The organism is Nitrososphaerota archaeon (assembly GCA_029785825.1).
Classification (GTDB): domain Archaea; phylum Thermoproteota; class Nitrososphaeria; order Nitrososphaerales; family Gagatemarchaeaceae; genus UBA183.
Genome location: JAFLYY010000001.1, coordinates 56,543 through 114,213 on the forward strand (window position 1 = coordinate 56,543; position 57,671 = coordinate 114,213).

The 57,671-nt window shown below is 61.6% G+C and carries 57 protein-coding genes and 2 tRNA genes (2 of these 59 running past the window's edge); 41 read left to right on the forward strand and 18 right to left on the reverse strand.

Features of this window, described 5'->3' with window-relative positions; all coding sequences use genetic code 11:
• Positions 1-102, reverse strand: the beginning of a protein-coding gene (locus tag JRN21_00300; GenBank protein MDG6987753.1) for a hypothetical protein. 876 nt of this gene lie to the left of the window's left edge; the window shows 102 of its 978 coding nt (coding positions 1-102); its start codon is at positions 100-102; its stop codon lies beyond the left edge, outside the window.
• A gap of 52 nt (positions 103-154) precedes the next feature.
• Positions 155-565: a translation initiation factor IF-5A gene (locus tag JRN21_00305; GenBank protein MDG6987754.1), complete on the reverse strand. Its 411-nt coding sequence runs from the start codon at positions 563-565 to the stop codon at positions 155-157.
• Positions 566-698: 133 nt separating this feature from the next.
• Between JRN21_00305 and JRN21_00310 the strand changes: the two genes are divergently transcribed.
• From JRN21_00310 to nrfD, 12 genes are all read left to right on the forward strand, one after another.
• Complete coding sequence (locus JRN21_00310) at positions 699-1,193, forward strand: NOB1 family endonuclease (protein MDG6987755.1); 495 nt, start codon at positions 699-701, stop codon at positions 1,191-1,193.
• A gap of 398 nt (positions 1,194-1,591) precedes the next feature.
• Positions 1,592-1,999, forward strand: coding sequence for a class I SAM-dependent methyltransferase (locus JRN21_00315; GenBank protein ID MDG6987756.1), 408 nt, complete (start codon positions 1,592-1,594; stop codon positions 1,997-1,999).
• Positions 2,000-2,329: 330 nt separating this feature from the next.
• Positions 2,330-3,295, forward strand: a complete 966-nt coding sequence (gene tfb / locus JRN21_00320) for a transcription initiation factor IIB (GenBank protein MDG6987757.1) — start codon at positions 2,330-2,332, stop codon at positions 3,293-3,295.
• Between the two features lie 198 nt (positions 3,296-3,493).
• Positions 3,494-4,306, forward strand: coding sequence for an amidohydrolase (locus JRN21_00325; GenBank protein MDG6987758.1), 813 nt, complete (start codon positions 3,494-3,496; stop codon positions 4,304-4,306).
• Between the two features lie 590 nt (positions 4,307-4,896).
• Positions 4,897-6,366: an MFS transporter gene (locus tag JRN21_00330; protein ID MDG6987759.1), complete on the forward strand. Its 1,470-nt coding sequence runs from the start codon at positions 4,897-4,899 to the stop codon at positions 6,364-6,366.
• A 62-nt stretch (positions 6,367-6,428) separates the two neighbouring features.
• Entirely contained in the window at positions 6,429-6,842 is a 414-nt protein-coding gene (gene paaI / locus JRN21_00335) for a hydroxyphenylacetyl-CoA thioesterase PaaI (protein ID MDG6987760.1), read from the forward strand.
• A gap of 139 nt (positions 6,843-6,981) precedes the next feature.
• A complete protein-coding gene (locus JRN21_00340) occupies positions 6,982-8,289 on the forward strand; it encodes a phenylacetate--CoA ligase (protein MDG6987761.1) in 1,308 nt (435 codons plus the stop codon).
• Between the two features lie 20 nt (positions 8,290-8,309).
• The gene (locus tag JRN21_00345) at positions 8,310-9,248 is read left to right on the forward strand and encodes an enoyl-CoA hydratase/isomerase family protein (GenBank protein MDG6987762.1); all 939 of its coding nucleotides are present in this window, start codon (positions 8,310-8,312) and stop codon (positions 9,246-9,248) included.
• 47 nt (positions 9,249-9,295) lie between these two features.
• Positions 9,296-10,261: a zinc-binding dehydrogenase gene (locus tag JRN21_00350; protein ID MDG6987763.1), complete on the forward strand. Its 966-nt coding sequence runs from the start codon at positions 9,296-9,298 to the stop codon at positions 10,259-10,261.
• A 24-nt stretch (positions 10,262-10,285) separates the two neighbouring features.
• A complete protein-coding gene (locus JRN21_00355; protein MDG6987764.1) occupies positions 10,286-11,053 on the forward strand; it encodes an enoyl-CoA hydratase/isomerase family protein in 768 nt (255 codons plus the stop codon).
• 28 nt (positions 11,054-11,081) lie between these two features.
• Positions 11,082-11,702 (forward strand): 4Fe-4S dicluster domain-containing protein, encoded by a 621-nt coding sequence (locus JRN21_00360; protein ID MDG6987765.1) that lies wholly within the window; start codon positions 11,082-11,084, stop codon positions 11,700-11,702.
• Positions 11,696-12,688: a polysulfide reductase NrfD gene (gene nrfD / locus JRN21_00365; protein MDG6987766.1), complete on the forward strand. Its 993-nt coding sequence runs from the start codon at positions 11,696-11,698 to the stop codon at positions 12,686-12,688. The genes JRN21_00360 and nrfD overlap by 7 nt, the downstream gene beginning before the upstream one ends.
• On the opposite strand, the gene JRN21_00370 is transcribed toward nrfD, so the two are convergent.
• On the reverse strand, positions 12,634-13,581 hold the full coding sequence (locus JRN21_00370; protein MDG6987767.1) for an MBL fold metallo-hydrolase: 948 nt from the start codon (positions 13,579-13,581) through the stop codon (positions 12,634-12,636). The two genes, nrfD and JRN21_00370, sit on opposite strands and share 55 nt — an antisense overlap.
• 557 nt (positions 13,582-14,138) lie before the next feature.
• Here JRN21_00370 and JRN21_00375 point away from each other — a divergent pair.
• Genes JRN21_00375 through JRN21_00420 form a run of 10 tightly spaced genes read left to right on the forward strand, consistent with a single transcriptional unit; the run spans position 14,139 to position 23,582 of the window.
• Positions 14,139-14,555 (forward strand): 4Fe-4S binding protein, encoded by a 417-nt coding sequence (locus JRN21_00375; protein ID MDG6987768.1) that lies wholly within the window; start codon positions 14,139-14,141, stop codon positions 14,553-14,555.
• Positions 14,507-15,817 (forward strand): pyruvate synthase, encoded by a 1,311-nt coding sequence (locus JRN21_00380; GenBank protein MDG6987769.1) that lies wholly within the window; start codon positions 14,507-14,509, stop codon positions 15,815-15,817. The genes JRN21_00375 and JRN21_00380 overlap by 49 nt, the downstream gene beginning before the upstream one ends.
• Complete coding sequence (locus JRN21_00385; protein ID MDG6987770.1) at positions 15,801-16,733, forward strand: pyruvate synthase; 933 nt, start codon at positions 15,801-15,803, stop codon at positions 16,731-16,733. The genes JRN21_00380 and JRN21_00385 overlap by 17 nt, the downstream gene beginning before the upstream one ends.
• Before the next feature lie 53 nt (positions 16,734-16,786).
• The gene (locus tag JRN21_00390) at positions 16,787-18,058 is read left to right on the forward strand and encodes a 2-hydroxyacyl-CoA dehydratase (GenBank protein MDG6987771.1); all 1,272 of its coding nucleotides are present in this window, start codon (positions 16,787-16,789) and stop codon (positions 18,056-18,058) included.
• Between the two features lies 1 nt (position 18,059).
• Positions 18,060-18,866 (forward strand): 2-hydroxyglutaryl-CoA dehydratase, encoded by an 807-nt coding sequence (locus JRN21_00395; protein MDG6987772.1) that lies wholly within the window; start codon positions 18,060-18,062, stop codon positions 18,864-18,866.
• Positions 18,867-18,869: 3 nt separating this feature from the next.
• Positions 18,870-19,676, forward strand: coding sequence for a hypothetical protein (locus JRN21_00400; protein MDG6987773.1), 807 nt, complete (start codon positions 18,870-18,872; stop codon positions 19,674-19,676).
• 4 nt (positions 19,677-19,680) lie between these two features.
• Positions 19,681-20,838 (forward strand): 2-hydroxyacyl-CoA dehydratase, encoded by a 1,158-nt coding sequence (locus JRN21_00405; GenBank protein MDG6987774.1) that lies wholly within the window; start codon positions 19,681-19,683, stop codon positions 20,836-20,838.
• Positions 20,839-20,881: 43 nt separating this feature from the next.
• A complete protein-coding gene (locus JRN21_00410) occupies positions 20,882-22,036 on the forward strand; it encodes a thiolase domain-containing protein (protein MDG6987775.1) in 1,155 nt (384 codons plus the stop codon).
• The gene (locus JRN21_00415; GenBank protein MDG6987776.1) at positions 22,033-22,470 is read left to right on the forward strand and encodes a Zn-ribbon domain-containing OB-fold protein; all 438 of its coding nucleotides are present in this window, start codon (positions 22,033-22,035) and stop codon (positions 22,468-22,470) included. Before JRN21_00410 ends, JRN21_00415 begins: the two co-directional genes overlap by 4 nt.
• Positions 22,467-23,582, forward strand: coding sequence for an LLM class flavin-dependent oxidoreductase (locus JRN21_00420; GenBank protein ID MDG6987777.1), 1,116 nt, complete (start codon positions 22,467-22,469; stop codon positions 23,580-23,582). The genes JRN21_00415 and JRN21_00420 overlap by 4 nt, the downstream gene beginning before the upstream one ends.
• Before the next feature lie 21 nt (positions 23,583-23,603).
• On the opposite strand, the gene JRN21_00425 is transcribed toward JRN21_00420, so the two are convergent.
• Both JRN21_00425 and JRN21_00430 read right to left on the reverse strand, forming a co-directional pair.
• On the reverse strand, positions 23,604-23,798 hold the full coding sequence (locus tag JRN21_00425) for a hypothetical protein (protein MDG6987778.1): 195 nt from the start codon (positions 23,796-23,798) through the stop codon (positions 23,604-23,606).
• Positions 23,795-24,373, reverse strand: coding sequence for a molybdenum cofactor guanylyltransferase (locus JRN21_00430; GenBank protein MDG6987779.1), 579 nt, complete (start codon positions 24,371-24,373; stop codon positions 23,795-23,797). Before JRN21_00430 ends, JRN21_00425 begins: the two co-directional genes overlap by 4 nt.
• A 172-nt stretch (positions 24,374-24,545) precedes the next feature.
• Here JRN21_00430 and JRN21_00435 point away from each other — a divergent pair, with 172 nt between their 5' ends.
• The 4 genes from JRN21_00435 (at position 24,546) to JRN21_00450 (ending at position 31,286) form a co-directional block, all read left to right on the forward strand.
• Positions 24,546-27,287 (forward strand): molybdopterin-dependent oxidoreductase, encoded by a 2,742-nt coding sequence (locus tag JRN21_00435; protein MDG6987780.1) that lies wholly within the window; start codon positions 24,546-24,548, stop codon positions 27,285-27,287.
• A 62-nt stretch (positions 27,288-27,349) separates the two neighbouring features.
• Positions 27,350-27,859: a (2Fe-2S)-binding protein gene (locus JRN21_00440; protein ID MDG6987781.1), complete on the forward strand. Its 510-nt coding sequence runs from the start codon at positions 27,350-27,352 to the stop codon at positions 27,857-27,859.
• Positions 27,856-30,270, forward strand: coding sequence for a molybdopterin-dependent oxidoreductase (locus JRN21_00445; protein ID MDG6987782.1), 2,415 nt, complete (start codon positions 27,856-27,858; stop codon positions 30,268-30,270). Before JRN21_00440 ends, JRN21_00445 begins: the two co-directional genes overlap by 4 nt.
• A 2-nt stretch (positions 30,271-30,272) precedes the next feature.
• Positions 30,273-31,286: an FAD binding domain-containing protein gene (locus JRN21_00450; protein ID MDG6987783.1), complete on the forward strand. Its 1,014-nt coding sequence runs from the start codon at positions 30,273-30,275 to the stop codon at positions 31,284-31,286.
• 15 nt (positions 31,287-31,301) lie between these two features.
• On the opposite strand, the gene fdhD is transcribed toward JRN21_00450, so the two are convergent.
• The 5 genes from fdhD to JRN21_00475 form a co-directional block, all read right to left on the reverse strand.
• A complete protein-coding gene (gene fdhD, locus JRN21_00455; protein ID MDG6987784.1) occupies positions 31,302-32,159 on the reverse strand; it encodes a formate dehydrogenase accessory sulfurtransferase FdhD in 858 nt (285 codons plus the stop codon).
• Positions 32,160-32,213: 54 nt separating this feature from the next.
• Positions 32,214-32,756: a hemerythrin domain-containing protein gene (locus JRN21_00460; GenBank protein ID MDG6987785.1), complete on the reverse strand. Its 543-nt coding sequence runs from the start codon at positions 32,754-32,756 to the stop codon at positions 32,214-32,216.
• 21 nt (positions 32,757-32,777) lie between these two features.
• Positions 32,778-33,818, reverse strand: coding sequence for a phosphate uptake regulator PhoU (locus JRN21_00465; protein ID MDG6987786.1), 1,041 nt, complete (start codon positions 33,816-33,818; stop codon positions 32,778-32,780).
• A 93-nt stretch (positions 33,819-33,911) separates the two neighbouring features.
• Positions 33,912-34,457 (reverse strand): molybdopterin-guanine dinucleotide biosynthesis protein B, encoded by a 546-nt coding sequence (gene mobB, locus JRN21_00470; GenBank protein MDG6987787.1) that lies wholly within the window; start codon positions 34,455-34,457, stop codon positions 33,912-33,914.
• Positions 34,454-35,797 carry a molybdopterin molybdotransferase MoeA gene (locus JRN21_00475; protein MDG6987788.1) on the reverse strand — a complete coding sequence of 448 codons (1,344 nt, stop codon included), beginning with the start codon at positions 35,795-35,797 and terminating at the stop codon, positions 34,454-34,456. The genes mobB and JRN21_00475 overlap by 4 nt, the downstream gene beginning before the upstream one ends.
• A gap of 183 nt (positions 35,798-35,980) precedes the next feature.
• Here JRN21_00475 and JRN21_00480 point away from each other — a divergent pair, with 183 nt between their 5' ends.
• Both JRN21_00480 and JRN21_00485 read left to right on the forward strand, forming a co-directional pair.
• Positions 35,981-37,759: a benzoate-CoA ligase family protein gene (locus tag JRN21_00480; GenBank protein ID MDG6987789.1), complete on the forward strand. Its 1,779-nt coding sequence runs from the start codon at positions 35,981-35,983 to the stop codon at positions 37,757-37,759.
• A gap of 216 nt (positions 37,760-37,975) precedes the next feature.
• Positions 37,976-39,226, forward strand: coding sequence for an MFS transporter (locus tag JRN21_00485; GenBank protein MDG6987790.1), 1,251 nt, complete (start codon positions 37,976-37,978; stop codon positions 39,224-39,226).
• Between the two features lie 6 nt (positions 39,227-39,232).
• On the opposite strand, the gene JRN21_00490 is transcribed toward JRN21_00485, so the two are convergent.
• Positions 39,233-39,323: transfer RNA gene (locus tag JRN21_00490), tRNA-Ala, on the reverse strand.
• Positions 39,324-39,402: 79 nt separating this feature from the next.
• Here JRN21_00490 and JRN21_00495 point away from each other — a divergent pair.
• The 8 genes from JRN21_00495 to JRN21_00530 all read left to right on the forward strand — a co-directional run bounded on the left by JRN21_00495 (position 39,403) and on the right by JRN21_00530 (position 45,981).
• Complete coding sequence (locus JRN21_00495) at positions 39,403-40,593, forward strand: aminopeptidase P family protein (GenBank protein ID MDG6987791.1); 1,191 nt, start codon at positions 39,403-39,405, stop codon at positions 40,591-40,593.
• Positions 40,594-40,650: 57 nt separating this feature from the next.
• Positions 40,651-41,871: a nicotinate phosphoribosyltransferase gene (locus tag JRN21_00500; GenBank protein MDG6987792.1), complete on the forward strand. Its 1,221-nt coding sequence runs from the start codon at positions 40,651-40,653 to the stop codon at positions 41,869-41,871.
• 8 nt (positions 41,872-41,879) lie between these two features.
• Positions 41,880-42,467 carry a nicotinamidase gene (locus JRN21_00505; protein MDG6987793.1) on the forward strand — a complete coding sequence of 196 codons (588 nt, stop codon included), beginning with the start codon at positions 41,880-41,882 and terminating at the stop codon, positions 42,465-42,467.
• Between the two features lie 155 nt (positions 42,468-42,622).
• Complete coding sequence (locus tag JRN21_00510; protein MDG6987794.1) at positions 42,623-43,069, forward strand: hypothetical protein; 447 nt, start codon at positions 42,623-42,625, stop codon at positions 43,067-43,069.
• A gap of 293 nt (positions 43,070-43,362) precedes the next feature.
• On the forward strand, positions 43,363-43,932 hold the full coding sequence (locus JRN21_00515; protein MDG6987795.1) for a hypothetical protein: 570 nt from the start codon (positions 43,363-43,365) through the stop codon (positions 43,930-43,932).
• Positions 43,933-44,130 (forward strand): hypothetical protein, encoded by a 198-nt coding sequence (locus JRN21_00520; protein ID MDG6987796.1) that lies wholly within the window; start codon positions 43,933-43,935, stop codon positions 44,128-44,130. It begins immediately after the preceding gene.
• A gap of 297 nt (positions 44,131-44,427) precedes the next feature.
• Positions 44,428-45,294: a DUF4234 domain-containing protein gene (locus tag JRN21_00525; protein MDG6987797.1), complete on the forward strand. Its 867-nt coding sequence runs from the start codon at positions 44,428-44,430 to the stop codon at positions 45,292-45,294.
• Positions 45,295-45,681: 387 nt separating this feature from the next.
• A complete protein-coding gene (locus JRN21_00530; protein MDG6987798.1) occupies positions 45,682-45,981 on the forward strand; it encodes a hypothetical protein in 300 nt (99 codons plus the stop codon).
• A 32-nt stretch (positions 45,982-46,013) separates the two neighbouring features.
• On the opposite strand, the gene JRN21_00535 is transcribed toward JRN21_00530, so the two are convergent.
• Positions 46,014-46,120, reverse strand: a tRNA-His gene (locus JRN21_00535).
• 97 nt (positions 46,121-46,217) lie between these two features.
• Here JRN21_00535 and JRN21_00540 point away from each other — a divergent pair.
• The 4 genes from JRN21_00540 to JRN21_00555 all read left to right on the forward strand — a co-directional run bounded on the left by JRN21_00540 (position 46,218) and on the right by JRN21_00555 (position 50,608).
• Positions 46,218-46,955 (forward strand): biotin--[acetyl-CoA-carboxylase] ligase, encoded by a 738-nt coding sequence (locus JRN21_00540; GenBank protein MDG6987799.1) that lies wholly within the window; start codon positions 46,218-46,220, stop codon positions 46,953-46,955.
• A 120-nt stretch (positions 46,956-47,075) separates the two neighbouring features.
• Positions 47,076-48,590: an acyl-CoA carboxylase subunit beta gene (locus tag JRN21_00545; GenBank protein ID MDG6987800.1), complete on the forward strand. Its 1,515-nt coding sequence runs from the start codon at positions 47,076-47,078 to the stop codon at positions 48,588-48,590.
• Between the two features lie 7 nt (positions 48,591-48,597).
• Positions 48,598-50,112, forward strand: a complete 1,515-nt coding sequence (locus tag JRN21_00550) for an ATP-grasp domain-containing protein (protein ID MDG6987801.1) — start codon at positions 48,598-48,600, stop codon at positions 50,110-50,112.
• Positions 50,113-50,179: 67 nt separating this feature from the next.
• Positions 50,180-50,608 carry a biotin/lipoyl-binding protein gene (locus JRN21_00555; GenBank protein MDG6987802.1) on the forward strand — a complete coding sequence of 143 codons (429 nt, stop codon included), beginning with the start codon at positions 50,180-50,182 and terminating at the stop codon, positions 50,606-50,608.
• Here the strand turns inward: JRN21_00555 and JRN21_00560 are convergent.
• Both JRN21_00560 and JRN21_00565 read right to left on the reverse strand, forming a co-directional pair.
• Positions 50,605-51,069 (reverse strand): redoxin domain-containing protein, encoded by a 465-nt coding sequence (locus tag JRN21_00560; protein ID MDG6987803.1) that lies wholly within the window; start codon positions 51,067-51,069, stop codon positions 50,605-50,607. The two genes, JRN21_00555 and JRN21_00560, sit on opposite strands and share 4 nt — an antisense overlap.
• 241 nt (positions 51,070-51,310) lie before the next feature.
• Positions 51,311-52,768 (reverse strand): alkaline phosphatase family protein, encoded by a 1,458-nt coding sequence (locus tag JRN21_00565; GenBank protein MDG6987804.1) that lies wholly within the window; start codon positions 52,766-52,768, stop codon positions 51,311-51,313.
• 86 nt (positions 52,769-52,854) lie between these two features.
• On the opposite strand from JRN21_00565, the gene JRN21_00570 reads away from it, so the two are divergent.
• Positions 52,855-54,114, forward strand: a complete 1,260-nt coding sequence (locus tag JRN21_00570) for an alkaline phosphatase family protein (GenBank protein MDG6987805.1) — start codon at positions 52,855-52,857, stop codon at positions 54,112-54,114.
• Here JRN21_00570 and JRN21_00575 read toward each other — a convergent pair.
• The 4 genes from JRN21_00575 to JRN21_00590 form a co-directional block, all read right to left on the reverse strand.
• Complete coding sequence (locus tag JRN21_00575; GenBank protein MDG6987806.1) at positions 54,111-56,255, reverse strand: acetate--CoA ligase family protein; 2,145 nt, start codon at positions 56,253-56,255, stop codon at positions 54,111-54,113. The genes JRN21_00570 and JRN21_00575 overlap by 4 nt on opposite strands.
• 57 nt (positions 56,256-56,312) lie before the next feature.
• Entirely contained in the window at positions 56,313-56,981 is a 669-nt protein-coding gene (locus tag JRN21_00580; protein ID MDG6987807.1) for a hypothetical protein, read from the reverse strand.
• A 3-nt stretch (positions 56,982-56,984) separates the two neighbouring features.
• Complete coding sequence (locus JRN21_00585) at positions 56,985-57,146, reverse strand: hypothetical protein (protein MDG6987808.1); 162 nt, start codon at positions 57,144-57,146, stop codon at positions 56,985-56,987.
• Positions 57,147-57,492: 346 nt separating this feature from the next.
• A protein-coding gene (locus tag JRN21_00590) for an MBL fold metallo-hydrolase (GenBank protein MDG6987809.1) crosses the window boundary here: on the reverse strand, positions 57,493-57,671 show its 3' portion. The gene runs 502 nt beyond the window's last position; only the last 179 of its 681 coding nucleotides appear in the window; its start codon lies beyond the right edge, outside the window — the gene reads right to left on this strand; the stop codon is at positions 57,493-57,495.

Consider the following 57,671-nt stretch of genomic DNA (forward strand, 5'->3'; position numbering starts at 1 on the left):
GTTGAGGGTCACGGTCAGGGTAGAGGCTCCGACGACGGGGGCGAGTGAAAATAGCGCGATGACGAGCGCTGCGAGTGGGAGTATCCTCTTCGTTTTTTCCATAAGACGGCTCAGCCGTAGTTTCGGGGTTAAACCTACAGATTTGAACGGCCGCTTAGCTCCCGCCTTTGACGCGCATTATCCTGTTCCGGCCCAGCATCGACCAGTATTCGACCTCGACCCCGGGGACGAGTTCCCCACTGAGCTCGGCCATCTCCTCGGGCGTAGGCTTCGACGTCTCAAGCACCTCGAAGGTCTGAAGGTCCATGATCTGGATGGTGTTGTCCATTATCGAAGTGACCTGCCCCGACCTCTTGTCTATCATGGGGATGTCGACCCTGGACTCGGCTGGCGCCACGTAGCTCTTCTTCGACCCCGTGAAGAGAGAAAGTGCGACGAGCCTCACCTTGGCGCTCCCGTGCTTCCCCGGTTTGAAGTGCTCCCGGCTGACTACCTTGCACGGCTCATCGTCGATGATGATGTAACTCCCTTCTTTCACGCTTCCGAGTTCTGCGGGCCTGCTCAAGAACTGACGCGTTTGCCTTTTTGTTAAAGTAAATAAACGTCTCACCGAAGGACAGCCTCCACGGGTCGATGATGGCGCGTCCCCAGGCCGGCACCTGAGAAAGGCAAGATTGAATCTTTGAAGGCAACAACAATTGTCTGATCCGGCGTACGTCCTTGACTCTACAGCGTTCTACGCGGGGATACCCTACCAGGGGAGCGGCCGATATTATACCACGTATCTCGTCCTAGAAGAGGTCAAGCACCACAACGTAGGGTCTTCATTCATCCAGACCCGGGTGATGGTCACCGAGCCGTCCCCCGAATCCACGAACAGGGTGAAGACCACCGCAGCGAAGACGGGGGACCTGGGCGCCCTCTCACAGACTGATATCTCGCTGCTGGCGCTCGCCCTCGATCTGAATGGGGTCGACGGAGGTGCGAGCCTCATCTCAGACGACTTCGCGGTCCGGAACGTAGCCGAGGTCCTCTCAATCCCTCTCGCGCCGACCGCTATGAAGGGAGGAGAGTGGAAGAACATCACCTGGAAGATCTACTGCAGGGGGTGCGGGAAGAACTACACCAACCCGAAGCTTGTGGTCTGTCCCGTCTGCGGGACACAACTCGTCAGGAAGGCCTCCAACGCCTGAGGCGAGGCCCGTCCCTGGGCTCTCACTTCCGCTCTTCATACCGTGTCGGGAATGAACGAAAGTCGCTTCGTACCACGCATTCTCGTCCTGGGTACGGCCGTCCTGGCGCTCGCCGTGTATACACATTCTTCCAGATTTCCAGGGAGCCAGAGGTGTGGTGGACCAGGGCGTTAATCCTGGAGGACATGGGCGCGAGGGAACGGCTCTTCCCTCGGTGACCGCGCTTCGTCGGCCAGTTTCGAAACCGTCATATCCGTCTATGGCAGTCGGCCGCAGGGATGTCCGCCTTCATTGGTTGGGTCCTGATTGCGGTCGCTGTGGTCTCCGGGGTGTTCCTCCTCTGGACGGCCGCCATAGGAGCCGGATGGGAGCCCACCTCAAAGAGAAAGGTGAGGAAGATGCTCGAGATGAGCGGGGTGGGGCCTTCCGACTTGGTCTACGACCTGGGTTCCGGAGACGGGAGGATCATAGTGGAGGCGGCGAAGGTCTACCACTCGCGGGCCGTCGGAGTGGAGGCCGACCCGGTCCGGGTCTTCCTATCGCGCCTGGTCGTGTCAGCCAACCGTCTGAAGGGGCAGGTCAGGGTCGTGTGGGGGAACCTCTTCCACGTCGACTTGAGCGAGGCGACGGTGGTGACCGTCTTCCTTTCCCAGGGCGCCAACCAGAGGCTGATGCCGAAGCTCCTGTCAGAGTTGAGGCCGGGAGCGAGGGTGGTCTCTTATGTCTGGACCTTCGAGGGATGGACGCCTGCTTCCAGAGACGCGGCCGACAGGCTGTCACTTTATGTCGTCCCGGCACGCGGCTAGATTCCGAGGTTCCCAACCTTATCGCGGGAGCGTTCCAGAGGGACTGAAAGAGCACAGGTCACGTGGCACTTGACTCTCCCTGGGCCCTGGAGGGCTGTGACGGCTCTTGCCTTGGCGCTCTGGTACCGTTGACTTTGGAAGGAGCCGGTGAGAACAAGGCTTCTCAACAGAAGCACGAACGCAGCCGAAACTTGAACGCCCCGAACCCGTGGGCCAAGATTTCCCTTCAGAGTCATGTTCCATTGGTATGCTCAGGTTTTGCTACTAATGCAGAGAATACTACCGCACTTATATACTCAAGGTTGTATACTAGCCACTGATTGAATAGATATGAGATACACTAGAACATCCGTTCTTCAAGTTTCGGACAGGTGCCCGAATTGTGGCAAGAGGACGCTGGTCGAGGACGTCAACACTGGCGAGCTCTCCTGCAACAACTGCGGCTATGTGATTACCGAGAAGTCGGTGGACCAGGGCCCCGAATGGCGCAACTTCGGGGACGAGAAGGGAGGGGACAGGGCCAGGGGTGGCGCGCCGATTTCTATAACCTACAGGGACATGGGGCTGTCAACCATGATAGGGAGCTCCAACAGGGACGCCTCCGGCCGCGCTTTCGCGTCTCCCATGCGCAGCACGATAGATAGACTGAGGAAGTGGGACAACCGCTCCCCCGCGTTCGGCAATCAAGAGAAGAACCTGAGCGTGGCCCTCCGCGAGCTCGAGAAGATGGCCGACAAACTGGGCGTCTCCCAGGCCGTGAGAGAGCGCGCTGCCTACATCTACAGGAAGGCGCTCGAGAGAGGGCTCCTCAGGGGCCGGTCCATCATCGGCATATCGGCGGCCTCGCTTTATGCGGCCATGCGGGACACGGAGACCCCGCGGACGCTCAAGGACATAGCCGAAGCCAACAACCTCGACAGGAAGGCGGTCGCGCGCGACTACCGGATCCTCCTCAGGGAGATGGACCTCACCATGCCGGTGGCAGACGCCGCCAGGAACGTTAACAGGATAGCGTCCCATGTCGGGCTGTCAGAAAGGGTCGCCCGCAAGGCCATAGAGATAGTCCGGATTACAGAGGAGAAGGAGATCTCCGCGGGCAAGTCCCCCATGGGGCTGGCGGCTGCCTCCTTATACCTCGCCGGGGTCCTGGAGGGCGAGGTCAAGACACAGAAGGACATCGCGGAAGCGGCAGGTGTCACGGAGGTAACTGTCCGCAACAGGTACAAGGGGCTCCGCGCAGACTTGGGGAAGCAGCTCGGCCTGTCGGAGACCGAGGACCACACTTCATCACAATAGGCTCCAGACTGGCCGACGCGTACCGGCGCTCAGACTTGGACAGGGCAAAGACGTTCACTTGGGCGGAACGTCCCTTCCCTGATTGGACCTGCACTTTCCCGCCCTCCGGTCGGCTCACAAATCCAGAAATACCAAACCCAGCCACGTCAAGGCACGCGCTCCATCGATTGCCACATCCACATCCTCCCGGTCGAGATGGTGAAGCCGGCTATACGCGACGCAATTCTCTCGTCGAAGGGCATCGATTCGGAGGTGTACGCCAGGGTGTGCAAGGACCCTGCCGAGCTCATCCGGATGCTCGACTCGGCCGACGTCGAGAAGGCGGGGTTGATGTCGTATCAGTCTCCGGACGTCATCGGGGTGAACAACGAGCAGGTCGAGTTCGTCTCGAGGTATAGGCGTCCCTACCGAGATAGGTTGGTCCAGATAGGCTCTGCGAACCCGGTCATCGACGAGAACCCTGTGAAGACCTTGGAGTGGCTCTACAGTAAGCTGGAGGTGGGGATAGTCAAAATCCATCCCGTCCATCAGCTCTACAAACCCAACGCCTACCGCAGAGAGGAAGGGGGGCTCTCCTCGCTTCAGAAGATGTACGAGTTCCTCGACGACCACGAGATGCCAGTGATGGTCCACACCGGGTCGAGCATCTTCCCTGGCGCAGGACTGAAATACGGCGACCCCATCTTCCTCGACGACGTCGCCAACGACTTCCCGGGCCTTCGGCTGATAATGTGCCACGCTGGGAGGCCTACATGGACCGGCATGGCTTCGCTCTTGATGAGGAAGCACCCAAAGATGATGCTCGACCTGACGGGGATTCCCCCGAAGCGCCTCCTGGAGTACCTCCCCAAACTCGAAGAGTTCCAGGACAGGGCCATCTTCGGCACGGATTGGGCGAGCCCAGGGGTCAAGGGGATAAAGGAGAACAAGGATGAGTTCGAAGGAATAGGGATCTCTGCCGAAGCGAAAAGGAAAATACTCTACGAGAACGCGAAACGCATCTTCGGTTAATGGTTCTTACGACGCCGAGGCGAGAAGCGCGCCTCCGGAGGCCGGCATCTGCGTCCGAGGCGAAGGCCGCCAACGAAACCCGTCTAGCCTAAGTCCTTGACCATCTGCCAGGCCAGCCCTATGGACGGATATATGAGACCATGCAGTGAGACCATCAGGTCTCACCCAGAGTCGATTCACCGTTGCCGACCTGCTGGCCGCTGCCGCCTACGACTATCACAGGATTCTCGTAGCGCATCAGCTTGCCGGCGCCGTCGGATCTGCGACGGCCTTCCCGCCCGACGGAACTGGAGTGGCTTCGGTCATCTCTGTCTGTCTGCCCCCGAACTCTCGACCCGGTGATAGGCCCGGCTCCAGAGGAAGGCGCGCCCACGTCATGCGCTTCGCCGACCTTGGCAGTGCGGTGAACGCCGAGCCGAAGAGAAGAAGGAATCGAACCAGGCGATCTGCTCGCTGATGCCCATCGGGACAGGCTGGCAACGTCACAGTCGGACCGGCTCTGGGAAAACTAGAACGACCAGATTCATGACATATGTGATATAATCATGATTGTGTTTATATAATTAGGTTCGGGAGATAGGAGCGCACATTTGGCAGCAGGTTCGACTGAGGAATCGGGCGGTCAAATCATCGCACGGCTGGACAGGATTCCTATCTGGGCGCTTTCCTATCTGTTCATAGGGATCATAGGAATCGGATACATATTCACCTTCTTTGACATCTTCAACATCAACGCTTCTTGGATACAGACCTGCTTCGGGCTCAACGTCGGCGGCAATTGCGCGCCCTTGGGTCCACCGGGGACCGCCGCGTTCGCCACGGCGATTAAGAACGCTGCCAACTACGAAGGGCCTGCAGTCCTCGTCAATTTGATTGGTTACGTCGTCGGCGCTCTGGCCCTTAGCCCACTTTCCGACAGGATTGGTCGCCGAAACATGCTACTGATTACGCTTATGATAACCGGTCTCGGGTCGCTCTACAACGCCTTCGTGTCCGACTACTACAACTTCATCGCTGCGAGGTTCATCACCGGTGTCGGCATAGGAGCAGACCTAGCCATCGTCAACACCTACATCAACGAGGCAGCGCCCAAGAGCGGCAGGGCAAGGTACACATCGCTGCTGTTCGTCCTCGCAGGGATAGGCGTCTTCTCCGCAATCTGGACCGCCGTCTTCCTCACGACTCCGTCGGCTCCCTTCCCGTATGGTATCCCCTGGGCGATAAACCTCGCAGGCGGCTGGCGCTGGATGTATGGTCTCGGCGCAATTCTTGCGCTGTTTGGCATCCTGATGAGGCTCGGAGTCCCAGAGTCTCCGAGATGGCTGATAAGCAAAGGCAGGATTTCCCAGGCGGACGCTATAGTGGCGGACATGGAGCGCAGGGCCACGGAGTCCGTGGGGACCCTGCCACCTATACCTCAGGTGATCTCCGTCCCCACACAGACGAAGGCGGCCCCATTCTCAGAGATTTTCAGCAATACTTTGTACAGGAATAGGACGATTCTCCTGTTCGTCATCTGGTTCCTAGGATACATGACTGTCTACACTGTCGCAGCCGGCGCCACCGTGGTATTGGCTGCGATAGGCTTCGCCTTCCCCGAGAACAACGTGATAGTGGCGGTGGGCATCATCGGCTTCGTCATCGCGGGCGTCCTAGCCGCCTTCCTCGGAGACAAGATGGAGCGGAAGAAATGGCTCCCGATATCGGCGGCCATCACGCTTGTCGGCGCCCTCCTGGTGGGGTCAGGAACGACCGAATTCACCACAGCCGTAACCGGTATCACTCTAATATTCATCGGCATGGACTTCTGGGTCCCGATCACATATGCATGGGTGAGTGAAAGCTTCCCAACACGCGCCAGAGCCACGGGGTTCGCCCTGGCTGATGGAGGCGGACACCTCGGAGGGGGGGTGGGGTTGATTATAACGGCCGCTCTGGTAACTACCCTTCCGGTCATGGGGGTCATGCTGACCATCGCAGGATTCCAGATAGCGTCAGCGCTGATCGCCCAGATAGGGCCGAAGACAGCTAACAAGCGCCTCGACGAAGTATCTCCATAGAACCTGCTCAGTTGTCGCAGGGTCTTGGGAAGCTAAAGTTAGTAGGAGCCCATGGCAGGCTCATGAGGCATGGAGATGTCTCCCACTCGACGGAGAAACTGATACGGAGCGACCCCTTCTCGAAGTCCTTGGGGGTCCATATCATCCGTCTGGGAAAGGGCGAAGCCACCACCTCCCTGAAGGTAACCAGGGGGATGCTGAATTTCCATGGGGTCGCCCACGGTGGCGTGGTATTCTCGTTAGCCGATGCGGCGTTCGCCGCAGCCAGCAACTCGCACGGAACCAGGGCCCTGGCCCTGAACTTCGACATAGCTTACAGACGCCCGGGCCTCTTGGGGGACACGCTCACGGCGGTTGCGACCGAAGAGAGCAGGGGCGCAAGGACCGCCCTCTATCATATCGGGGTAGTCAACCAGGACGGGAAGGTCGTGGCGGCCTGCCATGGGACCGTCTTTATGACGGGCGAGAAGTTCTGACGCGCCACGATACTGTATCACTATGATCTTCGGGGAACCTGAACATCGCTTCCTGAAGTGCCCCAGGCCAGACATGCGGCCCACCAATTTATACAAATAGACAATATTTATATTAAATGCATGCACAGGACTGTGCGGATTGCCTCATAACTACTGGAATCCCCATGTTGAACTGGCTTCGCAGGCTGAACTCGCCGAAATGCAGCTGAAGAGGCTGAGGCACATCCTGGCTTACGTGAACAGATACAGCTCGTTCTATCGAAGCAGGTTCAAGGAACTTGGGCTGGATCCGGAGTCGGTCACCTCTCTCTCCGACCTGCAGAAGTATCCCTTCACCACCAAGGACGACCTGAGGAGGCACAGCTACCCCAACGGGGGCGACTTCCTGTGTGTTCCTCCGAACAGGGTGAAGCTCTACCACATGACCTCGGGGACCACTGGCAACCCTCAGACGGGCCCCTACACCGACAGGGACTATCAACAATGGACGGACCTGATGACGAGGTGCTGCGTCGCGGCCGGGGTGAAGGAAGGGGATGTGGCCCTCAACGCCTTCGGGTACGGGCTGTTCACGGGAGGCGAGGGGTTTCACCAGGGATTGCGGGGCGCAGGAGCCGCCGTCATCCCTTGGAGCGCGGGGAGGACCGAGGGGCTAGTGAAAACCATGAAGGATTTCCGGGCGACCGTCCTTTCTTGCACTCCGTCATACGCTCTATACATCGCAGAGACGGCGAAGAAGATGGGTATCGACCCAGCCAAGGAACTGAACGTCAGGCTGGTCCTAGCAGGGGCCGAGATCTGGGACGAGGAGGTCAGGAGGCGTATCGAGGAAGGTTTCGGCCTCAAGGAGAGGGGAGGGAGGGCAAAGAACGTGTACGGCGCCACGGAGATGTATGGGCCTGGGACAGGAATAGAGTGTGAGAGCGATTCCGGGTTCCACTTCTGGACAGACCACTTCTATCTCGAAGTTGTAGACCCTGAAACACTGGACCCGGTCTCGCCAGGGGAGACCGGCGAGATTGTGGTCACCACCCTCACCAAGGAGGCCATGCCGCTAATCAGATACAGGACAAGGGACCTGACCGTGGTAAACCAGGAAGCTTGCGACTGCGGGCGCAGCCAGTTCCCACGGTGCATGTGGGTCAGGGGGAGGCTGGATGATGTCATCCAGTACAAAGGCGCGAAGGTCTGGCCCTCCACCATACAAGAGACACTGTTGAAATTCGCCGACGTGCAGGAGTTCCAGATAATAGTCGACAAGTCCACCATGGACTACACCTTCGCCATCAACGTCGAACTCTCCGACAGGGCCACCGAAGACACGAAGGAACGGATCTCATCGGAGCTCAGGAAGGTCCTCTATGTGAAGTTCGACATCAAATTCTTCCCAACTGGGAGCCTTCCGAGGTATGAGGGGAAGGCCAAGAGGGTGCTCGTTAAAACATAGGGCCAGGGAGGGCGCGAGCCATGGAATATACCGACATAATTTATCAGAAGCGGTGGCACACTCACACCGCACTGGTGGCGATTAACCGCCCTGAAGACCACAACTCCTACCTCCTGAACACCCTCAGAGAGATGATCGACGCCTTCGACAACGCGATGTGGGACGACGACGTTCAGTTCATCGTCCTGACAGGGATGGGGGACAAGTCGTTCTGCACGGGAGGGAACGTCGACGAGTACGCCCATACCTACGGCAAGAAGCCGGCGGACTGGTGGAAGTGGGGGGAGATATACGGCAGGTTCCTTGACGTCATCCTGCACTGCGGCAAGCCAGTGATATCAAGAATCAACGGCATCGTCGCTGGCGGGGGGCTCGAATTCGTCGCCGCCTCGGACCTGGCCGTCTCCAGCGATAGGGCGCGCTTCCTTTCTCCGGGTCCGCGCGTCGGGATGACTTCCATCGGGGGGCTCTCACAATGGCTCCCTCTACACATCGGGCTAAAGCGGACGGCCGAACTCGTCATGCTGAGCAGCGAGATAGACGCGGCCAAGGCGCACGAGTGGGGAATAGCGAACTTCGTCGTCCCTCATCAGGAGCTGGACGCAAAGGTGAAGGAGCTGATCGACAGGATGCTCGACCTCTCCCCGACCAGCCTGCACTACTTCAAAGTCCACCTCAACTGGTGGAGGGACCTCGTCTGGAAGACCACCTGGGAGCACGCGAAGGAGTTCTTCGCGCTCAACCTCGGGTCGGTCGAGCCCACGGAAGGGCTTTCCGCATTCATCGAGAAGAGGCCCAGGAAGTACAGGGAAATCAGAGACTCCATAGCGAAGGGGATGGACCCGCGCTACCCCCACGGGCCCAACAGCGTGAAATGCCCAAAGTGCGGAGAAGGGTACTTGCCCCTGGGCTCGAAGTACTGCCTTAGCTGCGGTTCCGAGCTGGTGACCCGGTCCTGAAGGCCGCTGTTTTCCATGGACCAAACACCCCCCTGACAGTCGAAGAAATGCCGGCCCCGGACCCACATCCCGGCGAGGCGCTCGTGAAGGTCGCGGCCTGCGGAGTCTGCGCCACCGACCTGCACTACCGGCACGGCACGCCCACGTTCAAGAAGCCCCCGATGGTCCTCGGTCACGAGATTTCAGGCATCGTCGAGGACGTCAGGGACGAAAGTCCTTTCGCGAAGGGGGATAAGGTCTTGATTCCCGCAGTCCTGTCGTGCGGCGCCTGCGGCAACTGCAGGGAGGGGCGCGACAACATATGCGAGAAGATGAAGATGGTCGGGAACCACATCGATGGGGGGTTCGCCGAGTTCGTCGTCGTCCCGTCGAAGATGCTCTTCAAACTCCCGAATGAGTTGCCGCTGCTCGAGAGCGCCATAATCTCGGACGCGGTCTCGACCCCCTTCCACGCCGTGAAGAACAGGGGCGCCGTCCGGGCCGGAGAGTGGGTTGCGGTGTTCGGGTGTGGCGGCGTCGGCCTCAACGCCGTCCAGGCGGCGGCGTCACTCGGAGGGATCGTCGTCGCCGTCGATGTCGACGACAGGAAGCTGGACCTGGCGAAACGGCTCGGAGCGGCCGAAACCGTCAACTCGACCACGAAGGATGCGCCGAAGGTCATCAGGGAGTTGACGGGTGGCGGGGTCGACGTCGCCTTTGAGGTCGTCGGCAAGCCGAGCGTCCTCGACCTCGCATTCAGTTCGGTGAGGCAGGGAGGGAGGCTCGTGACGGTGGGCTACAGCGAGGAGAACTGGAACTTTCGCGTCAACCGCGTCATGTTCAGAGAGATGGCGGTCATCGGCTCCCTCGGGAGCCGTCTGTCAGAATATCCGAGGATCATCGAACTCGTCAGGAGGGGCAAGATCAAGCTGGCCCCACTCGTGTCCGATCGCCTCTCGCTCGAGTCAATCAACGACTCTCTGGACAGGCTAGAGAAGGGAAGCGTTCTTGGAAGGCAGATTGTCGTCCTCTAGTTCTAGAGGCAGGCGAAGATAGGATTGGGAAAATCAGTGAGCTCGCGCATCGACGACGGGGTCGCAACCCTCACCCTATCGAGGCCCCCTCTAAACATACTGAACATGGAGATGATGCAGGACCTCCTCGAGGAACTAGCCCATGCCACGTCAGGGCGCGGAATCAAAGCCGTCGTCCTGAGGTCGGGGCTGCCTGGCGTGTTTAGCGCCGGGGCGGACATCAGGGACCATCTCCCACCACAGACGGAGGGCTTCATCAAGACCTTCGAGAAGCTCGTCTCGTCCCTCGCTTTCTTTCCGAGGCCGACGGTGTCCGCCGTCCGTGGTAAATGCCTCGGCGGTGGCATGGAGTTGGCGTTGGCTTGCGACTTCGTCGTCGCCGAAGAAGGCTCCACGTTCGGCCAACCGGAGGTCAACCTCGGGGTCTACCCCCCTGCGGCCGCAGCCATCTACCCGAGACTGGTGGGGCTGAAAGCCGCTTCCGATATAGTCCTCACGGGGCGGAGCATCTCAGCCGACGAAGCATATTCGTTGGGCTTCATCACTTCCGTCGCCAGACCCGGGGAACTCGACTCGAAATGCGACGAAATTCTGGAAGCCCTGAGGAGCAAGAGCAGCCAGGTCCTTGGGGTCGCCAAGAGGGCGATGCTCGACTGCCTCTCCCTCCCTCTGGGCGAGGCGCTCACAAAGTCTTCGACATTGTACCTCGAAGAGCTGATGAAGATGCAGGACCCCCAGGAGGGCCTCGCTTCATTCATGGAAAAGAGGAAGCCGCATTGGCAGGACGGGTAGCCAGGACCTTGCTAGGAGGCGGGACGCTTTGGTGAGATGGGGGATGGCCGTGGATCTCACACGATGTGCGGGGTGCCAGACATGCACGATCTCCTGCAAACTCGACCACAACACGCCGCCCGGAGTCTTCTGGAAGAACGTCAGGGATGTGGAAGTCGGAGCCTACCCGACGGTCAAGCGCTTCTTCCTGCCTGTGCAGTGCATGCACTGCGCTGACCCTCCCTGCATGGACGTCTGTCCGACGACGGCGACAAGGAAGCGGGAGGACGGGGTCGTCCTCATAGACTACGAGAAGTGCATGGGGTGCGGATACTGCGTCCTTGCATGTCCGTACGAAGCGAGGTGGCTCGTCAAGGAGGAGAAGGACTACTTCGGGGACGGCCGGCTCCCACAGCCAAGGCCTCTTGGCGTCACCACGAAGTGCGACCTCTGCTTCGGCCGCCTGGACGCCGGCATCAAGGACGGGGGGAAGCCGGGGTCGGATGCCGAAGCCACTCCCGTATGCGTGAACTCGTGCCCGGCCAAGGCCATCGTGTTTGGAGACCTGGACGATCCGGAGAGCGAGTTGTCGAAGCTTGTCAGGACGAAAGAGTCGTTCCGCCTCCTCCCTGACATGAAGACGGACCCGTCGGTGTTCTACTTATGGTGACGGCAGGGGCAGAACGTGCGTCCGGCGTGCGGCTCCAGGCTCCGCAGCGAACCTGGGGATGGAGCATCGCTGCCTATCTCTTCCTGGCGGGGTCGGGGTCGGGGGCTTACGTGACGTCAGTCGCAGTTGGCTCATTCAACGCCTCGCCGTCCCCAGCTTCGTGGATTGGGGTCGTCCTCGGAGGTCCGCTGGTCCTCTTGGGCATGGTGTTCCTCATCCTGGACTTGGGAGTAAAGAACAACGCGACGAGGGCTTTCCTCAACGTCCGCACGTCTTGGATGGCCAGAGGTGCATGGATAATATCCACTTTCGCCGTCCTCGATATCGCCCAGCTCTTCTTCTCCCTGCTCCATCTGCCATGGCCGGCGGGAGCGAGCTTGGTAGCGGCAGGGTTGGCAGTCGCCACAATGTTCTACACCGGGTTCCTGCTGAAGGCGTGCAGGCCCATCACATTCTGGAGCACGATGATCCTCCCTGTCCTCTTCCTCGCATCTGCCTCTTCGACCGGGGTCATGCTCGTGGTCCTCGGGACCGTCGCCTATGGAAGCACAACCGGGTCTGTCGCCGCGCTTTCGACGGCCGACGTCTTCCTCATACTTGCGGAGTCGCTCGTAATCGTAGTCTTCCTCCTCCGCGGAGAAAGGCTCCAGACGTCCCGGGGAAGCGTACAGCTGTGGGTGAGGGGGCGACTCGCCGCCGGCTTCTGGGGTGGGGTCGTTGTCTGCGGTCTGCTGGTCCCTCTCGTCGCGGAATCTTACCAGGCCGCGGCGCCCCTCCTCGCCACTTGCATGCTTCTTGGCCTGACGGGGGGGCTTGTGCTCAGAAGGATAGTCCTCGCGGCCGGGATCAGAAGGCCCCTGATCGACTCAGTCGTTTTTCGCGGCCCCGCCGGGTCTGTCGTCGGTGAGGGTGGCATGGGCCCGGCATCGGGTCAGGTGGACGCAGGGGCGGCCGCTGGCCTTCGGGTCTCTCCAGAAAGCGCGTAGGCCATGTAAGCTTCTACCGTCATCCCGAGGAGGGGCCCGAGCAGAATATCCCTCGCGAATCCGTCCAAACCAGAACTCTTCAGGCCTGCCTCTCGAAGCGACCGTTCCCTCATTTCGTCGACTGTTTCCCCGAGCCCCATCCCCTGTTCCACCATCGAAGAAATGGAGTCCAGCCATGCCCTCATGGTCTGCGTCTGCCTTTCGAAAGCCTCCTTTGACGTCGGCTGGGGCCCGAAGTGAGGAGCTAGGAGGAGCCGGGGCTTGAACCCCTGGATTAGCTCCACGCTTCTCACGGCTGCGCCTACATCATACACAGGAGGGCTCCCTGGCGGGAGAAGGAAACGAAGCCCCTTCCTAGTCACGCAGATCGCGTCGCCGGAGAACATCGTTCCATCGTCCGTAAAGAACGAAGTGTGACTAGGCACGTGACCGGGGGTGAAGACCGGCTGAATCTTTACGCCTCCCAAGTCATATGCTTCTTCCCTCGCAGGCTCGAGCCTGTCTGGCTGGATGGGTGAGAGGCTCCCGATCAGCTGTGCGGCTTTGCCAAAGGAGGTCATGGATGCAGCCACCAGCCTCGAAGGTTCGATGAGGTGCCTGAGTGCTTTCTCATGAGCTACGACAGTCGCGTTGGGAAGCCGCGGCATCAGCTCTCCTAGGGCCCCCGCGTGGTCCAGGTGGAAGTGGGTGAGGAACACATGCCTGACGCTGTCAGGGCTGACACCCAATGTACCCATCCCCTCCATCACGCTTTCCCAGTTGGTGGAATAGCCTACGTCGACCAAAGCGGAACCGTTGCTCCCCTTCACGACATAGGACGCCACTGTCTCGTCACCTCCGTATCCTCCGGTGTCAATCATGCCTGTACGCGAGGTAACCCAGACGGCGGTCAAAGCGCCCCGAAGGTCCTATGACGTTATTTATATAATTTCAGAGAAATCTATAAATATTAACTGGCGCCCCGCAAACCGCCCAATTGAAGCTCGGAATCCGGCTGCATGGACGGGGAGGGCAGGGGGTCAAGACTGCCGGTCGGATCATAAGTACCGCAGCTTTCCTCGAAGGCCACCAGGCGGAAGACTCTCCCATGTACGGCCCTGAAAGGAGGGGCGCTCCCGTCGTGTCCTTCGTCAGGGTCTCCGACGAGCCCATAGAGGGGCGGGGGCCCATAACACATCCCGACGCGGTTGTCCTAGCCGACCCCACAGTCTCCGACTCGAAGGTCTTCCCTGCGCTCTCGGGGCTCGCGGAAGGGGCCGTCGTAATAGTGAACGCACCGACGGGACGCGGGATCGGCTCGCTTCCTTCTCGCGCGGTCTACTTCGACGTCTCCGGAGTCACGAGCCGCTACCTGAAGAAAACGAGCGTCAGCGCGGGGATTGCCGCCGCCACATGCAAAGTACTCGGCATAGCTGGACCGGAGTCCCTCCACCGGGCAGTGGAGATGGAGATGGAAGAGATAGGACTCGACGAGGAGTCCATACGTGCCAACCTGGCGTCCGCAGACGAGTGCTACTCCCTCTCCCCAAGGGTCTCCCCCTCGACGAAGATACAGGATGAAAGAGAAACCGATCTGGTCGAGTTGAGTGCACCCACCGGCACGCTCGCATCCATCTCGTTGATCGTGAGCACGGGGAACAGCTCCCAGAACAGGACGGGCGACTGGAGGCTCTCAAAACCCACGATAGACTACGCCAAATGCACGAAGTGCATGGTGTGCTACGTCTACTGCCCTGACTCGGCTATAACCCTCAAGCCAGACCTCACCCCGACGATAAACTACGACAACTGCAAGGGGTGCATGATCTGCATGGAAGAGTGCCCACCGAAGGCCATTTCAGAAGAAAGGTCGACGGTGTCAAGATGAAGAGGATGCTGACGGGAAACGCGGCTGCCTCTTGGGGGGCCCGCGTCTCTGATGTCGACTACGTCTGCGCATATCCCATCACCCCCCAGTCAGAGATAGTCGAAACGCTGTCCCACTGGGTGGCCGCTGGGAGCCTGAAGGCGAGATTCGTCAACTTCGACTCGGAGCACTCGATGCTGGCGGCGGCCGGAGCAGCGTCCCTCACAGGTGCCCGGGTTTTCACCTCCTCTTCCAGTCAGGGCCTCGTCTACGGCCTGGAGAACCTGTACAGCATCGCAGGATGGAGGGCCCCCCTAGTGCTCGTCAACGTGTCCCGAGGCATGGGGATGCCGATGGTACTCCAAGTGGAGCACGGGGACGTCTTGGCAGCGAGAGACACCGGGTTCATCCAACTCCACGCGGAGACATGCCAAGAAGTTCTCGACCTAGTGCTCATGGGGTACAGGGTCGCCGAGGACAGCCGGGTACTCCTCCCGGTCATAGTCAACATGGATGGGTTCATCCTCTCCTTCGCCAGGGAGTCAGTGGACGTCCCCGAGACCCGTGCGGTCAGGTCGTTCCTGAAGCACTACTCGCGCCCGCGCCCTCTCCTCGGCCTGGAGGGCGAGCCCGTGGTCTATGCCCCCACCACGACCGACGGGGAAGTCTACGCCTTCTACAAGCGCCAGCTCCACGAGAGTTCCCTGAAGTCAAGGGAGGTCTTCCTCGAAGCCGCGGAAGACTTCGCAAACATCTTCGGGAGGCGATACGGTACCACGGAGGAGTTCATGACCAACGACGCCGATACCGTGATAGTCACGACCAACTCATACAGCTCGAACATACGGGCTGCCGTCAGACAACTCCGAGGCACGGGCGAGAAAGTGGGGATGCTCAAACTGACAATGCTCCGGCCCTTCCCGCGCCGGGAGGTGGCAGCCGCCCTGCGTCACGCCGAGAGGGTGGCCGTGTTCGAGCAGAATCTGGCCCCGGGCAGGGGGGCGATCATACATCCCGAGGTCGTGGAAGCCCTCTACCACTCGACCGAGAAGCCAAAAGTGGTCGCGTCCTTCGTCGGAGGGATAGGGGGGATGCCCGTCGGCACAGGGGAGGTCAGGGCGATGCTGCGCAAGTGCAAGGAACTCGAGTCGGGTGGAGACCCTGGAAGACCGACGCTGCTCTACAGCATGGCGAGCTGGGCCAAGATGAAGAAGTACCTCGACGTCGCGGGGGTACACGCTGAAGATACACAGGAGAATGTGACTGTTGGTCCAAAGCACTGATTCGGCCTTCAGGACGCTGAAGGACGTCCCCCGGGAAGAGCGCCTCAGGCCAGGCTCCCCCCTCTGCGCCGGATGCGGAGGCGAAGCCGTCGTCAGGCTGGCGCTCAAGGCGCTGGGTCCGCGAACCATCGTAGTCTCCGTCCCGGGCTGCCTGGCTCTCTTAGCCCTCTATCCGTACGCGACTCTCACGAGCTCCCTCCTCTTCACGACCTTCGCCAGCGGCCCCGCCGCCGCCCAGGGGATTGTCGACGGGATAATGGCCAGGGTCGAGAAGGGAAAGCTGGCCGACCCCAACTCGAAGGTCATGGTCCTCACGGGGGACGGTGCGGCCTACGACATAGGCCTCCAGGCGACCTCCGGAGCTGTCCAGAGGGGCCTCGACTTCTACTATCTGTGCTACGACAACGAGGCCTATGGGAACACGGGCTTTCAGTACTCGTCAGCCACGCCGCTCGCAGCCTCCACTTCGACGACGGCAGCTCTAGGCGGCTCGATTGGCAGCGGACTGAAGAAGAAGAATCTCTTCGAAATCTGGAGGGCGCACAACCCCGCATACCTCGCGACCATCTCCCTCTCCAGGCCGGTCGACCTCCTCAGGAAGTTCGAGAGGGCAGCGAAGGTCAAGGGGCCCAAGCTGTTCATCGCGTTCAGCGTCTGCCCTACGGGGTGGGGCTCCGAACCGAGGATGACGGTCAAGTTGGACAAGCTCGCCGTCGAGAGCGGGATATGGCCCCTGAAGGAAGCTGTGGACGGGAAGGTGGTCCATACCTACATACCCCGGAGGAGGGTTCCGGTCGAAGAATACCTGAGGATCCAAAGGCGCTTCGAGCACCTGTTCGAGCCTTCCAAGAAAGAAGAGACGATCGCGAGCATCCAGAGGAACGTGGATGCCTACTGGACGGATGTAATTATATAAATTAGTTAGAATAGATATAAATAAAACCTTTTCGACGCCCAGGGGGACCAATAGTGTCGGAGCAGAAGTTCACCCCTGCCTTCAGGGAGCTCGACAAAGCGAAGAGCATGCAGGGGGAGATGCTCAAGGCATACTTTGCATCACTTCTCAACAGCCATGCAGAAGGGAAGAAGGTCGGGTACTCGTTCGTGATGGCCAACCCCATCGAGCTTCTCTCCGTATTTGATGTGCTGCCGCTTTATCCTGAAGTGACCTCCCTCAACATATCCTACAGGGGAGGTGCCCCCCAGCTCATCGCCCAGTCAGAAGAGGTGGGTTACTCGACGGACGCCTGCGGCTATGTGAAGATGGGCGTGGCTTCCACGATGGACGGGACCAACACGGTCATCGGGTCGCTCCCCAAGCCCGACGTACTCCTCCTCACATACTCTGGGTGTCAGATCTACATCCACTGGTGGGAACAGTATCACTATCAGACAGGCGCCCCAATATTCACCCTGGACATACCTTACGTGAGGGACTACGACGGACAGGTCCCCAGGCACGACATACGCTACGTCTCCGGCCAACTACACGAAATCATATCCATGCTGGAAAAGTCTACGGGGAAGCGCTTCGACGAGGGGAGGTTCCAGGAGGTGATCCGCCTGTCCGCCGAAGCCTGGGACCTGTGGAAACAGTGCCTAGAGATGGGGAAACTCAAGCCATCGCCGCTCGACGCCTATTTCGAAGCCATCTATTTCATGGCCCCGATAACGTTCGCTCGCGGAACCCAGAAGGCGGTGGACTTCTACAGGTTCCTCCTCGAAGAACTCAAGCTGAGATATGAAAGAGGGGTGGGCCCAACCGAATCTGAGAAGTACAGGCTCGTCTTCGAAGGGGTCCCCAACTATCCCTTCTTCAAGAAGTTCTGGGGGCTATTCGGCTCCTATAACGCGAGGGCCGTGGCTTCGACCTATCCCAAGGTCGCGGGCATGGTAGACACGGACTCGTTCCACCTCGACCCTAGAAGGCCGATCGAGACGCTGGCAGAGTACATGATACACGCCTATTGCAACTGGAACATGCCGATAAGGACCAAGCTGATCGAGAAGTACGTCAGAGACTACCAGGCAGACGCGGTCGTCATCCATTCCATCAAGAGCTGCCGCTCGTTTTCCATGGGCCAGGGGGACATCAGAGAGCACTTCGCGAAGGACCTCGACGTCCCGACCCTCCTGGTGGAGTCGGACCACGTCGACCCGAGGTACTTCAGCGAGGCGCAGATGAAGAACAGGGTTGACGCCTTCTTTGAGACGCTCGCCCTGAGGAAGGGGGCCACCTGAGATGGGAAAGGAATACTTCGGGGGGGTCGACGCGGGCTCGACCTACACCAAGGCCGCCGTCATCGACTCGAAGGGGAACCTGATTGCGACGACGTCTGACATGACCGGGGTCAACATAATATCGGCTACCACCAGGCTTTACCATGACGTCCTCTCCAAGGCGGGCCTGTCAGAAGACCAGGTAGGTTTCGTCGTCGGGACCGGCTACGGGCGCTACAAAATCACATTCGGGAACACCCAGGTGACGGAGATCAGCTGCCATGCGAAGGGAGCTCACGTCCTCTTCCCGGAGACAAGGACGGTCCTCGACATGGGAGGGCAGGACACCAAGGCGATACGCATCAACGCCAGGGGGGAGGTCGTCGACTTCACCATGAACGACAAATGCGCCGCGGGGACTGGGCGTTTCATAGAGGGCTCTGCTCGGGCGCTCAACCTCAGCCTCAAGGACGTGGGGGATATCTCCCTGAAATCCACGAACCCCGTGAAGATATCGGCCACCTGCGCGGTCTTCGCAGAGTCGGAGACCCAAGAACAGCTTGCGTGGGGGAACAGCCTCCAAGACATACTCTATGGCATCCATGCCTCCATGGCGAGCAAATCCATCGGGCTCCTCAGGAGGGTGGGAATCGAGCCGGAGCTCACCTTCACCGGAGGAGTCTCCCTCAACCAGGGGATGGTTCGCTGCCTGCAGGAGCAGCTCGGGATGAAGATAAACACGGACAAGCTGACGATGTTCTGCGGGGCCATAGGCGCCGCCCACTTCGCGCTCGAAAAGAGCATGGTGACGGTCAGGGCGGGTGGATAGAGCATGATGGAGACAGCCATAACCGCAGGCATCGACGTGGGGACCAGGAACACCAAGGTCGCCCTCCTCGAGGACGGCAAGCGCATCCTGACCATGAAGGACTACCCTACCGGTTATGACTTCGGCAAGGCCGCCGAACAGGCCCTCCACGGCTCCCTCGACTCCCTGGGCCTGGGCAGGAAGGACGTGTCCTATGTGGCGGCGACAGGCTTCGGGAGGTACAGGGTGGATTTCAGGGACATCAACGTCACCGACATCACCGCGAACGGGAAGGGTGCGAAGTTCTTGTACCCTAACACTACGTGCGTGCTGGACGTCGGAGCGGGGAACGCGAGGGCCTCCAAGGTGAACGAGAACGGAAAGGTGATCAAGTTCAGGTCGACCGAGAAGTGCGCCGCCGGCGGCGGCGGCTTCCTCGAAAAGATCTCTTTCTACACGGGGGTGAAGCTCTCTGAGCTGGGAGAGGTATCCCTGAAGGCCCTCAACCCTGTCAACATGTCGACCGTCTGCTCTGTCCTCGCCGAGTCAGAGGTAATCAACCTCGTGACGCAGGAGGTCCCCATGGAAGACATCCTGATGGGGGCCCACAACTCCGTGGCGGGGAGGGTCAGCCTCACCCTCAAACAGGTAGGCCTCGAGTCCGAGATAACGCTCACTGGCGGCCTCGTCCTCAACCCCGCCTTCATCAAAGCCCTCGAAGAGAAGATACACATGAAGGTCAACGCTTCCTCGCGTCTGCTCTACGCCGGGGCGCTCGGAGCGGCATACTTAGGGTACAAGCGGCTGGAGAAGAAGACTCAGGCAGGGTGATGGGGTGCAAGTCCAACAGCTTCCCGCAGACTTCCGGGCCGCCGCGGACGATTCTTACACGAAGTTCGAGTCCGTCGCCCGGTGGAAGGAAGCCACGAAGTCTCCCGCGGTGGGCTTCTTCCCCGTCTACTTCCCCGAGGAGCTCGCGCACGCCCTGGACATGCTCCCCGTGGGACTCAACGGCGCGTCGGGGGGCGTGAGCCTCGACATAGCCACCGCCCACACCCAATCCTTCGTCTGCTCGATTTCGCGCAGCGTCTTCCAGATGGCCCTGCAGGGGAACCTCGACCTCTTCGAAGGTCTCGTCTTCTCAAACATATGCGACGTCGCGAGGAACCTTTCGGGGATAACCAAGAGGAACCTTCCGGCGAGGTACGTCGAATATCTGCACTATCCTATCAACAATGGCTCCGGTTACGCGGTGGAGTACCTCAGGAGCGAATACGAGAGGCTGACCCAGGGGATGGAGAAGCTGTCAGGGAGGCAACTCGGCAGGGAGAGGCTCAACGAGAGCATTGCCATCTACAACGAGAAGAGGAGGTTGCAGAGGCAGCTCCTCGAGCTGAGGAGAGAGAGCCCATGGCTGGTCCCCTATTCTGACTGGTATTCCGTGCTCAGGGCGGGGTCTATCATGCCCGTCGAACAATACGTCGACGGAATGAAAGGGTATCTTAGCGGGCTGGTCGGCGCCCAGGGAAGGACCCAAGACAGAATACGTGTGGCCGTCGTGGGCAACTTCTGCGAGCAACCGCCTGTGATGCTGATGAAGGTGATAGAGGACGCAGGTTGCTATGTAATCAACGACGAGGCCCTGATAGGCTCCAGGTGGCTCGGGCAGGCCGCAGCCGGCACCGAGGATCCGGTCGCCGCGCTGGCCCGGGGGTACGTGTCCAACATGGAGCCGTTGACCGTACGCTTTCATCCCGGCATAAACAAACAAGAATACATCGCTTCCTTCCTAGAAGGCATCAAAGCCGAGGGAGTCGTCTTCCTCACTCCGAAGTTCTGCGAGCCGGCGCTCTACGACTACATGATCTTCAAGGGAGCTCTGGACAAGACGAAGCTGCCCTACCTTCATCTTGAGTACGAGGAATCAAGTTCGAGCTTCGAGTACGCCCGTACCATGATCGAGACGTTCGCAGAAGGGATACTCTTCGATTAGGGAAAGGGCGGATTAAGTCCGGGACAAGGACGCGTAGGTCTGATTGAACGACGTGGCCGTCGTGGGAGTAGGGCAGACGGGGTTCGTCCAGGCGTCCGGTGTTTCAATCAGAGAGATGGCGTTCAGCGCCTTCCAAGAAGCAGTGGACGACTCCGGCAACCTTGAGGCGAAGGACATCGACGCCTCGGTCGTCTCATCGGCTCCCGAATACGACAAGCAGCGGTCCCCGGCAGGCGCCATCTCCGAGTATCTAGGGTTGAACCCCAGGCCGAGCATGTACGCGGAGTCTCTGTGCTCTTCAGGCACCACCGCGGTCAGGGTGGCCTACGGCCTGATCAAATCGGGCCTCAACGGCGTTGTCGCCGTGGTCGGGTTCCAGAAGATGTCGGAGCTATCCGCGGCCGACGTCCAGGAAAGGATGGGGCGGGGGGCGGACATAGTGTGGGAGACCCCCTTCGGGCTCACGATGCCTGACGGCTATGCCCTATTCGCCAGGGCTCACATGCAAGAGTATGGGACGACGAGAGAGCAGTTGGCCGCCGTGAAGGTGAAGAGCGGGAAGTACGCGGCCCTCAACCCGAAGGCCGCCTTCCAGCGAGAGGTCTCCATGGACGACGTCCTGGGCTCGAGGATGATAGCGGACCCGTTGAGGAGCCTCGACTGCACTTCTAACGCCGACGGAGCTACCTGCGTCATACTCGCGAACGCGGAGGATGCGAAGAAAATCACAGACACTCCCATATGGGTGAAAGGGATCGGCTCCGCGAGCGACGCGCTTACAGTTGCGAGCAAGGCGAGCCTGACGGGGCTCGGCTGCGCCTCGGAGGCAGCCAGTCAGGCGTACAGGATGGCGGGCGTAGGGCCCGGCGACATAGACGTAGCGGAGGTTCACGACTGCTTCACTATCTCTGAAATCTTGGCCTACGAGGATCTCGGCTTCTGCAAGCGGGGAGAGGGGGGCAAGCTGGTTCAGGACGGAGAGACCTACATAGGCGGCAGGATACCCGTGAACGTCGACGGCGGCCTTCTGGGTAAGGGGCACCCCATCGGCGCCACCGGTGGTTCTCAGATCCGTACCATAGTGAGGGAGTTGAGGGGGGACGCGGGAAGGGCACAGGTGAAGGGGGCGGAGCTTGGTCTGGTCCACAACATAGGAGGGATCGGGCTCTACGGCAACGTAGTGATCATGGGGCGATGAGCTGCACGACGTTCGAAAGGTTCGGGAAGATAAGCTACACGGCGGAGAGCAAGGCGAAGAGGTTTGTCGACTTCCTCGACGCGGGGAAAGTCATGGGGACGCGGTGCACCAGGTGCAAGAAGGTCTACTTCCCTCCGAAGATGGACTGCACCAACTGCCTGACCAGCGATTCGATGACATGGGTCGAGATGCCGGGGCCTTGGACGCTCCTGACCTACACCAAGGCACACTTCGCTCCGACGGGCTTCGAAGGCGACACTCCCTACGTGATCGGGGTCGCCGAGTCGGTTGGAGGGCACAGGCTCCTCGCGAGGGTCGCAACCTCCGTCGACGACGAGAGGCTCGGCCCAGGGATGAAGCTCGAACTCAGGGTGGCACGGCTCGACGGCGGCAAGCTCGCCTACGAATTCTCCCCCTCAGGGGTCGACAGTTGAGCGCCAGAGACCGCACCAACGCGGTGGACGCGGAGAGGGTCAGGTTCGGCATCGAAGCCCCCAACTTCCCCTGGAGCACGATCCTCGACCTGGCGCTGGCGGGGGAGAGGGAGGGCTATGACTCGTTCTGGATGCCGGACCACAGCGTCGCCACAGGCACGAAGAGGTGGGACGCACTGGAGGCGTGGACGACGCTCGCGTCGATTTCATCCCGCACTCGGAGGCTAAGGCTCGCCACGGGGGTGAGCGACACCTACAGGAGCCATCCTGCCACTCTTGCCCAGAGGGCCGCGACCTTGGACGCCATCTCTGACGGGAGGGCGATGCTCGGGATAGGGGTGGGAGAGGCGATGAACCTCGTCCCCTTCGGCATCCCCTACGACAGGCCGGTGGCCAGGACAGAGGAGGCCCTCGAGATAATCAGAAGGCTCTGGACCGAGGACAACGTCGACTTCAAGGGAGCATACTATAACCTGAGCGGCGCCTTCCTGCAGCCTAAGCCGTCTGTCCCGGTGTCCCCCGACAGGTACAGGCCGACCGTCCCAATCTTCGTGGCCGCCAGCTCTCCAAGGACCATGCAGATGACCGCCAGGTTCGGAGACGGGTGGCTTCCGGCCAACATGGCCATCCAAGACTACGGGGTGAACCTCCAGAAAATCAGGGAGATGGCAGGGCGAGCGGGACGGGATCCCGGAGCCATCGAGCCGGCCCACTTCACCTACGTCGCCCTGGCCAAGAACAGGGACGAGGCGCTGAAGGGGGTGATGACGCAGGCAAAGATGCTCCTGCTGTCAAGGCCGAAGATCTTGGAGGAGCTCGGCTTCAAGCCCCCTTCGTACGACTACGAGATGACCTACAAACTCGTCTTCCCCGGAGGGGCGAAGGGCTGGGTCGCGAAGGCGTTGGAGATCCCGGACGAGGCTGTGACCAAGTCCCCCTATGTGATCGGCGGCCCGGACGACGTGGTCGAGAAGCTCGAAGGGTACGTCGCAGCCGGGTGCCGCCACTTCGTGCTCAACTTCCAAGTCCCGGCGAGGGCGCTCAGAGACACCGCGGAGCTGTTCGCCGAGAAGGTCATGCCGCACTTCAGGGGCGGCGGACCGGAGCCCTGAACCCGGACTGAGGGCCCAGGCTCACCTGGACGTCCCTTCGTACTTCTTCTTCAGGTCCAAGTCTTTGAAGGACAGGCCGCACTCCCCCTTGCTGTCGTGCATGTATGGGCAATGCTCCGCGCAGAAGAAGCCTGTCTCGGTCGCATGTATCGTCTCCGGCTGGACCGCACAGACTTCGCAGAAGTAAAGCCATCTGGAGTTGTTGAGGCGGGTCACCCGGTCGCGCCCCCGCCCCTCCGTAGCAGGGAGTCGTACTCGGCCTCCGAGTTGATGTTCAGGAACGATTGAAGTTCCACGTCTAGTCCCCTCAGCTCCTCCACATCGACATAGACCACGTCCTGGAGGGAGGAGATCACCTGCATACAGCCGAGCCTTCCCCGCCCGATTGCCTCTCGGGCTGCAGCCGCCACCTCGCTCCTCCTGTAGACCGAGACCAGCGGCTCGAACCTTCCGATGTCCCGCCAGACCGGGACCGCGGCGGAATGGTCCCTGGCGCGCTCAAAGAGGCGTCGGAGCAGGGAGCGTCTGACCAGCGGCGTGTCGCACCCCACGACGGCCGCGTAAGGGTGCTTCGCAAGTTCGAGCCCCGTCGCTATCCCGGCAAGGGGGGTGCGGACGTCAAAGGCGTCGCTCTCGACCCTGACCCCGGACCTGACGAGCCCCTGATAGCCGCGTCTGTCCTTGGCGCCTATGACTACCACTACGTCATCCGAGATCTTGGACATCTCTTCGGAGATCAGCGTGAGGAAGGGGACTCCACGGTACGTAAGCAGGGATTTGTCTCTCCCCATCCTGGTGCTCAGGCCGCCCGCGAGGACGACGGCCGACAGTGGCCGGTCTCCGCCGTCAGGTCCCGGCTTCAGGGCAGCTCATCTCCGTTCGTGGGGCCGGCAAGGCAATCTGAGGTTTTATAGCCCCGCCAACCTCTTATAAATATAAATTAGAACTAAAAATATAAATATTATGAACGAGTCGAAACGACCCGAGTCCGACTTGCGAAGGTCTGTTCCGACGTTCTGCAATCAGTGCGTCAACGGGCCTGACCTCTTCAAGGTGATCGTGGACGACGGCCGGGCCGTCGCGATAGAGCCTAACTTCGAAGCTTCGACGGTCCATCCTGCCCGAGGGCGCGTCTGCCCCAACGCCTACGGCCTCGTCCAGAAGACGTACAACCCCGACCGTATCAAGGCCCCGATGAGGCGGACGAACCCCAAGAAGGGGCTCGACCAGGACCCGAAGTGGCAGGAGATATCCTGGGACGAGGCCTTGGACTTGGTCGCCGAGAAGATGCTCGCTGCCCGGGCGAAGGGGCTCACGGACGAGAACGGGCATCCGAGGTTGGCGGCTGTCTTCGGGGAGGGAGGCGCCCCGGACGCGTACTATGGGAGCCTCAACGCCCTTCTTCAGGCTTGGGGTGGGCCCATCGACTTCGGATTCGGGACAGGCGAGGGAATCAAGTGCTACCACACCGAGCACCTGCTCGGAGAGTTCTGGCACAGGGCGTTCATAGTCGCCCCCGACACCCCGAGCACGCAGCTCCTCCTCTCGTTCGGGCACAACGACAACGTGACGAGCGGCGTCCAGGGGATATTCAGGCATGCCGAGGGGAGAACGCGAGGGATGCGCCGCGTCCAAATCGAGCCCCACCTGTCGGTCACAGGGGCCAAGGCGGACGCGTGGGTCCCCATCAGACCGAAGACGGATGCCGCTTTCCTTCTTGCCATGCTCAACGTGATAATCTCAGAGTCTGACTGGAAGTCGACGTGCGACGTGGGGTTCCTCCAGAATATGACTAACAGCCCCTACCTGATCGGCCCGAAGGGCCACTACCTGAGGGACGCGAAGTCAAAGAAGCCCCTGATCTGGGACAACTCCAGCGGCACCCCGAAGGCGTACGACGACCCGGATGTGAAAGACCCCGCCTTGGTCGGGACGTTCAAAGTCGACGGCGTGGAGGTCGGGCCCGACGGGGAAGAGCTCCCCTGCCACGGCTGCCTGTCGAGGCCCTCGTTCGATCTGATGCGCGACTTCGTGAAGCCATACAGCCCTGAATGGGCGGCAAAGATATGCGACGTCGACGCTGACGTCATACGAAGGCTAGCGTCTGACTTCGTGAAAACGGCGAGTGTCGGCTCCACCGTCGAGGTTGACGGCATTACGCTCCCCTTCCGCCCGGTGTCCATCCTGCTGGGGAAGACCGTCTCCAACGGCTGGGGCGCCTTTCAGGCCGTCTGGGCCAGGACGGTCCTCCTCGCACTCGTAGGGGCGCTCGAAGTCCCCGGGTCCGTCATGGGCGTGAACACGCGGCTGAACAGGCCCATGAGCGACAGGCTGGAAACGGTCTCGCTCGGCGAGGACGGTTTCATGCGGCAGTCGCTCAATCCCACCTCCAAGGAGGGGTGGGAATCATCCCCGCGCACCAGGAACGCCTACAAGACGCTCGTCCCCCTCGTCCTCGACTCGTCTTGGAGCCAGGCCCTCGGGCCTTCGTCCCTCCCCTATCTCTTCGTGACCGACGAGCTCGAAGGATTCACCAGGGTCAGCCCGCCTGACGTCTGGATCGTCTTCAGGGCCAATCCCCTGATATCCCTCTGGGACGTGAAGCCTGTCGCCGAGAGCCTGTCGAAGTTCCCATTCATAGTCGCCTTCGCTTACGTGCCAGACGAGACCAACTGGTTCGCCGACGTCCTTCTCCCGGAAAGCACGGATCTCGAGAGCCTTCAGCTCGCGCGCATCGGTGGGACGAGCTATCAGGAGCAGTATTGGGACTACACGGGGGTGGCGATAAGACAGCCCGCCGTCACTCCCAGCCACGACACCCGGGACATGACCGACATTGCGACTGAACTAGCCTTCCGCTTGGGGCTCGTCGAAGAATACTACAAGTCGATTAACCGCGGAGCCCTCGGTTTCAGACTACGCACCCCCCATTACGACTTTTCCCTCCATCCCGGCAGGAAGTACACGTCGGCCGAAATGTGGGACAGGGCTTGCAGGGCTGCTACGCTCGCCCTGAGCAACGGGAAGGAGGAGCACGACCTCGACTGGTTCCGCGAGCACGGCTTCTACGTCGTCCCATTCAAGCGGATCAACTGGTATCTCCATCCTCTGATGGTCGCCAAGAAGCTCAGATACGAGCTCCCATACCAGGAGCGGCTCTTCAGGGTCGGCGAGGAGTTGCACAGGCGGCTCCACGAGAAGGGGGTGAGCTGGTGGGACAGGCAACTCGAAGAGTACCAGGCGCTCCCGGGATGGGAAGACTTCCCCGCGATCTGGGAGCGGGTCCCGGCCTCCTTTGGCAAGAAACCCCAGGACTACGCCTTCTGGCTGCTCACCACGAAGAGCATGCAGTTCGTCCACGGGCTCAACGCGATGATTCCAATGCTGATCGACGTCTCTGGTAACATCATGGGGCACAGGGCGGTGATGATGAACGCAGGTGTAGGGAGAGAGCTGAAACTCAAGGACAACGACTGGGTCTGGATACAGTCTCCCATAGGGAAGGTGAAGGGCAGGGTCCTTCTGAGAGAGGGCGTCAGGCCGGACGTGCTCGTAGCCCTGGGACAGTTCGGGCACTGGGTGACTCCCAGGGCGAAGGACATAGGGATGCCAGGGATGAACAGGCTGGTCCCCATCACCATCGACACCACCGATGGGACAGGGAGCGGAGCCGACCTCGTCAGAGTGGCGGTGTCGAAGGCCTGAGCACGACCAAGGGAGTCCGGAGGCGCGGCGGGGCTCACGAAAAAGGGAGGTCGAAGGCCACCCTGAAAGTGAACGGCGAACGCCGTGAAGTCCTGATCAGCCCCCACTCGACCCTCCTCGAAGTCCTCCGAGAGGATCTCGGCCTGACAGGGACGAAGCACGGCTGCGAGCTCGGGGAATGCGGCGCTTGCACCGTCTTGGTCGACGGGGCGCCGACGCTTTCCTGCATCACACTTGCGACAGGAGTGTCCAAAGAAAGCCGCGAGGTAACCACCGTCGAAGGACTTGCCACAGGGGGAGGCCTCAGCCCGCTCCAGGATGCCTTTGTAGCGACAGGCGCAATCCAGTGCGGTTACTGCACCCCCGGCATGCTGATGTCGGCTACCGCGCTCCTCAGAGAGAACCCGGCCCCGAGCGACGGGGAAATCAGGCTTGCCCTGTCGGGGAACTTCTGCAGGTGCTCCGGGTACACGAAGATAATCGAAGCGGTGAAGCTCGCGTCCGAGAAGATGGAAGGCCATGACGCCATCAGACGCGCGGTACGACTCGAAGGGTCGACGGGATCGCCATGACGCTGGAAGACGCACGCCTGTCCGTGGTGGGAAAGCCGCTCCCCCGGGTGGGGGCAGCTTCGAAGGCTACGGGCCAGGCGAAGTACACCGACGACCTCACCCTGCCGGGGACGCTCCACGCCAAGCTCCTGCGGAGCATCTACCCGCATGCCTTGGTGAAATCCGTCGATGTCTCGCGGGCTGAATCGATCGAAGGAGTCAAGGCCGTGATAACGGGGAAGGACCTCCCCACCAAGTACGGCATAATGCCGACCAGCGAAGACGAGACAGCCCTGGCCGTGGACAAGGTGCGGTACGTGGGCGAGCCCGTCGCAGCCGTCGCCGCCACCGACCCGGAGGTGGCCGATGAAGCGCTGAAGGCCATACAGGTGGAGTACGAGCCCCTCCCATCCATCTTCTCCGTCGAAAAGGCCCTCTCCACAAGCGAGCCGAGGATACACGACTACGGCCACGCCCCCAACATACAGAGGATGGCGAGCCTCGAGTTCGGGAACGTCCAGGGCGGGTTCTCCAAGGCCGAATACGTCCGCGAGGACACCTTCTTCTACGCGGGGAGCAACCATCTCTCTATAGAGGAGCACTCCGCCCTCGCCTCCTACGGTCCGGACGGCAGGCTGACCCTGTGGTCCTCGACCCAGGTGCCCCACTACCTTCACAAGACCCTCGCCAACGTCCTGGGCCTCCCTCCGCAACGCGTCCGGGTGTCAGTCCCCGAGGTCGGAGGCGGATTCGGGGCGAAGACGGACATCTTCTCCCACGAGATAGCAGCTTCGAAGCTCTCGATGGTCACCCGGCTCCCTGTGAAGATTACCTGCACGAGGGAAGAGGTGTTCTACCTCCACAGAGGAAGGCACCCCACCGTCATCTGGCTGAAGTCGGGCTTCACCCGGGATGGCCGCCTGACGGCGGTTCACATCAGGACCGCTCTGGACGGCGGAGCCTACGGTAGCTACGGCTCGGCTACCACCTACTACACAGGCGCCCTCCTCCCGGCGACATATCGCATCCCGAGTTACAAGTTCGAAGGGCTCCGCGCGTTCACGAACAAGCCGCCCTGCGGCCCCAAGCGCGGGCACGGGACGCCACAGCCCAGGTTCGCGATGGAGTGCCAGATGGACAAGGCGGCCGAAGCCCTCGGCCTCGACCCCACATCAATCCGGCTCCGGAACGCAGTCAAGCCCTTCTCGAAGACGGTCAACCATCTGAGAATCACGAGCTGCGGTCTCGAAGACTGCATCCGCAAGGTCGCCGAGGCGTCAGGCTTCGAAGGGAAGCGCGGCAAGCTCGGGAAGGGGAGAGGGGTCGGATTCGCGGTCGGGAGCTATCTCAGCGGAGCGGGGCTCCCGATATACTGGAACGACATGCCTCATTCCGGGGCCGAGGTCAAGGTGGACAGAGGAGGCGAGGTCACGGTCTACTGCATGGCCACAGACATCGGGCAGGGTTCAACGTCGGTCATCACCTCGATAGCCGCAGAGGTCCTCGGCATAGACCAGTCGGACGTCCAGGCGGTCACGGCAGACACGGACCTCACGCCGGTGGACCTCGGGAGCTACTCGAGCAGGGTCACTTTCATGGCTGGGAATGCCGTCCTCGAAGCAAGCAAGAAGATACGCAGCCTGGTCTTCAAGGCGGCCTCCGAGCGCCTCGGCGTGCCCGAGGAGGACCTCGAGGCGAAGGGGAGGCGCGTCTATTCGGTGAAGGACGGTACCAAGTCCGTGGGCTGGCCGGAAGCGGTCCGCCTCGCGGAGTCGAAGTTCGGGACGCTCGCTGCCGGGGGGAGCTACAAACCCCCGAAGCTTGCCGGGCCTTACAAGGGGTCGGGGGTGGGCCCGTCGCCTGCGTTCAGCTACTCTGCATGCGTGGCACAGGTCGCCTGCGATCCTACCACCGGCCTTGTCCAGGTGGAGGAGATATGGCTGGCGCACGATGTCGGGAGGGCGATCAACCCCAAACTCGTGGAGGGGCAGATCGAGGGGGGCGTCCTCATGGGGCTGAGCGAGGCGCTGATGGAGGAACAGGTGGTCCGCGAGGGCCTTGTGACGTCGTCGTCCTTCCTCGGGTACAAGGTCCCCACCGCCCTGGACGTTCCAGAGATCCACTCGATCATCGTGGAGACGATCGACCCTGAAGGGCCCTTCGGAGCCAAGGAGGCTGGGCAGGGGCCACTCCTCCCCGTCGCGCCTGCCATAGCCAATGCGGTCTACGATGCCCTCGGAGTCCGGGTCGACGAGGTCCCCATCACCCCTGACAAGGTGCTGAAGGCGATGGAGTCCAAGGCCAAGAAAGAACCCCAGAGGAAGCCAAGGACCTTCCCTACCGTCCAATTCCCCGAGCCAACGAATGTGGCTCCACCCGATGGCTTCGACAGACCCGTGACGAACCCGCCGGCGGGACGGAGCGGAGGGTGACCATGCTCCGTCTCCCGAAGTTCGAATACCTCTCTCCGGCCACCGTCGAAGAGGCGGTCAGGATCCTTGCGGAGGCCGGCCCGGACGCAGCGCTCGTCGCAGGAGGGACTGACCTCTTCCCGAGGATGATGAGGCGCCAGCGGGAGCCACGTCTGATCGTGAGCGCGGCCGAGATCACCTCTCTAAGGGGGATTAGAGGAGACGCGAAGGACGGCCTCACAGTCGGTCCGAACACGACCCTGGCGCAGTTGAGCGCCGAGCATGCCATAAGGAAGCACTACCCTGCCCTCTCAGAGGCGGCGGCTTGCGTGGCCAGTCCCCAGATTCGGAGTGCCGGGACGGTCGGGGGCAACCTCCTCCAGGAGACGCGCTGCACGTTCAATGACGAATCATACTGGTGGCGGCAGAGCTCCGGTCCCTGCCTGAAGTCGGGGGGGAGCGTCTGTCACGTGGCGGCCAAGAGCGCGCGGTGCTGGGCCGTGTCTTCTTCCGACCTCGCCCCTGTGGCGGTGGCGATGGGAGCCGTGCTGTCGTTCGCCGGTCCGAAGGGGACCAGGGTCGTCCCGGCGGGGGAGTTCTACTCCGACGACGGCATCAACCCGGTCAAAAAATCATCGGACGAAATCCTGATAGGGATATCCTTCCCATCGGCAGAAGGGCTCCTATCGACCTACCTGAAGCTAAGAAGGCGCGGCGCCGTCGACTTCCCCCTCATGGGGGTGGCGGCCGTGGTCAGGGTCGACGGCCGGGGAACCTGTCTGGAATCTCGGGTGGTCGTCGGCGGCATTGCGTCTTGGCCCCTCGCTGTTCCAGGAGTGGACGCCATCCTTCGCGGCAGAGAGCTTTCCCCCGTACTGATAGACGAGGTGGCATCAGCCGCCTATGAAGCCGCGAGGCCCATGGACAACGCCGACCTGACCCTGCTGTACAGGAAAACGATGGTCAGGGAGTACGTCGGGCGCGCCCTAAGGGGGTTCGCTCATGGGTCGAGGGGGTTTCGCCCCGCGCCTCCTTAGGGCCCTCCACACTCGTCAGATACTGAGCCTCTGGCCGTTGCAGTAGATGTTGAACCTGTCTCCGCGCACAAAGCCTGCGAGCGTTACACCATATTCTTCAGCCAGCTGCCTGGAGAGACTGCTGGGCGCCCCAATGGCTGCTACAACCGGGATGCCCGCCATGACGGCCTTCTGAACGAGCTCGAAGCTCGCGCGTCCGCTCACGAGCAGCAGGGTGTCCGACGCAGGGAGCTTCCTCTGCAGGAGCAGCGCCCCGACCACTTTGTCCAGGGCGTTGTGCCGCCCCACGTCCTCTCTGAGGAGGAGCAGCCTTCCCTCGGGATCGAAGAGGGCGGAGGCATGGATCCCCCCTGTCTTTGCGAAGAGGCTCTGAGCCTCCTTCATCTTCTCCGGGAGCTTCCCGAGCACCCCGCCGTCGATCTGGAAGGTCCCCACAGGCCTGACCGCACACTCCGACCTCACCAGCTCGATTGACGCCTTTCCGCATATGCCGCAGCTCGAAGTGGTGTACACCTTCCTGCTGAGTCGATCGGCGTCGAAGGTGAGCCCTGGAGAGAGGGTGACGTTCACGATATTGTAATTCTGTGGCTCGAGCGGGTCGGTGCAGTAGGCGATCGATTCGATGTCGTCGCCACGCTTTACCGCTCCCTCGCTGAACAGGAAGCCTGCCGCAAGCTCGAAGTCGTTCCCTGGCGTCCGCATGGTCACGGCCACGCTGTGCTTGGTGCCAGAGCCTCTCCCGTCCGGAGTGACGACCCTTATCTCCAGAGGCTCCTCGGTGGCGAGCAGGTCATCCTTGTCCATGGCGGAGCCACCTTCCACCGCCTTTACCGATACGGGGACCACGCTCCCGGGGCGCTCCGTCTTAGGCATCAACCTGCAAATCACCGGCCACGCGAAGCCCCTTCGTACAGAGCACCGAAGTCCTCAGGCGGGGCTCCTCCCCCACGCCTTCTTCACCAGCCTGTCCAGCTCCCCCCGCCCCACATCGTCCTTCTTCGAGCCGAAGCAGTTGACGTTCTCTTCGTCGTCTCCTCCTTCCATCGTCTCTTCTCCCATGGGGAAGAGCATCCCGTTCTCCTTCTGGATGTGGACCTCAAGAAGGCCCCGGTATTCCTCGCAGAGCTGCGTAATGGCGCCGACGTTGTCACTTCCGCCTTCGTTGAGGACGAGCTGCGCTCCCAGCCTCCTCACAAGGTCCCGGCCCGCTTGGTGCTCCTCCAACATCACCTGTAATATCGGGCTTTCCTTGCCTATGCCGCGCCTCTCTAGGCAGGGGAAGAAGCAGCTCTCTTCCTTCCCGTGATGGCACCTGTCGATGAAGGTACCGCTGAAATCGACGATGTCTTTGAGGAAAACTGCGTCGACCTTCCCGCTCTGGCGCATTAGCTCCGTCTCGCGGCCAAGTTCCTCCAGGACCCTCGCTATTATCCTGTGGTCATCCCTGAGTTCGTCCGTCGAACGGGACAACCTTACACATCCCAGGCGAGGCTAGGATGACTCCCCCGAGGGGAAGAATATCCTGTTGCTCGCCGCGTCCGCCATTCCTATGCTGTAACCGGCAATCCTCCTGATCTCCCTCGCGATGAGCATCCCTGCCACCGCCTTCTTGACGTTCTTGGTACCCTTCGATATCTGTGCCCCGATGCTCCCGTCTATCGTCTTCACCAGCTCCATAAGCTTCAGCGTCTTCAGCACCCTGGAGTAGTCCTTGTTCAGGAACGCCTCCACGGACAGCCTCTGCATCTCGTAGGCTGCCTCGGACATCCGCCTTAGGGACCTTAGTATTCCCTCCTCAATGGGCTGTGCGAGGTCCTTCATGTGCCTCGCGATGTAGATACCATGGTAGACGGTGCGGTTGAGGTCCCTCACCAGGAGGCCGTAGGTTATCAGCTCCCTGCTGTCTTTGATTCCGCTGTCGTATGCCTCCTGCGAGTTGACGCTGCAGACGGCGAGCTTCCTGATCATCGCCCTGTAGCTCCTCAGAATCTCCGGCTCCCGCCCTATCACCTCTGCCGCAAGGTCGACGTCTCCCTTCATGACGGCGGCGAAGGCGTCTCTGTGAATCGAAAGCGCGATCTCCTGTATCTCTCCTATCATGGTGTCGAGAGGCTTCTTTTCCTGTCCCAGTGTCACTTCGAAAGTCACCGAGTAGCCGTCCTCCTTCGCAACTTCGATTCCGGGGAGGTCGAGCCTGACCTCTCGCAACTCCTTCTTCGTCCCGACGGGCATGACCTTGCGCGAGCTCACGGTCATCACGTCCGCGCCCTGCATATAGTACGTCCATAGGAGATACCTGATCGACTTCACGTCGTCGACGGACTCCATGTGGATCTCGGCCTTCTTCTTCTCCCCCATCAGCTTCGTGGGAGCTAGCTTGAGGGATACTCCGTCCTCCACCACGAACAGCTCGGCCCCCTTCTCCATGCTGTGCTTGGTCACCCACCAGCGGGGGAGGGTTATCGTATAGCTGCCTCCCTTGATGGCCTGAAGGCTCCTGCGTCCCGGTTGCGAGGGGACCGTCTTGCCCATCGTTCATCGCGTGAGAACATTGATTCTATTAGGCTTTTTGTATATATTCCTCGCAGAGTATGTAACCCGAGAAGTAAAATTATAGCATAGACGTCATGTATATTGCTTCCCTCTGCCTCCGCCCTTCGTGAGGATCCTCAGGAGCATCGCTCCGTCTTCCGGAAGGACGACATAGGGTACTCCAAGCGCCGAGCATCCTCTCTTCCCTACGGCCACCCTCCCCGTCACAAATCTCGCACCGGGGTGCAAACGCAGGAGCTTCTCAGCCTGTCCGACATCCTCCGCGCAGATTCCATGCACGGCGCCTCGGGGAGGGCCTGTCTTCCCGTGCATCCCCTCCACCAAGACGAAGTCCAACCCTCCGCCAAGCGCCTCTGCGACCTCCCTTGCCGTCAGCCTTCTCGTGTCCCTCTTCTGAATGACCGCGACCTCGTGACGCGCGACAACGGCTACCGCCGACGCCCCGGCCTTTGCATGCCTCCATGTATCCTTCCCGGGAGTGTCGATGGAGAAGCTTGGTTCGTGGACGTGCTTGATGGTCCCGACCTTGAGCCCTGCCTTCTTCATCGCCCTGACTGTCGCTTCGATCGCCGTCGTCTTCCCTCCTCCCTTGTATCCGAAGAACACCACCAGCTTCATGTTTCCCGCCCCGACGCCCCAACCCTCGCGAGTTCGGCGGGCCCTAGGAGTTCGACTTCAACGCTGCTTGACGCCTCAACTTTCTTGTTCGCCCCGAGACGGACGAAGCCACTGGCTTCGGATAGACTCCCCAGAAGGTTCGAACCCCATTTCAGAGGCGTGGCGACCAAAGAGCCGTCCTCCCGCCGCAGCTTCATCAGGAAGTAGGCGTCTAGGGGTCGCCTGTTCGCGAGTTCCTCCTCAGTCCGGGCGACGACAGAGACCCTGCCGAAGTCGGGGTCCTGACCTGAGAGCATGTTGACCACCGGGAGGGCCACGGCGAATGTGGCGAGGGCGGCCGAAACAGCGTGCCCCGGGAGGATGACCACAGGCTTCGTGACGCCCTTCCTTCTGACGATCGCCAGTCCTGTCGGCTTGATGGGCACCGCGCGTATCCCATGGAACAGGAGTTCGGACCCCGGAATCGACTCCAGCGCCTCGGAGACAAGGTCGTACTCGCCTACGGAGCTTCCGGCTATGGTCGTGATCACATCGACGATTTCGAGGCCCTTCTCTATCGCCAAGCGGACGTCTTCCTTCCCGTCCTCGCATATCCCCAACGATACGGTCTCCACCCCCCGGGCCTCGAGATACCCCCTTACCATGTTCGAATAGTTGTTGAATGGACCCACCCTGTGCTTCGACTTCGCGGGCCGGGGGAACTCCACGAGTTCGCTCCCGACGGAGAGCACGCCTGCCCTCGGCCTCCTCTTCACCCGAAGGGTCGTCGTGCTGCAGGCCAGGCAGAGTGCAAGGGAAGCCGCAGTCACCGTCTGGGACCGTCTCAGTATCACCGAACCCTTGCGCACGTCCTCTCCTGAAAGGGATACGTTCTTCCACCTGGGGAACTCCCTGGACACCTCGACGCCGGAGCCCTCCAAGGCCCTGACGTCTTCTTCCTTCACCACGAGGTCTGCCCCGGCCGGCATCGGGGCTCCTGTCGCCACCTGAAGCGCCTCCCCCGGTCCGACGGCACCTTTGGCCGAACCGATTCCGTAGGGACGGACGGAACCAACGACCGTGAGGGTGACTGGCCTGTCGACGGCGGCGCCCTTCAGGTCTCTTTGCCTTACGGCATAGCCGTCCATGGCGGCGACCGATCGGGGAGGGAGGTCCCGGAGCGATCTGACGTCCCCCGACGAGACCCTCATGAGCGCCCTGTCCACCCTGACCTTCTCCGTCGGCCAACTGGTCCCTTCGAGGGCCAGCTTCGCCTTCTCCATCGCCTTGTCCGGCGGGACGAGTTTCAGCACCTTCCATGCGGCTCGTCCTACCGGCCGGGCTCCCGTTCCGTCAGTCAATAGGCATCAGTTCCAGCGCCCCTTCCCGGTAATTAACTCCCGTTTCGGCTCCTGCCTCCGCCAGTCACGACACCCCAGGGTTCCGAGCGCCTCTTTATCAAAAATATAAAAAAACTCCAAAAATATAAATAACTTGCAGCCGACGAACCGCAGCCGTGCTGCGGGTCCTCGTGGCTAAAGAGCCTGGTCGAGATGGAGACGCCCGATAGGTTCAACATAGCAGACGTCCTCCTCAACGAAAACCTGGCCAAGCGGCCTGACAAACCCGCGGTCTACTACGGGGACGAAACGCTCACCTATGCCGGGCTCTACGAGAAGACCAACCAGTTCGCGAACTCCCTCCGAGAGCTGGCGAACATTCGCATCGGGGACACGGTCATGTTGGTCCTTCCCGACAGCCCGGAGTTCTTCATCAGTCTTCTGGGTTCGATGAAAGCTGGTGCTGTCCCCGTCCTGAGCAACGCCCTGCTCAACGACAACGACTACAGGTACATGTTCAACCTGAGCCGCGCAGGCACCGCGGTCGTATCGGCTCCGATACTCGAGTCCCTCAGGCGGATACTCCCGGAGCTGAAGCACCTCAGGAGGGTGGTGGTGGTCGGAGGAGACGGCACGCCCGACGCGACAAGATTCGAAGACATGATCAGGTCGGGGAGCGCCAAGGCCGGGGCTGCTGAGACCTGCCGCGACGACCCGGCGTTCTGGCTCTGGACGTCTGGCACCACAGGCTCTCCGCAGGCTGTGGTGCACCTCCACCACGACATACTCTTCACGACAGAGGCGTTCGGGAAGAACATCCTGAAAATCAGGGACACGGACGTCTGCCTCTCGGCGAGTAAGCTCTTCTTCGCATACGGCCTGGGGAACAGCTTCTCATTCCCCCTCAGATTCGGGGCGTCCACCGTCCTCTATCCTGCAAAGCCCACTCCGGAGAAGCTCCTCGAGCTCATCGACAGGCACAGGGCTACCGTCTTCTTCGCCGTACCGACGATATACAACGCAATGAGCAAGCTGGAGGACGACGCCATCAGAAGGTACGACCACGGCTCCCTCAGGCTCTGCGCATCCGCAGGAGAAGCGCTGCCAGCTAGCGTCTGGACCGGATGGAAGAGCAAGTTCGGCGTCGAAATCCTCGACGGCATCGGGACGACAGAAATCCTCCACTGCTTCATCTCGAACAGGGAAGGGATGGTGAAGCCCGGGAGCAGTGGGCTCCCGGTTCCAGGATACGAAGTGAAGCTTGTGGATGAAGAGGGGAACGACGTGACAGAGCCCGGAGCGAACGGCTTCCTGATGGTGAAGGGAGGGAGCACCACCCCTTACTACTGGCTCAACCAGGAAAGGACGAAGAGGACGATTATAGGGGACTGGATCTACACCGGGGACATCTTCAGTAAGGACGCCGACGGCTTCTACTGGCACCAGGGGAGGGCCACAGACATGCTCAAACCGAGAGGGTTGTGGGTCTCGCCGGTGGAGGTCGAAGCGGCCATCCTTGCGCATGACGCCGTCTTCGAGTGCGCCGTAGTGGGTGTGAAGGACGACGCAGGGCTGGAGAAAGTGAAGGCGTTCGTCGTCCTGAAGGAAGGGCATGCGGGGAGCCCAGAGCTCGTCGCCAGCCTGAAGGAGTTCCTGAAATCGAGGATCGACTCCTACAAGGTCCCGCAGATGGTCGAGTTCGTCGTCGAGCTCCCTAAGACGAGCACGGGGAAGATAAGGCGGTTCATGCTCCGAGAGAAGTCCTCGAGGCAGGGACCAGCGCCTCTCACCGCGGCCCAGAGCGGAATGGCCGAGCCTGCCCGCAGAGGAAGAGGGACTGAGCCAGGGCTGGTGACTATGAGATATGCGCACCTGATGCAAATCTGCAGATACCAGACGGAAGGAGCATGCCTCCGCGAGAGCAATAACCCCCACGACTGTGTGGAGACCCTCTGTCCGCTCGTCGAGAAGTTCACGACGTGACCTCGCAGGAATGGCGGCCCACGGGCTGACGCGAAGAAACTGGTCCCAACCGGCGCGTCCGTCCTGCCGTTCTACACCGATACTACAGACTCCATTCAACCCCTCCCGCACCGGTAGTCTAGGGGCGCTTACTCGCCGAGACGGCCTTCTGACGCGCCACGGGCGAGTCGCTTCCTGCAGGTCGGCAATATATCGGTCCCGACCGGGGCGCCACGGGTGGAAGCCCCTCCCGACTCGAAACCCAGCTACTCCGCCCTCCTGAAGAACAGATCCTTCTCGCGCCTCTTCGTAGGCCAGCTCATCTCTCAATCGGGGGACGCTGTCTTCGATGTGGCCCTCCTCTGGCTCGTCTTGGCCACCACGGGCTCTACCGTCCTCGTGGGGCTCACCCAGGCCGCCGTGCTCATCCCAGCCGTCCTGGTCTCTCCTCTGGCCGGTGTCTATGCAGACAGAGTAAACAGGCGGAACATCATGGTCGTGAGCAACCTGTTCCAGGGCGCCATCACGGCGGCTGTCTCCGTCCTCTACCTGCTAAGCTCGCTTCACTACGCGCTCCTCATCGTCCTGGTCCTGGCGCTATACAGCGGGGCCCAGTTCTACAGGGCTGCTAGCGGAGCAATCATACCCCGGATGGTGGGGAAGGGAGACCTGGGGGCGGCTAACGGCCTGCTCACGCTCAGCCAGTCCTTCAACCAGTTAGTGGGATACAGCGCAGGAGGGATTGTGATCTATGCTCTGGGTCCCGCGGTCCCCATCACCTATGATAGTGTGACGTTCTTTGCCGCTTCCTTCGTACTGATTCTCATAGCGAAATCGCATGGGACTCCAAGGGCCGCATCAGACCCGAGCGTTCCCCGGGCCAGCTTCTCAGTCGACTTCAAGGAAGGACTCAGATACGTCCGCGGGAACAAGCTGTTCCTCGAGATCATGGTTCTCGGGCTTCTGGTCAACTTCTTCTTCACCGCAGCGTCCACCCTCATGGCCCCATATGCGAAGTTCGCAGTTCATGGCAACGCGTCCACCTATGGCTTCCTTTCGTCCGCCTTCGCGCTGGGGGTGGTCGTCGGCTCCATCCTGATAGGCAAAGTGAACTTCAGGAGGTATGTCGGAAAGCTCGTCTTCTTCGGCATAACGGGGGTCGGGCTCCTTATAGCAACAGCAGGCCTGGTCACCAGCATACCCATCGCATTTGCGGATTTTGTGGCCGTCGGAATCCTGCTCGCCGCAGTCAACGTCCCCATCAGCGCCGTGATACAAGCACGTATCCCGGGAGAGATGCTGGGGAGGGTGAACACCGTCCTCGGCGCCACTCTGGCCGCCGCTCAGCCTGTGGCCGCGGTACTGGCCGGAGTCCTGGCAGGGCTCGCCACGGTTAGCGCCGTGTTCGTCGGCTCAGGGGTCGCAGCTGCGGGAGCGACGCTGGCGCTCTATCCGGTGTTCAAGGAGCTGGGAAGCGCACAATACTGATTGGAGTGGACCGGGGGGGAATTGAACCCCCGACCTTGGGACCCCTTGGATTCTCCCGCGTGCGAGGCGGGCATTCATACCGCTGAACTACCGGCCCACAAGCCCAGCCGGATGCCCGTCGTATTTAACAGAGCAACCTGCGAACGGATAAGTCGGCCCTTTTTCCACAAGACGCCATGGGCGACGGCAGCGGGGTGCTGAAGCACGAGTTCCTCGAGAGGAAGATGAAGCTCGTCTGCGAGGCAATGGACGAGCGGGGGATCGACATGTGGATCACCTTCTCCCGCGAGGGGAACGAAGACCCGCTCGCCGAGGACCTGCGCTTCAACAACCTGACCTGGCGTTCCGCAGCCATCATAGAGCGAGACGGGACCAGGACGGCCATAGTAGGAGGTCTGGAGGCGGAGCTCGTGGAGGGGCGAGGGATGTACCAGAAGGTGATCGGCTATGGGAGCGAGGGGGCCGCCCCCGGGTTGAACGAGTTCGTCACCAGGCGGAGACCGAAAAAGATCGCAATCAACTCCAGCCGCGACCTCGGGGAGGCTGACGGCCTCAGCTCCGGGATGGAGCAGTACCTGAAGGCTGCGCTCAAAGGATACGCGAAGAAGCTCGTCCCCGCGGAGGACCTTGCCATCGCTCTCCGGGCCAGGCTCATCCCGGAAGAGGTAGAGCTCCTCACGAAGTCGATCAGAGAGTGCGAGAAGGTCTACGACGAGTTGGAGGGTGAGATACGCCCCGGGAGGACAGACAAGCATGTCCACGACGCCGCCCACCTTCTGCTGGAAGAGAAGGGGCTCCCTCCCGCCTGGGCCCCTGACCACTGTCCTTCTGTCCAGGTAGGCTCGGCCCCTGCTGGGCACCTCGGATACCGGGGAGCCGAGATAAGGAAGGGAGACATGGTCAGGCTCGACTTCGGGGTCAGGTACGAAGGCTACTGCAGCGACATACAGAGAGTCTACTACGTCGGAGGCGGCTCCATCCCAGACGAGGTGAAGAAGACCTTCGCCTCGGCCCGCAGCGCCAACGACGCCGCCCTTTCCATACTGAAGCCAGGCGTCCCTGGCTGGAGGGTGGACGACATAGCAAGGCGGTTGATAGTGAAGGACGGGTTTCCAGAGTACAAACACGCCCTCGGCCACGTCCTCGGAAGGAGCACCCACGAGATAGGCCCCCTACTCGGGCCGAGGTGGCCCAACAGGTATGGGAAACAGGGCGAGAAAGAGGTCGAGGAGGACATGGTCTTCACCATCGAGCCCTCGGTCGAGGGGAAGGCAGGGACCTGCAACCTGGAGCAGGACGTCTTGGTGACCGCGAAGGGGTACAAAGAGCTCTCCAAGAGCCAGCGCGAAATCATCAGAGTGGGCTGACAAGGGGCGCTCTTCGGAGAAACCCTTTTGCGAAGGGGTCGCGGTGCACCCCCACCCATGCCCCGCGGAGACCTGGACGATAGGCTCTTCTGGCTTGCCACAGAGAAGGAGATCAGGACGGCCGCTGCCACGGACGCCTACTTCCTCCACACGAAGAAGGTCCTCAGGAAGAACAACATCGAGTCCAGGGTCGTCATGGAGGTGTTCGCCCGGGACGTCCCCTACGCCGACAACTGGGGGGTCCTGACCGGCGTCTACGAGGCGGCCAAGCTCCTGGAAGGGCTCCCCGTGGATGTCTGGGCCTTCGACGAGGGGTCTGTCTTCCTCGCTGACAAAAGCACGGCGATGTACGAGCCGCTGATGACGATAGAAGGCAGATACTCAGACTTCGTCGAATACGAGAACCCCCTGCTGGGGCTGTTGTCGGCTTCCACCAGCGTTTCGACCCGGGCTGCGAAGCTCAGGGTGGCGGCTGGCCCAAGACTCCTTCTCAGCTTCGGGACGAGGCGGGTGCACCCCGCACTGGCTCCGCTGGTCGAGAGGGCGTGCTACATAGCGGGGTTCGACGGCGTCTCCAACGTGCTGGGGGCCAAGCTCCTCGGGATCGAGCCGTCGGGGACCATGCCTCACGCGCTAGTCCAGATATTGGGGAGTCAGGAGAAGGCCTGGCGTCTTTTCGACGAAGCAGTCCCGGCGGGGATCCCCCGCGTCGCCCTGGTGGATACCTTCTGGGACGAGAAGACCGAGTCCGTGAAAGCCTTCGAGGTCCTGGGGCCGAAGCTCTGGGGGGTCAGGCTTGACACGCCCGCATCCAGGCGCGGAGACTTCGCCAAGATAGTGGAGGAGGTGAGATGGGAGCTCGACATCCGCGGAGGCAAGAAGGTGAAGATCATCGCGTCCGGTAGGCTGGATGAGGAGACAATCGCGAAGCTGAACCCTCTGGTCGACGGCTACGGCGTGGGGACCGCCGTCGCATATCCGCCCGTCGTAGACCTGAGCGCAAAGATCGTCGAGGTCGCGGACGGCGACAGGAGGGAGTTCAGGGCAAAGCGCGGCGGGCTCGGCGGCAAGAAAGCGGTGTTCAGGTCCCAGGGGTTCAGGGACCAGGTCGTCCTCGAGGAGGCGGCCAGGCCCGGGCGCGCGGTCCCCATGCTCAAGCCATTGCTCTCCAAAGGGAAGGTGGTGGGGAGCTTCAGACCCATCGACGAAGTGAGAACCAGGGTCCTGGAAGACCTGGCAGAGCTTGGCAGGTCGACCCCGGCGCTCAAGTGGAGGTGACGCGCTCGGTGCGACCGGCGCTTCTGGTGGTCGACGTACAGGTCGACTTCTGTCCCGGTGGATCCTTGGCTGTCGAGTCAGGCGACGAGGTGGTCCCCGGGCTGAACAGGCTGATCATGGAGTTCCAGGAGCGCGGACTCCCCATCTTCTTCACAAGGGATTGGCACCCTCCCAACCACATGTCGTTCAGGAGCCGGGGAGGGATCTGGCCCCCACACTGTGTTCAGGAGACGGAGGGCGCCGAGTTCCATCCGGCACTGAAGGTACCTGCAGGAGCCCCAATCATAAGCAAGGGTGACGACCCGACGAAGGAGGCGTACTCAGGCTTCCAGGAGACAGACCTCGAGTCGCGCCTGAAAAGGGCCGGCGTTGACAAAGTCATCATAGGCGGCTTGACGACGGACTACTGCGTCAGGCAGAGCTCCCTTGACGCGATCCGCGCAGGCTTCAAGGTCGAGGTCGTTGTAGACTGCACCAGGGCCGTGAACGCAAAGCCTGGGGACGGCGAGAGGGCGCTGGCTGAAATCGGGAGAGCCGGCGTCCGCCTGCTGAGCGCCGAGGCCGTGGCCAGGGAATTGGCCAGCACGCAGCATTAGGTCATCATCCCGGCCCTTGGAGTCGGGCCAGTCCAGATCGCCCGTCGTAGCGCGCCGCGTGCCAGACCGGTTTTTGTGCACCTTCTTTCTATTTATCCGTTCCCGGCCTGCACGTCCGCTCGGTTTTATTAGCAGGCTGCGCCTCGTCCGTCCTGTTGAGCGAAGAAGCGGAGGAGTACGTCAGCTGGTGGCTGGCCCTCTCAAGGGACCCCGACTATTACACTAACACAGAGCAGGGACAGAAGGAGCTGGCCGACATGATCCGCAAGGAGTCGGAGCGCCTCCTCGAAGAGATCGGGAAGCTGGTGAAACCGACGAAGGAAATCATCTGGCTGTCGAACTTCTGCAGGTCGTGCCACTACTTCAGGGCAGAGGGGAGGAAGATGTCGTGTAGCAAGTGGCACGTTCGCATCGTCAAGCCCTTCTATGGGCGAGCCGTATGGAAACAGGTCAGATCGAAGCCCAGCGATGACGAAAAGGAGTTCGTGGTGGACGGCATCGACTGGGACACAAGATGGAAGGAGGTCTCCGAGAAGGTCGTCGACATGGCCGTAGGCATGGTGAACGGCGGGTACCCATACTTCTGCTACAGGGGGACGTAACCCGTCCAAATCCTGTGGGCTCGTAGAACCCGAAGCCCCCCCGACTGGCTCGTGGTTACATGTGGTCTTAGCCCTCGAACCCAAGGCGTGCACGCCACAGATGAGACCCGGTGACGTGAAGTCCGTTGTCACGACCATCAGGAGAACAGGAATGGAACCGCTGCAACTTCTGGCGCTCATAGGAAACTGCGCCGTCCCGCCGTGGAGGACTCCGGGGTGCCCCTGTCGCCTGGGTAGCATCGTTTTTACGACCATCTCTCCTCCCTCTGGCTGTGGCCCAGGACGCCCCACCCATCCAGGCCGCCTCCCCTGGTCTCCCTCCTTACACGAAGAGCCTCCTGAAATGGAGCTTCGCCATCGGCGTCATCCCTCCGGTCGCCCTGGTGGCCGCCCTAGCGCTGAAGAGCACCTACATGCTTGACTACGTGCACGTGCTGACCGGGGGCGCCTGGACCGGGTTCGATCTCTATACCGGCCTGATCCTGTCCCGCATCCTGAAGTCCCTTGAGGTCCCCGCCAGGGTCGAGGTCGCCAAGAGGCTCACCCCAACGACCTTCTTCATCCTCCCGTCCCTATCTGCGGTCGCCATAACCGCGGGCATCTACCTCGCCCAGGAACTCGGGGAGTTCAACCTGAACGACCCCTGGATACTCGCCGCCGGAGCTATAGTGATCATCCTCGTTGCCCAGGGCTTCGGGATCTTCCTTCCCAATGGGGTGAGGATATTCCTCGAACTGGCGAAGGCGAAGCCTGACACCGCCCTGATATCGAAGCTGACCATGAGGAACGTCCGCCTCGCGGCCAGCCAGGCGGTCTTCCAGATTCTGATAATATTGGTGATGGCCCACCTCGCGGTGTATTAGATGAACACAAGCGCCCTCCTCGCCATAGTCGTCTTCGCTGGAGCCCTCCTCCTGGTCTTCGGGTACCTCTACAGGATAGCGGCCAAGAGCCACGCGAGGGGAGAGCTGGCTGACGAAGGGATACGGATCCTCCGCTGGGCACTGCTGGGGCAGCTGGTCATCTTCTTGATACTCGCCATAACTGCGTTCCTGACCTGATAGCTATGTCCCAGGTGGCGACATAATCTACCCAGAAGACTACGAGCCAGAAGAGGCGGACGAGTAATCCTGGAAGAACGGAAATACTTGGTTAGGGTAATGCACGTCATTACTGCATCATCTCCCGAACACGCCGCATCACATTTCTGGGGCAGTTTGTGCGACTGGTTCCTAAACAAAGTAACAGTCGGGGAGGCGTCGGGGAAAGGTTGCGTCGCTGTGAGCGCCTCCTGCGGGTCCGATCGAACCTAGGGTACCTCAGACACAATAAATAGTGCTGTATCTTCCAGCCGGCCGTTGACCTCCTGTCCGAAGTGCGGAAAGGAGGTCTCGAATGAAGTCGCTTTCTGTCCTTCCTGCGGGTACAACCTGAAAGCCCATCAGGCTCCCATAGCTTCCCCTGGGGCTCCACCCCCATCTTCCGGAGCCCACCCGGGGGCCTCAACGAATGCTGGGAAGGCTGGAGTCAGTCAGGCCGTGAAGATGAGGGAGAAGTCAGACAGGGTGATGTCTGTCGCATGGATCTTCCTCCCATTGGTCGGGGTGGCATTCGGCATCGGAGGCTTTGCCAGCTTCTACGTCTTTGGGCTGGGGGGGATTTTCGTCATGCTCGGTCTGATGGTGGTGGAAATCGTCCTCATTGCGGCGTTCTGGTACTTCCTGATCTCGCGTCGGAACGACCACTTCAGAAGGGACAAGGTCCTCAGAAGCGCCCTGGTCGAATACATCCGCCAGGAAGGGGAGGCGACTGGAAGGTCCAGTCAGTTGAGCACCGAGATCGCCACCATGAACTCCATCAACGGCGAGGCGAGCGCCGACGAGACGGAGAAATCAGCCGTGCTCTGGATCATCCTGAGCATCGTCACCTTCGGCCTGCTCGGGCTCTACGTGCTCTACTTTCTGACCAAGGACCCCTACAAGCACGACAGCAGACAGCAGGGGTTCATGCAGCAGGCTCAGTCTGCTCTGGTGAAGCTGGGAAAGACGGTGGTCAACCCGTCCTGGAAGGCCCTCCCCTCGAGGAGCTTCTTCCTGTATTTCGTGCTGTCCATCATCACCTTCGGGCTCTTCGAGTACTACTGGTACTACACCCTCATCGTGGACTTCAACAACCACTTCAAGGCGCAGTGGCAGCTCGAAGACAGCATAATGGCGGCCATCTAGGGCCCTTTCCGCAGAACCGGGGACGAGGTGCGTAGGGAAGGCCAAGGTCAATCAGTCACTCGTTCCGAGCGGTGATCTGTCTCAGGTGGGCGGAATGGACCTCAGCCCTTAGCGCGGTGAAGCCCTCGCATCCTGGAAAACGGCTCCCCTGCCTTTCAGCTGTAGACGCGCCCCCTTGCATGGCGGCACCAGAATCGGCATCACGAGAGGGAGACGGACCTACGAGAAAGACAAGCCACCGCTCATGGAGATGGTGTCGAGGGAGACAGGTGACGCCGTCATTGCCTTCGCCGCCCCTCTCTGGCTCACTTCCGCTAGATGTCCCTCTTCCCCACAGGGCTGTCGATTCACGAGCGTAAACGTGCAGGGGGTCCTACGCCTCGCATATTGGACCTAGAAGCCGTAGTGGGTGACCGCGTCGGGTTCAGGAAGACGATGGGCGACGGCCCCGGAGACCCCCGCTGCCAGTGGGCAGCAAAGGTGGAAGAGCGGGCCCGTGAAATCTACAAGGGTCCGCCCGACCGCATCGTCTTCCACTACGCGGAAGACGGAATCAGGCTGCTTACCGATGGGGAAAGCAAGGTCTCCCTGCTCATAGCGGTGCGGGAGCTTTACGGGCAGATAGCGCAGACTAGCAAGCATTCGCCTGTGGTAGGGATTCGAACTCTGGGTGGAAGTGGGCTTTGAACCCGCCGGGGATTATGAGCCGTGAGTTTAAAGGCCCTGGGTGGGATTTGAACCCACGATCGAGAGGTGACGGCGCAGGCCTCGTGTCACGGGGCCCGCTCCACAGCCTCCTATGCTAACCAAGCTGCACCACCAGGGCCGCTCGTTGCGGCGGGTCGCAGACCGTCTTTATGTCTTAACCGGCTCCCCACGAGCGGACGCAAAGCATATCGGCGGACCCCGACCGCGACGCGCTGTTGGTCAAGTGGTCCTTCATAGAGCTGGACGAAGTCGGGTCCACCCAGGAAGTGGCTAAGGGCCTCGCAGCAGAAGGCGCACCCGAAGGCACGACGGTGGTCGCAAAGTCCCAGACCTCAGGCATGGGGCGGCTGGGGAGGAGATGGCTGTCCCCGGAAGGCGGGCTCTACATGTCGTTCGTGCTCAAGCCGGACCGCATCAAGCGACCCGAACTGGCTACCATCGTCTCCACAGCGGCGGTTGCCGAGGGCATCGAGAAGAGCACAGGTCTTGCCCCAACGATCCGATGGCCCAACGACGTCATGCTTCGTGGGAAGAAGCTAGCAGGGGTGATTGCCGAGGCACAGGCGTCGAGCGGCGGGGTGTCCTCCATCGTGGTCGGGATAGGGGTAGACTGCAGGCGTTCGGCAGACCTGCAGTCCCTGAGAGGAGAGTCGACCACGGTCGAGCAGGAACTGGGCAGGCCCATCGCAATACCTGAGGTCATGCGCTCCATCCTCGGCTCCTTCTCTGTGCTCTACGGCCGGTGGGCCGCCGGGGACGACGTTCGGAAGGAATGGGCGAGGAGGGTGGGCACCCTCGGGAAGCATGTCCTGGTCAAGCTGAAAACCGAAGAAAACCCCTTTTCATGCACGGCGAAGACGCTTGAAGACGACGGAAGCCTGTCGGTCTCCCTCGCCGGGAAAGACAGGGTCGTACGGGCCGAGGACCTCGAGTGGCTCAGGGAGCAGGGCTAGCCCTTCGTCAATCGACTACTGACGGCTGACGGCACCGCCTCTGCTGCCCACCCTTTTTATCGACAGACTGGGCCCGACCCCCAATTGAGCGCAGGCGACGCGGAGAGAGAGCTCGGGGAGATGAACAGGGCCGCAGAGCTGGGCGGAGGGAAAGAGCGGATCGACGAACAGCACAGGAAAGGGAAGCTCACAGCCCGCGAAAGGATAGACCTCCTCCTCGACCCGGGGACGTTCAACGAGCTGGACAAGTTCGTGACCCACAGGTCGACCGACTTGGGGATGGACCGCTCGAAGCCGCTCGGGGACGGCGTGGTCACCGGGTACGGGAAAATTGACGGCAGGCTCGCCTATGTCTACTCCCACGACTTCACGGTCTTCGGCGGCTCCCTCGGCGAGGCGCTCATGAAGAAGGTCACGAAAGTGATGGATCTCGCACTCAAGAACGGCGCACCCATCGTCGGGCTCAACGACTCCGGTGGCGCGAGGATACAGGAGGGGGTCCTAAGCCTCGCAGGGGTGAGCGAGCTGTTCTTCAGGAACACCTTGGCGTCAGGGGTGATCCCACAGATCAGCGCAATCCTCGGACCGAGCGCAGGCGCGGCTGCCTATTCCCCCGCCCTGACCGACTTTGTGTTCATGGTGAAGGGGACGGGACAGATGTTCGTGACCGGCCCTGAGGTGGTCAAGGCCGCGCTGGGAGAGACGGTCACCTTCGAGGAGCTGGGCGGAGCCGCTGTCCACTCTGCCCAGAGCGGAGTGGCCCACTTCGTTTCTGAGAACGAGAAGGAGTGCTTCTCGTCCATCAGGCGGCTCCTGTCCTTTCTTCCACAGAACAACACAGAGCTCCCGCCCGCCGTCGCGACCCCGGACGGGGCGGCTAAGGAGGATCCGGAGCTGAACGCGCTCGCCCCCGGCGAACCATACAGGACCTACGACATGAGGACAATCATACTGAGGCTTGTGGACGACCAGGACTTCCTCCAGGTGCACGCGGCCTGGGCCCAGAGCGTCATCGTGGGGTTCGCACGGCTCGCAGGCAGCACAATCGGAGTGGTCGCCAACCAGCCCGCCTACCTCTCAGGGGCGCTCGACGTCGACAGCTCTGACAAGGCCGCGAGGTTCGTCCGCTTCTGCGACGCGTTCAACATCCCCATCCTCACCCTGGTGGACGTCCCAGGATACATCCCGGGCACCGACCAGGAGCACCGGGGCCTCATCCGCCACGGCGCCAAGCTCTTGTACGCCTACTCGGAAGCGACGGTCCCCAAAGTCACGGTGATAGTGAAGAGGGCTTACGGGGGCGCATATTGCGCCATGGGGTCGAAGTACAGCAAGGCGGACGTCTGCTACGCCTGGCCCGGGGCGGAGATCGCTGTCATGGGCCCGGAGGGAGCGATCAGCATAATCTACAGGAAAGAGATAGAGGGCTCTGCCGACCCGGACGCCACCAGGAAGCAGCTCGCAGCCGAGTACAGGAAGAAGTTCGCCAACCCCTACGTCGCGGCGGGGAGGGGAGTAATCGACGAAGTGATCCCTCCATCTTCGACCAGACCCAAGCTCGTCGCAGCCTTCGAGTCCCTGAAGTCGAAGTCCGAGTTCAGGCCCGCGAAGAAGCACGGGAACATCCAACTGTGACTTTCAGTTGTTCGACAGCGTCCTCATAGCAAACCGGGGAGAGATAGCCGTCCGGATAATCCGGACCTGCAGGATCCTTGGAGTCAAGACGGTGGCGATATACTCCGACGTGGACGCCGAGGCGCTCCACGTCAAGCTTGCCGACCGGGCGGTAAGGATAGGCCCTGCCGACCCCGGAGACAGCTACCTGAACATCGACAAGCTCGTGCAGGCCGCCGCGGACGCCGGTGTCGACGCCCTCCACCCGGGATATGGGTTCGTCTCCGAGAACTGGAACCTGGCAGAGAAGTGTCGCCAGGCCGGGATAAAGTTCGTCGGCCCCAGCCCCAGGACCCTGGTGATCGCCGGGAACAAGGTCGACTGCAAGCGGGTCGCGAGGCGGGCCGGGGTCCCCGTTATCGAAGGGGGCGGAACGGTCTGCTACACTCCGGAGAACGCCTTGGACGCGGCCCGCGAGCTCGGCTATCCCGTCCTCCTCAAAGCTGCCTTCGGGGGCGGAGGCCGTGGGATACGGGAAGCCTACGACGACAGGCAGCTCGCCCAGGGGTTCAAACTAGCCTCCATCGAGACGAGGCGTTCCCTCGGCAAGTCGGGGCTCTTCGTCGAGAAGCTTGTCAAGCCCGCCCGACACATCGAGGTCCAGATAGTCTCGGACGGCCGGGGGAAGGTAATCCAGCTTGGCGAGAGGGAGTGCAGCATCCAGCGCAGGCACCAGAAGCTACTCGAGATGACCCCCGCCCCCGGCATGGACGAGCTCGCCAGGATGAAGGTCGCAGGATACGCCGTCGACCTCGCGAAGGCGCTCTCATACGAGAACGTCGGGACCATCGAGTTCCTTATGGACAAGGACCAGAACTTCTACTTCATCGAGGTCAACTCCAGGCTCCAGGTCGAACATCCCGTCACAGAGATGAGGGCGGGTCTGGACCTCGTTAAGGAGCAGCTTGAGATCGCGGCCGGAGAGGGGGTGGACTACGGCCAGGACGACGTCGAACTGAAGGGGGCGGCCATGCAGTGCAGGATCAACGCTGAAGACCCCGCGGCAGGATTCGCGCCGTCGAGCGGGAAGATAGACCGGCTCTTCTTTCCAGGCGGCGCCGGGGTGAGGATAGACACCGCCGTCTACCCCGGGTATGAAGTCCCCGAGTACTACGACTCCCTGCTCGCCAAGCTGGTAGTCAGAGGAAACGACATGGAGGATTCCCGGAAGAGGATGCTCCTCGCCTTGTCGGAGTTCGAAATCGAGGGGGTGAAGACGACCATCCGGCTCCAAAGGTTAATCCTGGAACACGAGGAGTTCATGGGCTGGAATCTCGACGTCGAGCTCCTCAAGAGGAACAGGATCGTCGAATCATACGTCGAGAGAGCGGCCGCCGACCGGGCCGAGCTCGCCAGTCAGGGGGCGGCCATCGCGGCGGCGATAATGGAGTCTGGAGCCGGCACGGGGCCTGCGGTGCGCGCGCGGCCTGCTTCTATGCGGCAGCAGCCTGTCCAGAAGGCGAGGCACTACGACGCGATATGAGCTGAGCAGCGACGACGGCGACTTCATCGTCGACGCGGTCTCTGCGGGCGACGCATACGGCGTGACCGTGTCAGGGCGGGCGTATAGGCTGAAGATCAGGCCAGGGTCGTCGGCGGGGACGCTCGTCGCCGAGCTGTCAGGGAGGCCCCTCATCGTAACCTCGGTCAGGGCGACCCCCTCCGGTCTAGAGCTGACCATAGGCGGGGAGCGCTTCGCCTACCGGCGCGTGGCATCTGCGACCCGCACTTCAACCGCCGCAGCCGCTTCGACCACTGCGAGTCCGAAGGACGTCATCGCGGCTCCCATGCCAGGCAAGGTGATCTCAGCCCTCGTCCAGGAAGGGGCGAAAGTGAAGGCTGGAGACCCTCTGGTGATACTGGAGTCGATGAAGATGGAAGTGGCAGTCAGGGCTGACCGCGACTGCGAAATCGTGGAGGTCCTCACGGAAGAAGGGGCCGCCGTCAGGCGCGGCCAGGGACTCGCGAGGGTCCGCTAGAGCGCCTTCTCGATGGCGCCGAAATCAGGGTATTTGCCCGGGTTCTCTCCTACCCACTCATAGACGATCTTCCCCGACCCGTCTACCACGAAGATGGCTCTGTTGGCGGCGTTGTACCCTTCCATCCCTCCCAATTTCTCCCAGACTACGCCGTACTCCCTGATGGCTTCCCGCTTGAAATCGCTGAGCAGAGGGAAGTTGAGGTTGTGCTTCTCGGCGAAGGCCTTGTTGGCGAAGGGCGGGTCGACCGAGATCCCGACAACGTCGGCATTCAACTTCTTGAGCCCCTCGTGCATGTCCCTGAACTCGCACATCTCCTTCGTGCATACCCCGGTGAACGCCCCCGGGTAGAACGCGAAGACCGTCTTCCTCCCAGCGGCCAGGAAATCGTTCATCTTCCTCAGCTTCAGATCCGTGTCGTAGAGGGCGAACTCCGGTGCCTTGTCTCCAGCTTTGAGCATATCAGACGCTGCCCGAGCGGGGGCGTTTTAATTTTACCGAAGCTCGAGGTTCGTGGCCATCGCGACTAGGCGACTGTCCGGCGCCGCAAGCCACACCTTACCGCTTCCGCCCGTCGTCGCCGAGTTCGCCGCCCTGGGCGAAATCTACCTGCCGAGAGAGCAAAAGTAAGCTTACATGCGGCGTAGCCGTACCTAAAGCTGCACCGGACTGAAAAGTCCCACGCGGTCTCTTACCTCCCGTCTAGACTGAGGCCGGCCCCTTGCCTACCGCAGGAGTGCCCCGCTTGGCGGCGGGCCTCCTTGACCACGTGTATCTGGCCACCAGCACCAAAAGCGCCAGCAGAGCTACCCCCACGGAGGCGGTGATTGGAGCGGTTTCGTATATCGGGGTGTATGTCGAGTTGGAAGCGACCAACGTCGGCACCCCCAGCGAGGCGAGGTCACCGGCGTAGGACCCCTGTCTTTGATATGGGAGGCTCGTGAATGGTGTCTGCAGCTCCATAGGGAAGGCGCTCCCATTGCCGAGCACCACCGGCTCCCTCACGAGCGAGCCTCCAGGGTAGGTCTGGTTGAAGTCGAACATGTCCAGGGGGAGCCCAGAGTCTGCGACGAAGGTGTTGAGCGCCGGGATGTTCCAGTTGTAGTCCACGAAGGCCAGCGTGGACGCGTGGTTCATGACCGTGTGGGAGACGTAGTTCTCCTTGGCGTAGGGCGAGATGACGAAGAACGGCACCCTGAACCCCAGCTGCACTCCGTCGACGGTCGGCGGAGGGACATGGTCATAGTACCCTCCTCCCTCGTCGTACGTGACGAATACCGCCGTCGAGTTCCAGTACCCGCTCTGCATCACCCCGTCAACCACACCAAGGAGCCAGTCCTCTCCTTCGGTCATGTTGGCCGAGGGATGCTGGTCTACCCCCGTAGCCCCTCCCCCGACCGGCATCACCCAGGACACCGACGGGAGGCTCCCGTGCTGCAGGGCGCCGTAGAAGGAGTCCCAGCTCTGGATCCGGGACGAGTACGCCCCTATACCGTCGAAATAGTTGAGAGGGAAGTTGTCCGACGCCGGGTTCTGTACGTAGTACCCCCAGCTCACCCCATAGCGGTTCAGCTCTGAGAAGATCGACTGGTTCACCGGTATGTAGGGGGGCGGCCCGCTGTCGGTGGTTATCCCAGCCCCATAACCGGCGAGGGAATAAAGTCGGTTCGGGTTGGTCATGCAAAGGCAGCTCGAGAAGTACCTGTCGGCTATGGCGTACTGCTCTGCCCAGTCCCACTCCACCGCCACCTGCGACGGACCGAAATACGTCATGGACGCGCTCCCGCTGTTTGCTGCGAACCCGTCCATCTTCCCGCTGTCCCAGTCCGCAGAGTATACGCCCTCGTTGGGGTCCGCCGTAGAATAGACTCCGTTTGGCACCTGGGTGAGGGCCCGGGCGGCGCCCGTCGGGGCGCCGAGGACGTCGTCTGGGGCCTGCAGCGACGACAGTAGAGGCGAAGGGCTGCTCGAGTTCATGGTCGGATAGAGGCCGAAGATGTTGTCGAAGCTGTGGTTCTCCATCATCACGATCACGACGTGCTTTATCGGGGTGGCCGTGCCCGACGCCCCGGCCGCGGGGATTGCGCCAGCCATGACCTGTGCCGCAAGCAGGGAAGCAACCAGGACCGCCGTGAGCCTGCGGGTGGGAACCGGTGCCACGCCTTCCGCAAACGCGCTGGCTGGGATATATCGGTTGCCGGAACTTCGGGCCCCTTACAAGGCATATCAGCCCGGTGGCCGGGGCGTTGTCGTTGCTTCCTCCTGGCGCCGTGAGGCCCGACTACGAAGGCTACTGCCTTTCCAACGTCCCCTCGACGGTCCAGTCTCTCTTCGGCCTGGACCCTGGGAGACCGCGACTTCCGAAGGACGCACTGGGAGACGTGGAGACGTCGGGGATCGACAACGTGATACTCATGCTATGCGACGGGCTGGGATACAACGAGTGGCGCAGAACACCCGGGACCGGGTTCTTCGGCGCCTTCAACACGAAGGGGAGCGTCAGGCCGATCACCAGCATCTTCCCCTCGACCACGGCCGCGGCGCTGACCAGCGTCAGCACCGGCCTGACCCCACAGGAGCATGGGCTCCCCGAGTGGTTCGTCTACATGCAGGAGCTTGGGGAGATCATACTCACGCTTCCGTTCTCCAGGCCGGGGGAGCGCGGCCGAGACACCCTCAAGGGAAGGTTCCCCGAACGCGCCCTCTTCGACGGAGCCCCCGTCTTCCGCCGGCTGAAGACAGAAGGGATCGGATGCATGACGTTCACGGGCGGCTACCTTGCCAACACGGTCTACTCCACCCTCACCAGGGCAGGGACCGGCGTCACACCATACTCGAGCGCATCCGACCTCAGCGTGTCCCTGAGGCGCTTCGTTGAAAAGGCGAAGGGGAAAAACTTCGTCTACGTTTACTGGAGCGACGTGGATCACATCGAACACGCCTACGGCCAGGGGACGGACGAGTCTCTCGTCGAGACATCCCTCATATCACATGCCATGCAGGAAGGGTTCCTTGACAGGGTGGACAGGGAGGCGGCCAAGAGGACCCTGATTCTACTGACCGCGGACCACGGCCAGCTCACCGTCGAGCCGGAGAAGACGGTGTATGTGAACCGGTTCACCAAGCTGACGAGGAACCTGCAAAAAAATCCACATGGAGACATGATCCCTCCATGGGGAAACTTGAGGGACACTTTCTATCTGGTGGACGAAAGCCGACTCGAGGAGACGGAGAGATACATGCAGGAAAAGCTAGACGGCGTGGCCACGGTCATGAAGACCGCCGACGGGATAAAGGAGGGGCTTTTCGGCATTAACAGGCCGAGCGGGAGGTTTCTGAGACGGGTGGGGAACCTGATGGTCTTGCCTCACGGGAACAGGACCGTCTTCTACAGGTACAAGAAGGGCGCCATCCCGGACCTCAAAGGACAGCACGGCGGGCTCTCCAAGGAGGAGATGACCATCCCCCTCGCTGCTGCGAGGCTCTCGGACCTGCAGGGTCACTAGGCGCTTCGGGCGGCCCTGGCGTCGACTGAAACCATCTCTTCCCCCTTCGCCATGAGCGGGTTCACTTCGATCTCCTGGATCTCGGGGTGATCCAGGAGTATCCGCGAGAACCTGGAAACGGTCTTGGCCAGCTGCGCTACAGACGCCTTCGGCCCTCCCCGGTATCCCCTCATCAGGGTCCCCAGGCTGCCTCCGCTGATCATCGACTTCGCCCAGGCCGGGGTCACGGGCGCCACGGCCAGCGAAACGCCCCGCAAGAGCTCCGTGTAAGTCCCTCCGAACCCCACCGCCACCACCGGCCCGAAAGTAGGGTCCCGCGTGCACCCCAAGATCAGCTCCAAGGCGTCCTCCACCATCTCCTGGACCAGCATGCCCCCGAACCGGACCTTCCTTTTCCTGACCAGGCTCTGAAACCGGGCGAGGGCGGCTCCTGCCTCTTCAGGGGATTGCACCCCCAGGACTACCCCTCCGACGTCTGCCTTGTGAGGGAGGTCGGGTGACAGCAGTTTGCAGGCGACGGGGAACCGCCACCTCTCCAGTCCCTTGAGGCCGGCCCTCGTCTTGATCACCAGGGAGCGGGGTTCCCTTATGCCGTGACTGGCCAGAAGGCTCGCCAGCTCCTCCCGAGTGAAGGGCCCGTCCGTCTCCCCTGCCCTCCGCCTCGTCGGCGCCTCCTGCGCCAGGGAAGTCTGCTCCTTCCGCATCTGCGCGTATCTCAAAGCCGCCGAGAGGGCTCGGACCGCCCTCTCAGGGGTCGGGAAGCTGGGGATGCCGGCCTCCATGAACTCCGTGTGGATGCGGGAGGCAAGCTCCGACCTCCCTACGACGCACATGCACACAGGCTTCCCGGTCCTCCGGACGGCCGGGATCAGCCTGCTCGCCACGTCGGGGTCGATGCCAGGGGTCTGGTGGGTAGGGATGACAAGGCACATGTCGTATCCTTTTGACGAAGCGACCTCCTCCACAACCCTGACGAACTCGTCGGTGCTCGCGGACGCCGTGAGGTCGACCGGGTTCTCGAGGGCAGCGTTGTATACGAACCCGGACCCCTCGAACTCGGAGCGGAGGCGGTCAGCCACCCCCTTTTCCAGCGGGTCTGTCCTCAGGCCGGCCTTCTGAGCCTCGTCGATCGCTATGGTCCCGGCCCCTCCCGCGTTGGTGACCACCGCAAGCCTCCTGCCTGCTGGCTTCGGGAGCATCAGTAGCGCCACGGCGAAATCGGCAAGCTCCTGGAGGCTCGCCGCCTCGACGACTCCTGCCTGTCGGAACGCGGCACTGTATACGTCGTAGTTCCCGACGAGAGACGCCGTGTGGGTCAGCGCCGCCCTGGCACCGCCCGGCGTCTTCCCTGCCTTGAACACCACCACAGGCTTGGACCTGGACGCTCTGCGGGCCGCGCTCAGGAGCTTCCTCCCGTCGCGCGCCCCTTCCAGGTATAGGACGATCACCTTCGTCTCCGCGTCGTCTGAGAAGTATTCCATCACGTCCTCTACCGAGACGTCTGCCTGGTTCCCGGTCCCCACCAGGGCCCTTATCCCCGCCCCTTCGGCCGTCAGCTCTTCTATGAGTGCCTGGCCCAGGTGCCCGCTCTGGCTAATGATCGCTATCCCGCCGCGCAGGGGCTTCAGGAGCGACGCGACCTGGGTGCCGTCGGGGAGAGTCTTTGTTGGGCGCAGGAAGAGCGTGTCCACCCCTGACACCATGTCGACCACCCCGATGGTGTTGGGGCCGAGGATCCTCATCCCGGTTTCGGCGGACATCTCCGTCATCCGAGCTTCGGCGTCCGCCCTGCCGGCTTCGGCGTAGCCGCTCGTCACGACGATGGCCGCCTTCACGCCGGCCCTGGCAGCCGACTGAATCACCCCCAGAGCCTGGGGCCCGGGAACGGCGATCACGAGCAGTTCGGGGACCTCGGGGAGGGCCCCGACCGACATGTATGCCCGCTGACCCATCACAGAATCGTGCGTCGGATTGATGGCGTAGACGCTTGCTTTGAGGGCCCCCCTTCGACGGTTCTCGAGTAGGTTGGCGAATATTATCGACCCCATCTTCCCGGGGTCGGACGAGACTCCCGCTACCGCTATGCTCCTGGGCGCGAAGAAGCTCGCCATGCCCGCGGCGCGGTCTTCAGGCGTCGTCATGTCAGCCCGGTACCGGCTGGCTGGCTAAAAGGTGGGGCGTGACGCTGCGGTCAGTGCCTATCGTGTGATCGAAGGCGTTCGCAGGTGGACCTCCATCCCCGAGTCCTTCAGGACCTGGACGGTCGCGTCTATGATGCTCCTCGGCCTTATGCCTCCCGCCCACCTGCTGATGTTGGCTACCGGCGGGCACCCCGGCGGCGGGATGCAGAGCCGGTTGAGCCTTTCAAGGTCGGTGTTCAGGAGCAGGGTACCGTGGACCAGCAGAGCCCTGGGGGTGGCCCTCGCCGCCATCCCGGACACCTTGCAGCCGTCCACGTCGATTCTGTTTGGGGGCGCGAACCCGGCGGGGACGCCGCGCCTCTCGAGCGCCCGGACGACGTAGCTCGAGGCCTGGCCGAAGATCTTGGCGGGAGAGTGGAAGGGGCCAGCCGACCTGACGAAGATGCTCCAGTTCAGGTTCCCGCGGTCGTGGTAGACCACACCGCCCCCGGTCTCCCTCTGGACGACCTTCACTCCGAGCCTCTGGGTCAGGCCCTCATGATACCAGCCGTACCTGGCGTTCTTCGCCTTCCCCCTCACAAGGCACTCGGAGTCCACCCAGAACCTGACCGATTCAGGGAGCTCCCCGGCCTCGACCTTCGCGAAGACCTCCTGCTCCCTGGCGACGTTCTTCTCTGGGTCCAGGGTCCGGTCATAGCTGACCAGGACCTCCTTCCCTGAAAACAATGCTCACCAGCCGCTCCTCTCAGAACCTCGGGAACCTGAGCTTCCGATGGCGACCGAGTGCCCAGTGCTGTACCCGCTACACTCTACGTCATGGAATGCGGAGAGGATTGCGAACTGAGTCGAGATGACGAGGATGCGGAGGAGCACAAACCACGCCCGTTTCATGGTCTCACAGGCCGGGCCAGCGGATTTAAGGGAGACTCGTCCGGAATGAGCGGCGGGCCCTCATCCGCCTTCTCTGAGAGATTCGGCGACAGAACGCGAAGTGCGACTGACAGCCATCGCCCCAGAGCGGAGCCCCCCTGAGTCATGCCTGCCCGCGGACCCTCTCGGGCCCCTGGCTGTGCCGTCAACGCGTCCACGGCCCTGTAGAATCAGAACGGTTTCGACGGAGGCGGGTCTCTTAGGACATCAGTTGCCTTTCCCAGCGTGGCGCGCTCTTGCTGGCACATGGCAGAACCCGCAAGGGCAGCTTTTCAATCGTTCGAATCTCGCGAGAGCTATGCTGGGGTCAGAGCCTCTTCGAAAGCTCTCCCAGCATTTTGGGACCCTCGGCCGACTTCAGCGGCTCGCCGTGGCCGCTCAGCATGACCTCGAAGTCAAGGGCAGCGAGCTGTTCTATGGAAACCTTCGCCTGTTGCATGTCCTTTGTGAACTGCGGAGGGGGCCCCTCTAGCTTACCCTTCATGT

What these genes read in the sequence shown, in the direction of transcription:
- JRN21_00520 (MDG6987796.1), top strand. Translation starts at nt 43,933, where the DNA reads ATGAACACAAGCGCCCTCCTCGCCATAGTCGTCTTCGCTGGAGCCCTC.
- fdhD (MDG6987784.1), bottom strand. Translation starts at nt 32,159, where the DNA reads ATGCCTAAGACGGAGCGCCCCGGGAGCGTGGTCCCCGTATCGGTAAAG.
- JRN21_00350 (MDG6987763.1), top strand. Translation starts at nt 9,296, where the DNA reads ATGCCGGCCCCGGACCCACATCCCGGCGAGGCGCTCGTGAAGGTCGCG.
- JRN21_00445 (MDG6987782.1), top strand. Translation starts at nt 27,856, where the DNA reads ATGACGCTGGAAGACGCACGCCTGTCCGTGGTGGGAAAGCCGCTCCCC.
- JRN21_00575 (MDG6987806.1), bottom strand. Translation starts at nt 56,255, where the DNA reads ATGACGACGCCTGAAGACCGCGCCGCGGGCATGGCGAGCTTCTTCGCG.
- mobB (MDG6987787.1), bottom strand. Translation starts at nt 34,457, where the DNA reads ATGAAGCTGGTGGTGTTCTTCGGATACAAGGGAGGAGGGAAGACGACG.
- JRN21_00500 (MDG6987792.1), top strand. Translation starts at nt 40,651, where the DNA reads ATGCCCCGCGGAGACCTGGACGATAGGCTCTTCTGGCTTGCCACAGAG.
- tfb (MDG6987757.1), top strand. Translation starts at nt 2,330, where the DNA reads ATGAGATACACTAGAACATCCGTTCTTCAAGTTTCGGACAGGTGCCCG.
- JRN21_00430 (MDG6987779.1), bottom strand. Translation starts at nt 24,373, where the DNA reads ATGGGGAGAGACAAATCCCTGCTTACGTACCGTGGAGTCCCCTTCCTC.
- JRN21_00435 (MDG6987780.1), top strand. Translation starts at nt 24,546, where the DNA reads ATGAACGAGTCGAAACGACCCGAGTCCGACTTGCGAAGGTCTGTTCCG.
- paaI (MDG6987760.1), top strand. Translation starts at nt 6,429, where the DNA reads ATGAGGCATGGAGATGTCTCCCACTCGACGGAGAAACTGATACGGAGC.
- JRN21_00315 (MDG6987756.1), top strand. Translation starts at nt 1,592, where the DNA reads ATGCTCGAGATGAGCGGGGTGGGGCCTTCCGACTTGGTCTACGACCTG.
- JRN21_00400 (MDG6987773.1), top strand. Translation starts at nt 18,870, where the DNA reads ATGATGGAGACAGCCATAACCGCAGGCATCGACGTGGGGACCAGGAAC.
- JRN21_00545 (MDG6987800.1), top strand. Translation starts at nt 47,076, where the DNA reads ATGAACAGGGCCGCAGAGCTGGGCGGAGGGAAAGAGCGGATCGACGAA.
- JRN21_00415 (MDG6987776.1), top strand. Translation starts at nt 22,033, where the DNA reads ATGAGCTGCACGACGTTCGAAAGGTTCGGGAAGATAAGCTACACGGCG.
- JRN21_00345 (MDG6987762.1), top strand. Translation starts at nt 8,310, where the DNA reads ATGGAATATACCGACATAATTTATCAGAAGCGGTGGCACACTCACACC.
- JRN21_00585 (MDG6987808.1), bottom strand. Translation starts at nt 57,146, where the DNA reads ATGAAACGGGCGTGGTTTGTGCTCCTCCGCATCCTCGTCATCTCGACT.
- JRN21_00495 (MDG6987791.1), top strand. Translation starts at nt 39,403, where the DNA reads ATGGGCGACGGCAGCGGGGTGCTGAAGCACGAGTTCCTCGAGAGGAAG.
- JRN21_00450 (MDG6987783.1), top strand. Translation starts at nt 30,273, where the DNA reads ATGCTCCGTCTCCCGAAGTTCGAATACCTCTCTCCGGCCACCGTCGAA.
- JRN21_00465 (MDG6987786.1), bottom strand. Translation starts at nt 33,818, where the DNA reads ATGGGCAAGACGGTCCCCTCGCAACCGGGACGCAGGAGCCTTCAGGCC.
- JRN21_00375 (MDG6987768.1), top strand. Translation starts at nt 14,139, where the DNA reads ATGGAAGAGATAGGACTCGACGAGGAGTCCATACGTGCCAACCTGGCG.
- JRN21_00395 (MDG6987772.1), top strand. Translation starts at nt 18,060, where the DNA reads ATGGGAAAGGAATACTTCGGGGGGGTCGACGCGGGCTCGACCTACACC.
- JRN21_00560 (MDG6987803.1), bottom strand. Translation starts at nt 51,069, where the DNA reads ATGCTCAAAGCTGGAGACAAGGCACCGGAGTTCGCCCTCTACGACACG.
- nrfD (MDG6987766.1), top strand. Translation starts at nt 11,696, where the DNA reads ATGGTGACGGCAGGGGCAGAACGTGCGTCCGGCGTGCGGCTCCAGGCT.